Raw genomic sequence first — 44,831 nt, 5'->3', positions numbered from 1 at the left:
TGCCAAACGGGCTGAAACTGTCCGGGCTATTGAAGCGCATCAACAGTGGATTGAAGCCTCGATAACTACCCAGCAGGTAGTGCCCGGTCATCGGTTCTGCACGTTCACCGGTAAAGCCCAGCAGGCATGGCGCCGCACTGTTTGCCGGGTTTTGGCCATAGGGCGTGTAGCGCGCCTGGCTGAGCGTTGGGCCTAGCACATGGCTGACCGAGCGCTGGACGTCGGTGGCCAGCAGGCTTGTCGTGCCAAGCGCAGGGTTGCGTTGCGCCAGCAACTCGTCACCCACTTGCAGGATTGCCCAAGCGTTTTGCCCTTGCACTTCGTTCGTCAAGCGGCCTTGTTGGTAAAAGCGCTGCACGGCCAACTGCCCGGCGCCTTCGCCACTCGCCAGTTGATCCAGGCACGTGTAGCGATAACGCTGCCGTATGGCGTTGGAGAGTATTGGCATTTTTAGCGTCTTCCTATAAATAGGAGCACTGCCGTGTTTGGGCGAAATAGCTTGAACTGTTGGTTCTGCGCGGCTTTATCTGTGCTGATGTGGACTTTAGCCCTCTGGCGCATAAAGTCACTTGGCAGAAATATCAGATCGCCCCTGCGCAACCGGGTATTTCACGCCCGGCGAATAAGCAGTTGGCGTTTGGGTTGAAATGTTTTTGGACGATAAGGGGTTTGTCCGAACAGTTCGGGTGTGAGGATGTGGCTCGGCTGGGGGGGATTATGAAAGTAAAGCATGGTGCTGTGTTCTGCTTCGAACGAAAGCACTGGTCGTTTCAGTTTTGTTGCAACGACCTGGCCCAAGGCAGGTGCTGAGCCGTCGGCTGCTGCACTAAAGCAGACAATGGTCGTGATGGATTTGACCTTTTTCAGATCGTGGCTTTGAGAAATATACTTGGCAAACTCCTTGCCGTTCATGCCGACATCACCCTCATACAGCATCGCCTTACCCGGTGTGCCGTGCATAAATAGGCTCAAGTTGTCGCCTGTTTCATTGGTAAACGAGAAGGCATAATTAGACAGTTTTTTGTAATTATGAATGGGCACCCAGGTGCCCATCTTGGAGGCATAAGGTTGTGCCGGGGCCGGTGACATTGTTTTCCCAGCGCGGGTAGATCCAGTCGCCGTCTTTTTTGAACCTCTCGTCAGCGCTTTCAGAATATTTCGGAAGAAAGAGTGCCCACTTGGATCGCGCCGATTCACCGGGTCGCCTGCGCAATAGGCGTACGCATTCAGTCCGCCGTTGCCAAACGGGCTGAAACTGTCCGGGCTATTGAAGCGCATCAACAGTGGATTGAAGCCTCGATAACTACCCAGCAGGTAGTGCCCGGTCATCGGTTCTGCACGTTCACCGGTAAAGCCCAGCAGGCATGGCGCCGCACTGTTTGCCGGGTTTTGGCCATAGGGCGTGTAGCGCGCCTGGCTGAGCGTTGGGCCTAGCACATGGCTGACCGAGCGCTGGACGTCGGTGGCCAGCAGGCTTGTCGTACCAAGCGCAGGGTTGCGTTGCGCCAGCAACTCGTCACCCACTTGCAGGATTGCCCAAGCGTTTTGCCCTTGCACTTCGTTCGTCAAGCGGCCTTGTTGGTAAAAGCGCTGCACGGCCAACTGCCCGGCGCCTTCGCCACTCGCCAGTTGATCCAGGCACGTGTAGCGATAACGCTGCAGTATGGTGTTGGAGAGTATTGGCATTTTTAGCGTCTTCCTATGAATAGGACCACTGTCGTGTTTGGGCGAAATAGCTTGAACTGTTGGTTCTGCGCGGCTTTATCTGTCCTGACGTGGACTTTAGCCCTCTGGCGTATAAAGTCACCTGGCAGAAATATCAGGTCGCCCCTGCGCAACCGGGTGAGGTGCTGATAGGTCCAGAGATAACCGCGTACCTTTCGCGTAGCGTGGGAATACTCGCTTTCTCTTGATGGGGCTCAGGCCCCTTCACTCCGCGGTTCAAAACTGTCCGCCCGCGCCATTTGCCACATCCGCGAGTAGAACTCGCCATTCACCTCGCCGGTGAGCAGTTCCCCAGGCTTGAGGAACACGTGCAACTGTGAGAACAGCTTGATTTCGGTCGCCGACATGCGCCGCACCAGGTGCTTGGCTTCCAGCTGCGAAGGGTGGTCCAGGCCGGCCGCCGCGAGCATCTCGGCCAGTGCCTTGAGCGTGTTGCGGTGGAAGTTGAACACCCGCTCGGCCTTGTCCGGCACCACCAGCGCGCGCTGGCGCAACGGGTCCTGGGTGGCGACGCCGGTCGGGCACTTGTTGGTGTGGCAGCTTTGCGACTGGATGCAGCCGATGGCGAACATGAAGCCGCGCGCGGCGTTCGCCCAGTCGGCGCCGATGGCCAGCACACTGGCGATGTCGAAGGCGCTGACGATCTTGCCGCTGGCGCCGAGCTTGATCTTGTCGCGCAGGTTCAGCCCGACCAGGGTGTTGTGCACGAACAGCAGGCCTTCGCGCAGCGGCACGCCGATATGGTCGGTGAACTCCACGGGGGCGGCGCCAGTGCCGCCTTCCTTGCCATCGACGACAATGAAGTCGGGGAAGATTCCGGTTTCCAGCATGGCCTTGGCGATGCCCATGAACTCCCAGGGGTGGCCGAGGCAGAACTTGAAGCCCACCGGTTTACCGCCGGACAGCTCACGCAACTGGGCGATGAACTGCATCAGTTCGAGTGGGGTGGAAAACGCGCTGTGGCGTGACGGCGAAATGCAGTCTTCGCCCATCAGCACGCCGCGGGTCTCGGCGATTTCGCGGGTGACCTTGTGCTTGGGCAGAATACCGCCGTGGCCGGGCTTGGCGCCCTGGCTCATCTTGATTTCGATCATGCGCACTTGCGGGTTGCGCGCCTGCTCGGCGAAGCGTTCGGGGTCGAAACGGCCGTCGGCGGTGCGGCAGCCGAAGTAGCCGCTGCCCAGTTCCCAGGTCAGGTCGCCGCCATGTTCGCGGTGGTAGGGGCTGATGCTGCCCTCACCGGTGTCGTGGGCGAAATTGCCGAGCTTGGCGCCCTGGTTGAGGGCGCGGATGGCGTTGGCGCTGAGCGAACCGAAGCTCATGGCGGAGATGTTGAACACCGAGGCCGAGTAGGGCTGGCTGCATTGCGGGCCGCCGACGAGGACCCGGAAGCTGGTGGGGTCGCTGAGTGCTGCCGGGCGCATGGAGTGGCCGATGAATTCGAAACCGGATTGGTAAACGTCGATCAGCGTACCGAAGGGTTTGTCCGAGGCTTCGTTCTTGGCGCGCGCGTAGACCAGCGAGCGCTGGGCGCGGGAGAAGGGCAGGGCGTCGCTGTCGGCTTCGAGCAGGTACTGGCGGATTTCCGGGCGGATGCCTTCGACCAGGTAGCGGATATTGCCCAGGATCGGGTAGTTGCGGCGCACGGCGTGGCGGCTTTGCAGCAGGTCGAACAGGCCGATCAGGCTGAGCACGGCGGTGCTCAGGGTGAACGGCCAGAGCCAGTCGCGCTGGAGAAAGGGCAGGCTGGCAAGGGTGAACAGGACACAGGCGGCGAAAAAGGCGTAACGGCTGAGTAGTGACAGGCTCATGCAGGCTCCGGGTTCTGGCACGTCTGGGCTAAGACCTTATATCGAATAGGGAAATGAAAGCCAGCGAAGCTGCCCGGCGCAGCCGTGTAAAGCGCTGGCGGGGCCCGCCGTTGCACAACAGTTGCCCCCGGCCCTCGGCAAATGTGATCCTTGCCCACCAAGACTGCCTGCCCTGAGCCGCCCATGAGCAAAACCATCCGTATCGCCGCCGCCCTCCTGCTCGACGCCCGTGGCCACACCCTGCTGGTGCGCAAGCGCGGTACGCTGGCCTTCATGCAGCCCGGCGGCAAGATCGAAGCCGATGAACAACCGCTCACCGCCCTGGCCCGCGAACTGTTCGAAGAGCTTGGCCTCAGCATCGACCCCAGCCACGCGCATTACCTCGGCCACTTCAGCGCCCCGGCGGCCAACGAGCCCGGCTTCGAGGTGCAGGCCGAACTGTTCCAGCTGCGCATCGACAGCAAGGTCCAGCCCGCCGCCGAAATCGAGGAAGCCGTCTGGGTCGACGTCGATGCCCTTGGCGACCGGCACCTGGCACCGCTCACCCGCGACCTGATCCTCCCCCACTACCGGCAAAGGAATGCCCAATGATCCCACTGCATGACTGGCTGCTGTTCACCGGCGCCGCGCTGCTGATGGTCCTGACCCCAGGGCCGAACATGATCTACCTGATCTCGCGCTCGATCTGCCAGGGCCGCATGGCCGGTGTGACCTCGCTGATCGGTGTGGTCGCCGGCTTCTTCGTGCACATGAGCGCCGCCGCCATCGGCCTCACCGCGTTGTTCATGGCCGTGCCGCTGGGCTACGACCTGTTGCGCTGGCTCGGCGCCGGCTACCTGCTGTGGATGGCCTGGCAAGCGGTGAAACCCGGTGCCCGCTCGCCGTTCCAGGCTCGCGAGCTGCCCGCCGACTCGCCGAAAAAACTGGTGCTGATGGGCTTTCTGACCAGCGTGCTGAACCCCAAGGTGGCGATCTTCTACCTGTCGATCCTGCCGCAGTTCATCACCCCGGAACACGGCTCGCTGTTGGCCCAGAGCCTCACCCTGGGCCTGACCCAGATCGCCGTGAGCTTCTCGGTCAACCTGCTGATTGCACTGTTCGCCGCCGGCCTGGCCGCCTGGTTCGTACGCTATCCGCTGTGGCTGATGCTGCAACGCTACGTGATGGGCTTTGTGCTGGCCGCGCTGGCGCTGCGCCTGGTGCAGGAGCAGCGTCAACTGGTCTGAGGTTCAGCGCACTGCGCTGACGCCGTCGAGGGTCGAGAACGAGGTGTCCTTGGCCGTGAGCAGGAAGTCGCGCATGTACGGCGCATCGAGCATGTCGGTGCGCACTGCGGCATACAGGGTGGCGAACAGGCCCTTGTCACCCAGGCGCTTGCCCTTCACATAGCCGCGCGAGCTGTACTCGTGCAGCGCCCAGTGCGGCATGCCGCACACGCCGCGGCCGCTGGCCACCAGTTGCATCATCATCACCGTCAGCTCCGCGGTGCGCACTTGCGCCGGCTCGATATCGGCAGGTTCCAGAAAGCGGGTGAAGATGTCCAGGCGGTCGCGTTCCACCGGGTAGGTAATCAGGGTTTCCGTGGCCAGGTCGTCCGGCACCACGAACGGCCTGGCGGCCAGCGGGTGCTGGTTGGCCACCGCGAGCATGGCTTCGTAGGTGAACAGTGGCACATAGGTGATCCCGGCCAGTTCCAGCGGGTCGGAGGTTACCACCAGATCGAGGTCGCCACGCGCCAGCGCCGGCAGCGGGGCAAAGGCAAAGCCTGAGGCCAGGTCCAGCTCGACTTCCGGCCAGGCATCGCGGAACTGGTCGATGGTCGGCATCAGCCACTGGAAGCAGCTGTGGCATTCGATCGCCATATGCAGGCGCCCGGCGGTGCCGCCGGCCAGCCGGGCAATGTCGCGCTCGGCGCCGCGCAGCAGCGGCAGGGTGGCATCCGCCAGTTGCAGCAGACGCAGGCCGGCGCTGGTAAAGCGAATCGGCTTGGTCTTGCGCATGAACAACTGCATGCCCAGGCGCTCCTCCAGTTCCTTGAACTGGTGGGACAGTGCTGACTGCGTCAGGTGCAGGCGTTCGGCCGCCTCGACCAGGCTGTCGGCTTCGCGCAAGGCATGCAGGGTTTTCAGGTGACGAATTTCCAGCACCACAGGCTCCATGAATAAATTTTGAGATGAACACGAATTTGTTGAGTTTGTCTCATGTTGCCCTGGCTGTCGACAATAGCGCCATCTTTTACAGGAAGGACGTTTTGTCATGGCAGTGGCCCACAACCTTGGTTTCCCGCGCATTGGCGCAGACCGTGAACTGAAGAAAGCCCAGGAGGCCTACTGGAAAGGCGACCTCGATCAGGCTGCTCTCTGCGCAGTCGGTCGCGCGCTGCGGGCCCGCCATTGGCAATTGCAGAGGGACGCCGGCATCGAGCTGCTGCCGGTGGGCGACTTTGCCTGGTACGACCAGGTGCTGAGCCACTCGCTGGCTTTCGGCGCGATCCCCGAGCGCTTCGCCGCGACCCTGGACGACAACGGCCGGCCGACCCTCGACACCTTGTTCGCCATGGCCCGTGGCGCCAGCGCCAGCTGCTGCGGTGGCGAGCCAGGCCAAACCCAGTACGCCCAGGAGCTCACCAAGTGGTTCGATACCAACTACCACTACCTGGTCCCGGAATTCAGCGCCGAGCAGCGTTTCCGGCTGAGCTGGGACCAGTTGTTCGACGAAGTCGACGAAGCCCTCGCACTGGGCCACACGGTCAAGCCGGTGCTGATCGGTCCATTGACCTACCTGTGGCTGGGCAAGGTCAAAGGCAGCGAGTTCAACAAGCTTGACCTGCTTGAGCGCCTGCTGCCGGTGTACGGCGAAATCCTCAGTCGCCTGGCCCGCCAGGGCGTGGAGTGGGTGCAGATCGACGAGCCGATCCTCGGTCTGGACCTGCCACAGGAATGGAAGAACGCCTTCGAGCGCGCTTACCACATCCTTCAGTACTCGCCGCTGAAAAAGCTGGTGGCCACCTACTTTGGCGGCCTCGAAGACAACCTCGGCCTGGCAGTCGGCTTGCCGGTAGATGGCCTGCACGTCGACCTGGTGCGGGCTACCGAGCAGTTGCCTGCGGTGCTCGACCGCCTGCCGACCTACAAGGTGCTGTCGCTGGGGGTGGTCAACGGTCGCAACGTCTGGCGTTGCGACCTGGAACAGGCGTTGGCCCTGTTGCAGGAAGCCAGGCAGCGTTTCGCTGCCAACCTCTGGGTGGCCGGCTCCTGCTCGCTGCTGCACTGCCCGGTCGACCTCGACCGCGAAGACCAGCTCGATGCCGAGCTGAAAAGCTGGCTGGCGTTCGCCGTGCAGAAGTGTGGTGAGATCGCCGTATTGGCCCAGGCCCTGGACCACCCGCAGGCCCCGGCTGTGCAGCAGGCGTTGGCCGTCAGCCGCGCGGTACAGCAACGCCGCGCGGCCTCGCCACGCATCCATAAACCGCAGGTGCAGGCCCGCCTGGCCGCCATCGGCGCCGCCGACAGCCAACGGCAGGCGCCGTTCGCCCAGCGTATCGACGCCCAGCGGGCCCGCTTGCAACTGCCGGCATTCCCGACCACCACCATTGGTTCGTTCCCGCAGACGTCGGCCATTCGCCTGGCGCGGCAGGCCTTCAAGCAGGGCAAGCTGTCGGCCAACGACTACACCGATGCCATGCACCGCGAAATTCGCCACGCAGTGGAAATCCAGGAACGTCTCGGGCTGGACGTACTGGTGCACGGCGAAGCCGAGCGCAACGACATGGTCGAGTACTTTGCCGAGCAGCTCGACGGCTACAGCTTCACGCGCTTTGGCTGGGTACAGAGCTACGGTTCGCGCTGTGTCAAGCCGGCGATCATCTACGGTGACCTGAGCCGCCCGCAGGCGATGACCGTGGCCTGGATCGAATACGCGCAAAGCCTGACCGGCAAGGTGATCAAGGGCATGCTCACTGGCCCGGTGACCATGCTGATGTGGTCGTTCCCGCGCGAAGACGTTTCGCGCAAGGTGCAGGCACAGCAGCTGGCGCTGGCGATCCGCGACGAGGTGGTCGACCTGGAGCAGGCCGGTATCAAGATCGTGCAGATCGACGAGGCAGCGTTCCGCGAGGGCCTGCCGTTGCGCCGGGCGCAATGGAACGACTACCTGGACTGGGCCGTGGAAGCCTTCCGCCTGTGCGCCAGCGGCGTGCGCGACGAAACCCAGATCCACACCCACATGTGCTACAGCGAGTTCAACGACGTGATCGAGGCCATTGCCGCGATGGATGCCGATGTGATCACCATTGAAACGTCGCGTTCGGATATGGAGCTGCTCGACGCCTTCGAAGCGTTCGATTATCCGAACGACATCGGTCCGGGCGTGTACGACATCCATTCGCCACGGGTGCCGGACACTGCCGAGATGGTCAAGCTGATGCGCAAGGCAGTCAACCGCATCCCGGCCGAGCGGCTCTGGGTCAATCCCGACTGCGGCCTGAAGACCCGCGCCTGGCCAGAGACCGAAGCGGCCCTGGTGAACATGGTCGCCGCCGCCCGCCAGTTGCGTAGCGAACTGGCCTGAGGCAGCACGGCCGGCCCTTTCGGGCCGGCTTTTTTATCGGGTGCACCTCAGTAGTACTGTTCGAAAATCTTCCGTGCTAGCGGCCGGCCAATCGCCCCGCGCCAGATCGGGTCGGCGGTCGTCCCTTGTGTTTGCTGCCATTGCAGGCCGAGGCGGCGTTGCGTGGCGGTTTTCAGGTGGGCTTTGGTAAAGCTGTCGAAGGGTGGCCGCACAGCGTTGTAGTGGAAGTGCGCATACCACATCGGTCTGGCGACAGTCTGGGTAATGTCGCGGATCTCGAATTCCACCAGGAAATCGCGCTGTCCTTGAAAACGGCCGGGTAACTCTTTGGCCGGTCCGATACGCAGGATCTCGACAGCCTGATTGTCGACCAGGAAGTCCAGCAGGCCTTCGCTCGGGGTGACGCTTTCCATCGATTTGGCAATCCGCAGGGCACGTCCGCTGGCTGCCAGTTGTTCGGCGCGCGTGCGCAGCTCGCCAACCAGGCTTGAGCGCGCGTCGAGGCGCTCGATGCGAGTAGCCCGGGTGTGTAGGGCGGTGGCTTCGCTGAGCAGCATTTCTTCCAGATCGACCGGCAGCAGGCTACGCCGGCTGTAGTGGTCTTCAACCCGGCGCTGGTAGGTGTCGACGTTGCCCAGCCGCTTGCGCGCCTCGGCCACCAGCTCGGCCATGTCGACGGACAGTGGCAATTCCGGGTGGCTTTCGCTGTCCAGGGCCCACCTCGAACCGTGTTGTACGTAGGTTTCGTCGTGGCCGTTGATCCCCGGTACGGTAAAGCTGCGCGCGCGGGTGGCTGAGGCGGGCACCTCGATACCCGTGAGCAACTGGTTATCTACGGTTTCGAAGATCCGTTTGCGGCTAGCAGGGCCCGGGGCTCTGGGGGGCGCGACATAGTCTTTGCTCAGTTGCGCCTGCGCGCGTTGGCGAGTGGCCTCCAACTGGTGCTGCAGTGCGTCGACCAGTGGCGCATCGAACTGCTCGGGCGAACTCAGGCTCCAGGCATCCAGTTGCCGACGGTAGTGCGTATAGCACTGTAGGCACTGCTCAAGGATCTGCCGCCGTTGTGTCACGGTGGCCTGTACCTCATGCAGGCTGAACTGGTTGTGCAGCGCCCGGTCCAGCCGGTTGCGCGCCTGGGCCACGTCGTAGCGCAGGTAGAGCCAGGCGGCATCCGGCTCGGTCAGGTTGTTCAGGATGATTTCCAGCAGATTGGCTGTTTTCAGGTATTCCTGGGTCACCGCCGGCATCCGCTGGTTAAGCGATTCGACGCTAGGCAGTACCTTGGCCTTCATGGCGCGGTCGCCGATTTCCTTGACCCAGGTGTTCATCTGCTCTTGCAGGCTGCTCCATTCATAGAGGTTGAGCAACTGCTGCTTGCGGATCGCCTTGCTTTGCTCCAGCCGCCGCAAGAACGTCTCGATGTTGTGTTGATTGTCCAACGACACACTGATGCCCCTGATTGCGTCGAGGTTGTCGTTAATGTTGCTGATCAGGAGGTCCAGCCGCCGCACGCTGCGGTCGGTAATGACCCAGGCGGCGCGCCAGCGAAACTGCTGGTAGTGTCTGCGTTTGTGGCCGTGCACCAGCGGCAGCAACTGGTCGATGGTCTGGGTCAGTTGCAGGGCCATTTCGATGTCGCGGGCGCAGGCCCGGTCGATGCTCTGGGTCAACCCGCCGCGCTGGTCACGGGCCACGCTGTGCATGTGATCGAGTTGGTTGTTGCTTTGCCGGGTTTGCGTATCGAGACGCTGCGCCAGCGTATCGATTTCGTCGGTCAAGCGCAGTTGACGACGCAAGGCCTGGTCGGTCCACCAGCGTGGCAAGCGCTCGCGAAGCGTCTCTGGCCAATATGGTTCGATGCCGTCGGCCAGGCGCCCGAGCACTCCGCCGCCGCCGGCCAAACCACCCTTGACCAGGCGCCCATAGAGCGCGCCATGGGTTTGCCATTCGCCGTGCTCGTCGAGGGCAATTGGTTGTTTATAGGTTTTCACCCCGTTGCCGCGCAGGCGCCAGGTCGGTGGCGCGTCGTGCAGTTCGACCTCGAAGGTTCGCCCTTGGCTGATGATGAAGTTGCCTTCAGCGTGCCGGTAGACCCCGCGATAGGTGCCGCTGCGTTCCGGCAGCAGGCCGGCGAGGCTGATCTCGCGGCCGTACTGATAGCCGGCAAACTGCGCCACTGCGACCTTGGCCGTGCCCAGCGTCGGGTGCAGGCGGGCGATGCCACCGCGCAGCGCTGCGAGTTGTCGCTGACGGGTGAACTGGCGGCCAAGCTTGTGCACCTGGCTGGCGCCGGGCGCGAGGTCCATGAACGCGTCGATCAGCGACAGCAACAGCGACTCAAGCTGTATCAGGCCATGCCCGACCTTGCCGCGCAGCAACGCCGCAGTTGCCTGATTGGCGCTGTTCCAAGCGTCATACAGGGCAATGCCGGTGCCGACGAAGGGCACCACGCCGAGGGCCATTCTCAGGTAGTTGAAGACCATGCCGCTGTTGCGCGCGAACTGCTCGAAGTACAGCGTGTCGTTGGAACGCGAGCTGCGCCGATGGGCTTCGATCTGTTGGCCCATGGCTACGTCGACCAAGTGGGCAGCCAGCGACGTGCTGGCCGGCCACGCCGCGCCGACTGCGATGATGCCATCGAAGCGTGTCAGGTGCGCCTGGTTGATCCGTGCCACGTGCGCTTGCGGATCGCCAATCAGGGCGCAAGCACCCAGGTAATTACGCATGGCACTGCTCAGGCTTAGTCGGAACAGCCCAAGCCGCGCTGCCTCCAGGCTGGGGTATTGGCGCAGGCAGTTGCCATCGGGGGCATCCGGTAGATACAGCACGGTGAGGTGCGTGCTGCGTTGGTGGATGAAGTTGATCCCGCTGAGGGTCACGCCGCGCATCTGAGTGTCGCTGCCGCCGCTGCTCAGGCGGGCCGCGAGCAGTTCGATATCGCCGCCCTCGACCGGGTAGGCTTCGGCACGTTCGGCACGTTCGGCACGTTCGGCATTGATGGCGATCTGCAGGATTTGCCAGGCATCTGCGTCCAGTTGCTGGCGTTGTCGGGCCTGCTCGCCTTGCAGCAGCAACATCAGCCGTAGCGGCTCCACGAGGGATTCGCGACGGTAGGCAACACTGTGTGCAGACTCGCTGGCGGTGCCGCGAAAAGCGCTGTAGATGCGCTGTTCGTATGCCCCGGCAACGTCGAGTTGGGGCAGTGTACGCAGCAGCCAGTGGCGGTCGATAGCGGCGCTTAGGGTGTCGTGATCCTGTGCAGTCGCCGCTTCGATCCGTATCCGCATGAAGTGCAGGCGCTGGCGCAGGTCGTCGTCGATATTCTGCAGGGCCAGGGCTTCCAGGCTATGGCTGCTGCGCTCCTTGCTGGCTACCGGCACTTCCCGGGTGGGCACGCCATGAGTACCGCCGTTGACCAGTTCGCGCTTGAAGTCGACACGGTCGGGCAGGTCGAAGCTGATGCGAGCAGCACCTTGCAATGCAAAGTCGTCGCGCAGCCGTTGCGCGATGCTCTGCTCGACGAACTCGGTGCGGCTGGGCAGGTCGCGCTCCAGCAGCGCATGGGAGCGGTGCATCGCGGCGATGTAACCTTCAAGCAAGGCCTTGATGCGCAGGCGCGTTGCTTCGTCCGGATTGTTCAGCCAGTCGGGCAGTTGTTGCGCCAGCTGTGTGGTCTGCTGCTGCTCGCGGAGCAATTCGAGGGCGGCACTGCGTGCGGCACAGTGAGGGTTGCTCAACGCCTTGCGCGCCTGCTCGATAAGCTGCGCCAGGGCCTGAGGGATTTGCGTCGAAGATGAGCGCTGCAGTTCGACGGCTTGTTGCTCATAACTGTGCAGTTGGGTTTGCAAGGCGTAGTCCAGGGCGTCGCTGCCGATCACACTGTAGGCAATACTTAGCGATGGGTCGCTGGCAGCGATCTTGAACAGGCTGTGTTCCATCTGTTGGCGGCTGGCGAAACGTTGCAGTCCGCCGCCTGTGCCGGGCAGGTAGAGCAGTACGCTGGCGCTGTCCTGGTCGTCGCCGGCAGAGAGCAGCAGGGCGCCCGGCAATTCTTCGCTGTGCCGTCGTCCTTGCGGATCGAGAACGTTCAGCGTCAGGTTGGCCGCCAGCGCGAGACGGGGGGGGCGGTTCGTGGCGTCGGGCGTCCGGGCGAAGGCTTCGAGCATGCTTTGCTCGCCGTCGTCGAGCAAACCCAGCGTGTGCTGGATACGGCCTTCGGCACGCAGGCCGTCGAGCCGGGCCCGGTACAGGGCGGTAAAGGGCGCGCTGTTGCGCAGATTGAACAATTGCTCCGGGGCTTGCGCGTCGAGCAGCGCCGCCACGGCACTGGCGGCTGCCGCGTTTGCCTGCTCCTGGGCGGCCAGCGCAGCCTTTAGCGTCGCATCGCCCTCGGGCACGGCCTCAAGGGCGTCGTACTGTTGCTTGAGCGCGGCCCAGCGCGTGCTCAGCGGTATGTCGATATGCAACTGGCCGAAGCAGTCCAGGCTGGCGCTGGGTTCCGGCTGAACGCTCGGCAACACTGGTGGCTCGGCGAACAGGGGCGCGACGCTGGTTGGTTGTGACCTGCTGCGTGCGGCTTGCAGTTGATCCAGCCATTGCTGCACGAACGTCTGTGGCTCGGCAGTTGGCGGGGGATTGATCGAGGTGTGGGGGGCGCCACTGGCCAAGTTGAACTGGGTGGCGGCTTCAAGATGGATACGGTAGAGCTCGACGGCCAGTTCCTGGCGCGACCATGGCGTGGCGGGCGCCCTGGCAGCCCAATGGCGCTGCCAATCAGTAGGGGGGGCGGTTGCGGCGGGCAATTGCGCGAGCAGGCTTTGCAACTGACGGTAGGCGTCGGCCCAGCGGCGGTGCGCGGCCAGCGCCAGGCTTTCGTCGCGAAGCGTAGGGGGCTGGGGGCTGTGCAGGTCGAACTCGATCGAGGGGGTGTCGCTCAGTGGCGCAATTAACGGGTGCATGCGGCTGCCTCTGCGGCTGGCTGGTGAGGCTTGCCATTAAAAGGGGCTGCTCCGGGCGCAGGCGCTAGATATGTAATGTGCCGACCGTTCGCCCGGGTTCACGAAATTGTCATCGAATTGTGCAGGTGCGCCGGCAATAACTTCATCAGACTCGTGCCTTGTTGGGGATTTGCGTTCTGGTGTTTTCATGCGGGTTTATCTTTTTCTTCTGGCGCTGTTGTTGGCGCTGCCTTCCTTTGCCACTGCGCGTTGCGCCGTCGATGTGCCGACCGAGTTTGCCGAGCTGGGCCAGGTGACCCTGGCCTACCAGAGCATTGGCCGGCGCAGCGACCCGGCGTTGCTGCTGGTGATGGGTTTGGGTGGGCAATTGATCCATTGGCCGGACGAGGTGGTGACGGCGCTGTGCGAGCAGGGTTTCCGGGTGATCCGCTATGACAACCGCGATGTCGGCCTGTCGACCTGGAACCAGCCGCCGGCCAGTGCCAACCTGAGCGTTGAAGTCTTGCGCTACAAGCTCGGTCTGCCGCTGGCGGCGCCGTACACCCTGACCGAGATGGCCGACGATGGCCTGCGGCTGATGGATGCATTGCAGGTGCAGCGCTTTCATGTGTTGGGGGTGAGCATGGGCGGGATGATTGCCCAGCACCTGGCGGCGCAGGCGCCGGCGCGGGTCGAGAGCCTGACCCTGATCATGTCCAGTTCCGGTGCGCTCGGCTTGCCGGCGCCAGCGCCGGCACTGGTCGAGCAACTGGCGCGGCGTGGCGCGCCGAATCGCGCGGTGGCGCTGGAACAGCAGGCCGATCTGCTGGCGGCGCTGGGCAGCCCGCAGTACCCGGACGACCGGCAGGTGTTGTTGCAGCAGGCGGCGCAGGCGTACGACCGGGCGTTCAACCCGGAGGGGGTGAAGCGGCAGATCATGGCGATCCTCGCCGAGCCGAGTCGGGTGGCGTTGCTGAACCAGCTGCGCCTGCCGACCCTGGTGGTGCATGGCACGGCCGATCCGCTGTTGCCGGTAATGCATGGGGTGCACCTGGCGGCGCATATCCAGGGCAGTCAGTTGAAGCTGATCCCAGGCTTGGCACATCGCTTCCAGGAGCCGTTCAAGGCACAACTGCTGGGGGCGGTGTTGCCGTATCTGCAGGTGCAGCGGTTGGCGGCTACGCAGGTGGCGGTGTATTGATCTTGTCGTCCCGCGCTGAGGCCTGACTTGCTGTCAGTGCAACCGCACCCACACGCTCACCAGCAGCGTCGCCGCAACCAGCCAGGCCAGCGCCGCCAGCGCCAGCGACGCTTCCAGGCGCAGCCGGTCAACCAGCAGGTACAACGCCGCCAGGTACACAAAGTACGGAATGATCGACCACATGCCGAACAGGATCGTGGTCTTCAGGTCTTCCAGCGAGCGGCCCTTGCCGACAATGTAATGGGCTATCAGCGCAAACGTCGGAAACAGTGGCACCAGGCCGGCGATGTAGTAATTACGGGTTTTCGCCAGCGCGGCAAGTATCACCACCACCGCCGCGCCGAGGCAGGCTTTGAGTATCAGGTCCACGTCGTCTCTCTAGATTGATCAGCCAAGACCGTACTTCTTCACTTTGTCGAACAGCGTGGTCTTGGCCATGCCCAGCTCCTGGCTGGCCTGGCTCAAGTTGCCGCCGCTACGCTGCAGGGCATCGCCGAGCAAGTTGCGTTCGAACGCCTCCACGGCTTCGGCAAAGCCCAGGCTCTGCGCCACCGCCGCGCCGGTTTTCTTGAACGCCGGCAAGCCCAGGGCAAAGCGCTCGGCGACGTTGCGCAGTTCGCGCACGTTGCCCGGCCAGTCATGGGCCATCAGCCGCGACAGGGTCTGGCTGTCGAGCTGCGGCACCTCGCGGTCGAAGCGCAACGACGACTGTTGGAGGAAGTGCTCGAACAGCTGCAGGATGTCCTCGCGCCGCTCGCGCAGCGGCGGCAGTTCGAGGGTGACGACGTTGAGCCGGTAATACAGGTCGCTACGGAACTGCCCGCTCTGGCCCAGGGCATCCAGGTCGGACTTGGTTGCGGCAATTACCCGGCAATCGACGGCGATGCTCTGGTTCGAGCCAAGCCGCTCCAGGGTGCGCTCCTGCAACACGCGCAGCAGTTTGATCTGCAGGTTCAGCGGCATGCTCTCGACTTCGTCGAGAAACAGCGTGCCGCCATTGGCATGCTCGATCTTGCCGATCCGGCGTTTTCCGGCGCCGGTAAAGGCATTCGCCTCATGGCCGAAAATCTCGCTTTCGAACAGGTTCTCCGGTAGCCCGCCACAGTTCAGCGCCACGAACGGCTGGCCCTGACGCCGGCTGAAATCATGCAGGCAGCGCGCAACCAGCTCTTTACCGGTACCGGTCTCGCCTTCGATCAACACGTTGGCCGAGGTGTCGGCGACGTTGGCGATCAACTCGCGTAGGTTGTGCATGGCTGGCGAGCGGCCGATGATCCGTCCTTCGAGGGTGCTGCGCTCGGCCAGTTGGCGGCGCAGGGAAAACACTTCCCGGGCCAGCCCGCGTTGCTCCAGTGCACGGCGCACGACGTCGACCAGGCGCTCGGGAGAAAAGGGCTTCTCCATGAAGTCGTAGGCGCCATTGCGCATGGCGCCCACCGCCATGTCGATATCGCCATGGCCGGTAATCAGCACCACCGGCAGACTGCGGTCGCGCGCCTTGAGCCGGCTGAGCAGCTCCAACCCGTCGATGCCGGGCAGGCGGATATCGCTGACGACAATACCGGCGAAGTCGTCGCCGATGCGCTCCAGGGCCAGTTCGGCACTGCCGACGCCCTCGCAGGCAATATCTTCCAGGGCCAGCGCCTGCTGGCAGCCCAGCAACACATGCGGGTCGTCTTCGACAATCAGGACGGTAAGGGGCGATGCGTTCATAGGGACTCGGCGGGTTCAGTAGGGGCATTGACCAGCGGCAGGCTGACAACGAACGCGGTACCGCCGCTGGCGGGGTGTTCGACGCTGAGACTGCCGCTGGCGGCGGCGGCCAGGCTGGCCGACAAGGTCAGGCCCAGGCCCAGGCCATGCTCGCCCGGTTTGGTGGTGAAGAAGGGTTCGAACAGGTGCTTGCGGGTTTCATCGTCGATGCCGTGGCCATTGTCACGCACCCGCAGGCGGTATTTGTCGCCCTGCGGTTCGCCTTCCAGCCACAACTGCGGCAGCGGCACGGCGGCCATGGCGTCGAGGGCGTTACCAATCAGGTTGACCAGGATCTGCTCCAGGCGCGTCTGGTCGATGGCCAGTTGCTGGTCCGTGTAATCGGCATGCAACGTCAGCCCACAACGTTCGATGCGCGCCGCCAGCACCTGCTGGGCGGCGGCCACGGCCTTGGCCAGCGACGCCTGGCCGCGGTCGTCGCCACGCCGGGCGAACGAGCGCAGGCTGGCGGTGATGCGGCCCATGCGGTCGATCAGGTCGTTCATGGTGCGCAGGTTGGCGCTGGCGGTTTCCAGTGCGCCGCGTTCGAGGAAGCGTACGGTATTGCCCGACAGCGTGCGCAGGGCCGCCAGCGGCTGGTTCAGTTCGTGGGCGATGCTGGTCGACATCTGCCCGATGGCCGCCAGCTTGCCGGCCTGTACCAGCTCGTCCTGGGCATGCCGCAAGGTCTGTTCGGCATGCCGGCGCTCGCGGATCTGGCCCTTGAGGCGCTCGTTGCTGGCGCGCAGGTCGGCGGTGCGTTCGGTGATCTTGCGTTCGAGCTGGTTGTTGGCTTCTTCCAGCGCCTCGCGCGCCGCCAGGCGGGTGGCGATGACCTTGCGCCGCTCGTTCCAGGCGATCAGCACAATGGCCAGCAGGGCGAAGGCGATGGCCACCAGCACGCCCTGCACGATCGACTCGCGGCGCAGGTCCTGCAGCGGCGTGAGCAGGGTGAAATGCCAGGGCGTGTCGATCAGTCGGCGGGTTTGCGCCAGGTAGGTGACTTCATGGGGGCCATCGCCGAGCTCGGCATTGGCCGGGAAGGTCAGCTTCTCGACGCCGTCGGCGAGTTTTTCCCGCGCCAGCGGCTGCAGTTCGTTCAGCGGGAACCAGTAGTACTGCAGGCTGCGCGCCAGGCGCTCCTTGGTCTCTGGGGTGAGCGGGCGCACCGACTTGAGTCGCCGTGCCGGGTCGCTGGAGAGAATGATGATGCCGTTCTCATCGCTGACAAAGGCCTCCAGGCGGGCGCGTTGCCAGCGCTCCTCCATGGCTTCCAGGCGCACCTTGATCACCGCGACGCCAATGATCTTGCCGTGTTCTTCCAGACCGTGGGCCAGGTAGTAACCGGGTTCGCCGGTGGTGCTGCCGATCCCATAGAAACGGCCCGGCTGGCCACGCACGGCGTCCTGGAAATAGGCACGGAACGACAAGTCTTCACCGAGGAAACTGTCGACGTCGCGCCAGTTGCTGGTGGCCTGCACGCGGCCGCTGGTGTCGAGGACGAAGATCGTTCGGCTGCGGCTGCGCCGGTTCAGGCCCTCGAGGTATTCGTTGACCGCCTGGCGGTGTTCGCCCTCGGGTTCGGTGAGCAGGCTGGAAACGCTGTCTTCCAGTTCCAGCAGGCTCGGCAGGTAGGTGTACTTGCTGATCTCGCTCTCGACCGCGCGCGCGTTCAGCTCGAGCTGGCGCTCGCCGTTCTCGCTCAAGCTGCGAATGCCGTTGTGCTCGCTGATCAGAAAGCCGATGACGCCCAGGCCGATCATCAGCAGGATGATCAGCGGCGGAAGGAACAAATGGCGGATCAGACGGGGTTTCACGGCAAGGGCAGGCTTGGCTGGGCGAAAGAGCGTGGGATCGCATTTCATCACAGAGGGCCTTGTTACCACCAGCACCCGCTGTCCGGCAGGTGCCGGGCAGCGGGCAGTGGTTGGATCAGTGTTGCAGGATCTTGCTCAGGAAGTGCTGGGTACGCGGGTCGCGGGCTTCGCTGTCGCCGAAGAACTGCTCCTTGGTGCAGTCCTCGATGATGTTGCCCTTGTCCATGAAGATGACCCGGTTGGCGACCTTGCGGGCAAAGCCCATTTCGTGGGTCACGCACATCATGGTCATGCCTTCGTGGGCCAGTTCGACCATCACGTCGAGTACTTCGCTGACCATTTCCGGGTCCAGTGCCGAGGTCGGCTCGTCGAACAGCATGACGATCGGGTCCATCGACAGTGCGCGGGCAATCGCCACGCGCTGCTGCTGGCCGCCGGAGAGCTGGCCCGGGTGCTTCTTGGCATGTGCGCTCAGGCCTACGCGATCGAGCAGGGCCAGGCCCTTCTTGGTCGCTTCGGCTTCGCTGCGACCGAGGACCTTGCGCTGGGCAATGGTCAGGTTCTCGGTGATGCTCAGGTGCGGGAACAGCTCGAAGTGCTGGAACACCATGCCCACCCGCGAACGCAGTTTCGGCAGGTTGGTCTTTGGGTCGGCAATCGACGTGCCGTCGACGATGATGTCGCCCTTCTGGAACGGTTCCAGCGCGTTGACGCACTTGATCAGGGTCGACTTACCCGAACCGGACGGACCGCAGACCACCACGACCTCGCCTTTCTTCACTTCGGTGTTGCAGTCGGTCAGAACCTGGAAGTCCCCGTACCACTTGTTGACGTTCTTGATGGAGATCATACGGTTATCCTTTTCTGCAGACGCTTGACCAGGAAGGAAGCGGAGAAGCTGATGACGAAGTACACGGCACCGGCGAAGACCAGGAACTCGTTGGAGCGCCCGATGATGTCGCCACTGGCACGTGCCGAGTTAAGGAAGTCGACCAGGCCGACGGTATAAACCAGCGAGGTGTCCTGGAACAGGATGATGCTCTGCTGCAGCAGCAGCGGGGTCATCTTGCGGAACGCCTGCGGCAGGATGATCAGGCGCATGGTTTGACCATAGGTCATGCCCAGCGCTTGTGCGGCGCCCATCTGGCCCTTGGAGATCGATTGCACACCGGCACGGACGATTTCGCAGAAGTACGCCGCCTCGAACATCATGAAGGCCACGACGCAGGAGGTGAACGCGCCGATCGGGGTGTCTTCGCCGGTGATCCAGCGCAGCACGAACGGCACCGCCAGGTAGAACCAGGTGATCACCAGCAGCAGCGGGATGGAGCGGAAGTAGTTGACGTAGGCGCCGGCGATGTTGGCCATCAGCTTGTTCGACGACAGGCGCATGAGCGCCAGCACGGTGCCCAGGGCAATACCGCCGACCACGCCCATGACCATCAGTTGCAGGGTCATGACCATGCCGTTCCACAGGCCCGGCAGGGCAGGGATGATTCCACTGAAGTCCATTATTTACCCCCCACGGAGATCAGGCCGGGTACGGCGACTTTCTTCTCGATCAGGCGCATCAGCAACATCAGCCCCATGTTCAGGGTGAAGTAGATCAGCGTGGCCAGGGTGAAGGCCTCGAACAGGTTGGCGGAGAACTCGGCGGTCTGCTTGGTTTGCGCCAGCAGTTCCATCAGACCGATCAGCGAGGCCACCGAGGAGTTCTTGAACACGTTCAGGAATTCCGAGGTAAGCGGCGGAATGATGATCCGGTAGGCTTGCGGCAGCAGTACGTTCTTGTAGATCTGCGCCAGGCTGAAGCCCATGGCCCGGGCGGCGGCTTCCTGGCCGCGCGGCAGCGCCTGAATGCCGGTGCGCACTTGTTCGCAGACGCGCGCGGCGGTGAACAGACCCAGGCAGATCACCACGCTGATCAGTGCCGAGGTGGTCGGGTTGAGGTCTTGCTTGAACCATTCCTGCAGGCCTTCAGGCAGCAGGTCCGGTACCAGGAAGTACCAGATGAACAGCTGTACCAGCAGCGGCACGTTACGGAACAGTTCCACGTAGCAGGTGGCGATACCGGATACCACACGGTTCGGCACGGTACGCATGACGCCGAGCAGCGAACCCAGTAGCAGCGCGATGATCCAGGCGGTCACGGCAATCAGGATGGTCCAGCCCAGACCGGTAATGTACCAGTCGAGGTAGGTCTCGCTGCCCACGCCAGTGGACTTGAAGAATACGCCCCAGTCCCAGTTGTAATTCATCGGGGTCTCCCCTCAGATCGGTTGTTTCACGGGCACCTTCGAGCATCCGGGGGCGCGCACGGCGCCCTCGGATGAAAGGTTAGACACTAACTAGCTGGGGTTCAGGACTTCTTTTCGTCTGCAGCTTTGTCGGTAGGGTTGGCGATCAACGCCTTGAGCTCGTCGCTCATCGGGAAGTTCAGGTTCAGGCCTTTTGGCGGGACTGGCTGGTTGAACCATTTGTCGTAGATCTTGTTGATCTCACCGGACTTGTAGAGGGCGACGATGGCCTTGTCGACCGCTGCCTTGAACGGTGCGTCTTCTTTGCGGACCATGCAGCCGTAGATTTCATAGGACTGTGGGGTGCCGACGATAGCCCAGCCTTTCGGGTCTTTGGCCTTGGCCATTTCGCCGGCGAGCAGGGCGTCGTCCATCATGAAGGCCACGGCGCGGCCGGATTCGAGCATCTGGAACGACTCGCCATGGTCTTTGGCGGAGATGACGTTCATTTTCATCTGCTTGTCGGCGTTCATCGCCTTGAGGATGCGCTCGGAGGTGGTACCGGCGGTGGTCACCACGTTCTTGCCGGCCAGATCGGAGAACTCCTTGTACTTGGCGTTTTCCGGCTTGCCGCCTTCGGCCTTGGTCAGCAGGCGGGTGCCCACTTCGAAGATGCCCACCGAGAACGCGACCTGCTGCTGGCGCTCGACGTTGTTGGTGGTGGAGCCGCATTCGACGTCCACGGTGCCGTTCTGCACCAGCGGGATACGGGTTTGCGAGGTGACCAGGTTGTATTTGACTTCCAGGTCTTTGAGGTCCAGGTCCTTTTTCAGCGACTCGACGATGGCGACCTGGATGTCATGCGAATAGCCGACCGGCTTGCCCGATGCGTCGGCGATGTAGGAGAACGGAATGGAGGCGTCGCGATGCCCCAGGGTAATGGTGCCCGAATCCTTGATCTTCTTCAGGGTGCCAGTCAGCGCTTCGGCCATGACTGGGGAGCTGATCAGTGCGGCCGCAATGGCGGCGCCCAACAGATGGGGAACGATACGCATCAAAAAATCCTCGACGTTGTTTTTTTTATGAGGCCGTTGGCGGGCCCTTTCGTTCAGCGAATGTTGCAATGAAGCCTTTGCGCATTCGGGTACTGAGTGTAGAGCATGACTCATGCCAAGCCCTGACTTTGATCATAACGCCGTGATTTTGCTAGGTATTAAAGTTTTTTGACGGGGTGGTGAAGGCAGGTAATGTACGGATTGCCGAATGGCGCGGGGTATGGCGTTCGGAAAACCGAATGGCAGGATGGAACAAAGTGTTTAGAAAGTTGGCAGGCCTTTATCGCCGGCTTTGCCGGCGATAAAGGCGACGCGGTATTACGCCGCGCGTGTACGGTTCAGCTCAACCCGCTGCAGATACCTCTCCAGCGCTTGCTGCTCCGCGGCTGTCATGAACAGCCCCATCTTGGTCCGGCGGCGTAGGATATCGTCGGCACTTACGGCCCACTCTTCGCTGCACAGGTAGTCGACTTCCCGGGCAAACAGCCCACTGCCCAGCGCTTCACCGAGGTCTTCCGGGCCCTGTACGCCTTCCAGCAGGCGCCATGCGCGGCTGCCGTAGGTCAGCGCCCAGCGCTTGGCCAGCGCCGCCGGCAACCAGCCGTAACGGGCGAGAATCTCGTCGCACAGCGCCTGCGGGGTGGTCATCTGCTCACCGCCGGGCAGGGGCGAGGTGGCGGTCCAGCTGCCTTTCATCTGGGGGAAGTACGCTGCGAGCTCGGTCATCGCCGATTCGGCAAGCTTGCGGTAGGTGGTCAGCTTGCCGCCGAACACCGACAGCAGTGGCGCTTCCCCGGTATTGGCCGACAGCGCCAGGGTGTAGTCGCGGGTGACGGCCGACGGGTTGTCCGACTCGTCGTTGCACAGCGGACGCACGCCGGAATAGCTGCTGAAGATGTCGTTGCGGCTCAGTTGGTGATTGAAGTGCTGGTTGACCACCTTGAGCAGGTAATCGGTTTCCGCCTCGGTAATCGCCACCTTGGCCGGGTCGCCGCTGTATTCGCGGTCGGTGGTGCCGATCAGGGTGAAGCGCTCCAGGTACGGAATGGCAAAGACGATGCGCTGGTCTTCGTTCTGCAGGATGTAGGCGTGTTCGCCTTCGTACAGTTTCGGCACGATCAGGTGGCTGCCCTGAATCAGGCGGATGCCATACGGCGCTTGCAGCTTCAGGTCGTCGTTGATGAACTTCGATACCCACGGGCCGGCGGCGTTGACCAGTGCGCGCGCCTGGATCGATTGCAGGGTGCCGTCGGCATGCTCCAGCTGGACGTTCCACAGCGCGCCGACACGGCGGGCGCTGACGCAACGGGTGCGGGTGAGGATGTGCGCACCCAGCTCACGTGCAGCCATGGCATTGAGTACCACCAGGCGGGCGTCGTCGACGGCGCAGTCGGCGTACTCGAAACCGCGGCTGATCGCTGGCTTCAGCGGGCTATCTGGACCAAAGCGCAGGCTGCGCGAGGCGCCGAGCTTCTTGCGCTTGCCCAGGTGATCGTAGAGGAACAGCCCCGCACGGATCATCCACGCCGGGCGCAGGTGCGGTCGGTGCGGCAGCACGAAGCGCATCGGCTTGACGATGTGCGGGGCCTTGGCCAGCAGCACTTCACGTTCGGCCAGCGCTTCGCGCACCAGGCGGAATTCGTAGTGCTCGAGGTAGCGCAGCCCCCCGTGGATCAGCTTGCTGCTGGCCGAGGAGGTATGGCTGGCGAGGTCGTCCTTTTCGCAGAGGAATACCGATAGGCCGCGCCCGGCGGCATCGGCGGCGATACCAACACCATTGATGCCACCGCCAATCACGGCGACGTCATAGATTTCGGCAAGGGTAGGCGATGACAAGCTGGTGTGGGACACGGGCGGCCTCATAAGCATATTTTTAATAGCGAATATGAACATTAATGTTCGCTTTCGAAAATGGTAGCGCAACGAAAAGGCGGCCGCCAGTCGCTTTCAATAGAAAATACTGATCGGATGACAATTAAATGAAAAATTCCGAACATCGAGCGCTGCCATCCGGGCGATGGCAGCGCGCTGGCCGTCAGACCACTTCGAGGCGGATCTTGTGCTGGTTGAGCAGTTGCGCGAGGGCGGCGACCGGCGCCTGATCGGTCACCAGGCAGTCGATCAGGCTGATTGAACCGAGGCGAACCATGGCATTGCGGCCGAACTTGCTGGAGTCGGCGGCGAGGACAACCTGGCGGGCATTGGCAATGATCGCCTGGGAAACCCGGACTTCCTGGTAGTCGAAGTCGAGCAGGCTGCCGTCTTCGTCGATGCCGCTGATGCCGACCAGGGCGAAGTCGACCTTGAACTGGTTGATAAAATCGACGCTGGCCTGGCCCACCACGCCGCCGTCGCGGCGCACGTTGCCACCGGCCAGGAGCACTTCAAAGTCGTCCTTGGCGCTGAGGATCGAGGCCACATGCAGGTTGTTGGTGATGATTTTCAGGTGGTTGTGGTTCAGCAGGGCGCGGGCAATCGACTCGGTGGTGGTACCGATGTTGATGAACAGCGAGGCGTGATCGGGAATCTGCCGGGCGATGGCTTCGGCGATGCGTTGCTTCTCGTCGCGCATCTGGTCGGCGCGCATGGCGTAGGCGGTGTTTTCGATGCTGGAGTCGTAGGCCGCGCCACCGTGGTAACGGCGCAGCAGGTTCACTTCGGCAAGCTGGTTGATGTCACGGCGGATGGTTTGCGGGGTGACGACGAACAACTGCGCCATTTCTTCGATACTGACGTAGCCGCGTTCGCGCACCAGTTCGAGGATTTGTTGTTGGCGTGGGGGCAGATTCATGGGCGGTCCTTGGGGCTGCCGGGCAAATTGTCCCATGATGCCGTAGGAATCGCCTGGCGGCCAGTGTGGGTCTCAAGGACGCTACCTGCCATGTGGGAGCGGGCCTGTACCGTGATCGGCCGCAGAGCGGCCGTGCATCAGGTAGAGGCCTGTGGGCACTCTGGCCCGGCTTCATCGCGGGACGAGTCGGGTCGCCGCATCGCCGCTCCCACACGGTCACCCGATCAGTTCTGCTCAGCGACGCTGGTCTTTCCCTGGCGATTCTCGATTTCGTTGATCAGGCGCTTGGCCAAGGCCGGGTAGTTTTCGTCGAAGTGGTGACCGCCTGGCAGTTTCAGGCGCTCGCCCACCGCGGTGTGGTCGGTGCAGCCGCTCTCGTCGGTTTCTTCCTCGCCATAGATACACACCACCTTGGCGGCCGGCATGCGGGCCATTTCCGGCCCGGTCGGGGCTTCCTTGCCGGCGTTGCCCAGCCAGCCTTCGACCTCGATCTCGAAGCTGCCGCTGCGGGCGAATGCCAGCAGGATCACCGCGTCGATGCGCTTCTGGTCTGCGTCCGGCAGGCGGTTGTAGATTGCCGGCAACACATCGGCGCCGAACGAATAACCGGTCAGTACGAAGCGTTTGGTGCCCCACTTCTGGCGGTAGTGCTGCATCAGTTCGGAAAGGTCGACTGCGCTCTGTTCCGGGGTCTTGTGCTGCCAGTAGTAACGCAGCGTGTCGATGCCGACCACCGGGTAGCCCAGCTTGGCCATCTCGCCGGCGACATCGCGGTCGAGGTCGCGCCAGCCACCGTCACCAGACAGGAACAGGGTTACGGTGTCGGTGGTTTGTCCGGCCGGGACTTCCACCACCGGAATGCTCATGGCGTTGCCGTCGTTGCCGATCAGCGCTTGGGTGAGCTGGGCCTTGAGCACTTGTGGCAGGTGAATGTCGTAATCGCTGATGCTGGTTTCGGCATTCGCCTGGTCGCGCACGAAGGCCGCGCTGGCATCGTCCGGGTTGTCGTTCCAGGCCACGCTCCAGTGACCGTGCGCCGCCGCTTTCGGCAGCGCTGCGGTGCAGCCCGGTTGTTCCAGGTTGAAGTCCACCGAGATCGCCTGGGCCTTGTCGTCGGTTTGCCCGGCCAGCCAGCTCCAGGCCAGGTTGGCGCCTGGGCCGATACCGGCGACCAGGGTCGGCGTACCCTGCAATTGTTGCAGCGATTGGTGCAGCGCCTGCTGCTGCAGGTTGCAGTCGGCCGGTGGCAATACCACCTGCACCAGTTGCGCTTCGCCGCTCTGGCTCAGGTCGAGCAACTGCTTGTCGCTGAGCAGTTGCTCCTGCGGCACGGCAATCGCCACGCGGGCCTTGGCCTTGGTGCCGGGGGTGACCCGCACCAGGCTGCTGCCGTCGGCCAGGGTCAGGTGTTCCAGGCGCGCCTCTGGCGCCGGCCGCGTCCACAGCCAGAAGGCCGCGGCGGCAGCCAGCAGGGCCGCCAGCACGGCAGCCAGTACGTACAACCCATAGCGTCGAATCATCAGCGTTTCACCAATCCAGTCAGGCCGCCCGCGATCAGGGCGGCAGTGTCGGCCAATGCAACCAGCGGATCGAGTCCGGCAGGCACGGCCATGTAGCGGGGTTCCCAGTCGGGTTGGAACTTGTCTTTGAAGCGGCGCAGGCCCTGGAAGTTGTAGAGCTGTTCGCCACGCTGGAACACCATTGAGCCCAGGCGCTGGGTCAAGGGTGCGCCGCGCCGCGGTTGCAGGCCCGACAAGGGCACCATGCCAAGGCTGAAGCGGGCATAACCGTGCTGCTTATAGTATTGAATCAGGCCGACCATCATGAACTCCATGGTCAGCTTCGGCGCGTCCGGGTGGGCGCGCATCAGGTCCAGGCTGGCCAGCTCGTGGCTGTGCGTTTCCAGCAGGTTGGCAAATGCCACCGGCTGGCCCTGGAAACGGATCAGGGCGATGCGGAAATGCTGCAGGTATTCCGGGCTGAATCGGCCCAGCGAGAAGCCTTTCTCGCGCACGTTCTTGCCGGTGAGCCAGGCATCGGAAATCACTTTCAGTTCGTCCAGCGGCGCCTGTCCCGGTTCGTGAATCTCCAGGCTCAGACCGTCGCGGGTGCCGCGGTTCCAGGTGTAGCGCAGGTCTTTCATTTCCTTGCCTTTGGCTTCCAGGTCAAAGCGCAGCAGATCGACCCGAGCCTCCTCGCCGAGCTTGATCGCGGTCAGGCCGATGTCCATATAGAACGGCAGGTTCTCCGCGCGCACCTGATAGAACACCGGGCGCGCGTGGTGAATGTCGCAGAGGTCGCGGAATTGCCAGATCATCTCGGCGCGCTGCTGGGCCGGGCCGATTGGATCGTAGAGTGCCACCAGGCTGCGCCCGCGCCGGGCATACATCAGGAAGGCGTCGTCGTCCGGGTGGAACAGCAGGGCCTTGTCGCCGGTCAGTGCCAGGCCGCCGTCGGGCTGGTCGGAGCTTTGCAGGATACGCTTGGCACGTTGCAGTTCTTCGGCTGTCGGCAGATGAATGGTCGGCCGCGCGGTGCGCAGTAGCCAGGTCAGCGCGACGATCACCAGCAGCACGGCGCTCCCCAGGGCCGAACGCAGGCCGCGTGGGGCGTCGGCGTCGAGGGTGAACTGCCACCAGAGTTTGTGGCTGTACGGCACGTCCTGATAGGCAAACAGCAGCAGCCATACTGAAGCGCCCACCACACAGGCGCTGGCCACCAGGTAGATCGGCGAGAACGGCAGTTCAAACAGGCGGCTCGGGCGATAGAACGAGCGCCGGAACAGTGCCAGCAGGCAGGCGGTGAAGATCAGCAGGCTGGCTTCTTCCCAGTCGAACCCTTTGAGCAGCGAGAGCAGGGCACCGACCAGCAGCAGGGTGGTGGTCAGCATCCAGGCGGCTGACAGGCGCCGCCGCAGGCCCTGGGCCAGCAACAGGCAGAGCACGCCGATCAGGCTGGCGCCGAAATGCGAGGCATCGATCAGTCGGTGCGGGACCAGAAAGCCCAGGTGTTGCAGGCGTTCGTCGATCTCCGGGGTGGCGCCGGAGAACAGCAGGACCACGCCGGAGAGGAATACCAGCACGGCCAGCACCGGCGCCGCCAGGCCCGAGGCAATCTTGATCGCCTGCTGGGCGAACAGGAAGCGCCGCGCCTCGCTGGCCAGCAGCAGCACACAGGCCACCAGCATCGGCAGCACGACATAGATGAGGCGATAGAGCAGCAGCGCGGCGGCCAGTGGTGCGGCGCCGAGCTGATTGGCGAAGGCCGCCAGCAGGATCGCTTCGAACACGCCGATGCCGCCCGGCACATGGCTGAGCACGCCTGCGGCCAGCGCCAGCAGGTAAACCAGCAGGAACGCGCCAAACGGCGGCGCCTCCGGCAGCAGCAGATACAGCACGGTGGCAGCGGCGGCCACGTCTAAGGCGGTGATCAGCAGTTGCAGCAGGCTCAGGCGCGCGCCCGGCAGGCGCAGGGTGCGTCGGCCGATCTGCACCAGCAGGTTATCGGCCAGCGGCTGCTCCGGCAGGCGCCGACGGTAAAGGCCATAGGCCAGCGCCAGGCTCAGGCCGAGCACAGCCAGGGCGCTGGTCGCCAGCACTGCGCTGGGCAGGCGCAACGCTGCCGATGCTGCGGGCAGGTTGCTCAGGGTGGCCAGCGCGGCCAGTGGTGGCAATGCGCAGCCCAACGACAGGCTGGCGAACAGGGTCATCCGCGCCACTTCACCGGCACCGATGCCATGCCGGGCATACAGGCGATAACGCACCGAGCCGCCGGACAGCAGCGACAGGCCGATGGCATTGCCTATGGCAAAGGCACAGAAGCCGCCCATCGCCAGGGTCGATGCGGGCAGGCTGACCCCGGCGTAGCGACTGGCCGACCATTCATAGCCGAGCAGAATCACAAAACCGGCCACCGTCGCCAGGAATGCCCCGGCCAGCGCCGGCTTTGGCACGCTCAGCATCGAGTCGTGCAGGGCGTAGATGTCCAGTTCGCTGAGCAGGTGGCGGCAGGCAATCAAGGCGATGCCGAACAGCAGCAAGGTCACTGCCAGGCCAATTGGCTGGCGATACTTGCTGAGCAGTTCCAGCCAGCGCAGGCGGTGGGCAGCGATAGGTTGCGCAGCCGTGACAGGGGCTTCGGTTTCAGGCATGTGTGAGCGCATCAATCACCTCGTGGATTGTGCGCGACAGGATGGGAATATCCGGCCAAGTTACCAATCCCTGTGGAAAAATAATGTCTGAATATTACGCGCGATCAGACGTATCCGTGTCGTCAGGATAGTTAAAGTTGTTTCACGTTGCCGGGCGGCGAGGGTGGTTTTGCTGCAGACGCAAAAAAGGCCACTTTTTTCAAAGTGGCCTTTTCTGTTGTTTGGTTGCGGGAGCCGGATTTGAACCGACGACCTTCGGGTTATGAGCCCGACGAGCTACCAGACTGCTCCATCCCGCGTCTGTGGGGCGGATTCTACAGCGTTGTGCGATGCTGTCAATCCTTAATTATTGATTTTCAAGAAATAATTGCCGGAGCTTAAATGCCGGACAAAGAAAAAGGCCACTCGTAAGAGTGGCCTTTCCTGAATCTGGTTGCGGGAGCCGGATTTGAACCGACGACCTTCGGGTTATGAGCCCGACGAGCTACCAGGCTGCTCCATCCCGCGCCTGTGATATCGAATTCTACAGATATAACTGACTGTGTCAACTTTAATTTTGAAGAAATCCTTTTTGTTCAATTGCTTAGCGCCGGTGGATTGGCTGCGGAGCAGGCAGGGCGTGGTTTGCAGGGCTGCTTTCAGCGGGATGGCTGGCGAATGAAGGGTGTGATGCCGTGTGTAGGGCGAGTGGGTTACTATCTGTATGAATTTACAGTGCATGCCGCCACTCATGTCCCAACGCAAGATCATTCACATCGACTGCGACTGTTTCTACGCAGCTATCGAGATGCGCGACGACCCACGCCTGGCCGCTCGACCACTGGCGGTTGGCGGCTCGGCCGAGCGTCGCGGAGTGATTGCCACCTGTAATTACGAGGCGCGGGCCTTTGGGGTACGCTCGGCGATGTCATCGCGCCATGCCCTGAAGCTGTGCCCCGACCTGTTGATCGTCAAGCCGCGCATGGATGCCTATAAAGAAGCCTCGCGGGAGATCCACAACATATTTCGTGAGTACACCGAGCTGATCGAGCCGCTGTCGCTGGACGAGGCCTACCTGGACGTTTCCGATAGCCCGCGCTGTGCCGGCAGTGCCACACGTATTGCCGAGGAGATCCGCCGCAAGGTCTCAAACAAGCTGCACATCACTGTGTCCGCCGGGGTGGCGCCGAACAAGTTCCTGGCCAAGATCGCCAGCGACTGGCGCAAACCCAATGGTTTGTTCGTGATTACTCCGGCCGAGGTCGAAGACTTTGTTGCGGTGTTGCCGGTCAGCAAGCTGCATGGCGTAGGCAAGGTGACTGCCGACAAGCTGCATCGGCTGGGGATCGACACCTGCCAGCACCTGCGCGAGTGGGAGCGGCTGGCGCTGGTACGTGAATTCGGTTCGTTCGGCGAGCGCCTGTGGGGGCTGGCGCGGGGGATCGACGAACGCGTGGTGCATACCGATAGCCGTCGGCAATCGGTAAGTGTCGAAAATACCTACGACAACGACCTGCCGGATCTTGCCAGTTGCCTGGAAAAATTACCGGAATTGATGGAAACCCTAGCGCTACGCATGAGCCGCCTCGACAGCGGCTACCGCCCAGGCAAGCCATTCGTGAAGGTCAAATTTCATGATTTCAGCCAGACCACCCTGGAGCAGAGCGGGGCAGGACGCGACCTTGGTAGCTACCAGTTGCTGTTGAGCCAGGCGTTCGCGCGAGGTGGCAAGCCGGTCAGGTTGCTGGGAATTGGCGTGCGTTTGCAGGATTTACGCGGCGCGCACGAGCAACTGGAGTTGTTCGGTTCGCCATAGCGACACAGGCCCCGACGGGGCCTGTGAAGGGTGCAGCGATATCAATGAGTGCCAGGGTCGGCGACCAGGCGGCCACCATCCTTGGTCAGTGCCTGGAGAAACTCCTGTTGCAGCTCCGGGTCGTTGCGGGTCAGCTCGATCAAGCTCTGTTCAAGCTCGCTCGCCTCTTCTTCAAGGCCCAGCTCCGACAGGCGTTTGACGCGGTGCACCCATTGGCTCACCTCGTCGTCTTCCAGGTCTTCGTAAATCAGTTCGTGCGCCTCAAGCAGCTTGCCGCGCAGCGACGGGCTGATCAGCAGGCTGGCGTCGGAGCGAACATTGTTGTCCTCATCGACCACCGACAGGTGCAGGGTGCCGACGTGGGTCAGGTTCTGTTCGCTGAACGGGCTGTCCAGCAGGTTCAGGCGCAACACGCCATTGCGGTCGGTGCTCAGCTCATGGATGGTCTTGCCGGCCTTGACCTCTACTGGGCGTTCGTTCCACGGCAGGCTGGTGTATTCCTTGCGCTTGTCCTTCTGGACCTCGTCGATGGCCGCCAGGTTCTGCTGCGCGCGGCCGTTGGACTGCGTGTTCATGAACGGGTTGAGCCCGGCAAAGCCATAGCTCAGCCAGTCATGGGTAACGCTGTCGGGCAGGTTGCCCAGGGCAAATACGTTCACCACGTTGGCGCCGATCCCGGCCACCACCGCCACTGCGCCCAGCGGAATCTCGTAGATTTCCCGCCATGGCTGGTACGGCGTGTAGCGATCATAACGGCGCGTTACTTCGAACTCGGTGACTTCGAAGTTTTTCTGTTCATGAATGCGCACACGTCGTTGCGGCAGTTCGAGTACCTTGGGGTCTCCGACATCGATCTGCAGGCTGTGTTCGAGCAGCTTGCGCTCGATACGTTCCTCGTGCTCGCTGCGCTGCGACATCTGGTTGGCGCAGCCGCTGAGGAACAAGGCGCCGCACAAGGCGGCGCCCCCGAAGGTAAAGGTACTTCGCTTGAACATGATTACTCTTGTATTGGCTATCAGCGACGAATACGGGCTTGCAGGAACGACAGAACCTCGTCCAGCGGCAAGGCCTGGGCCTCGCTTTCGGTGCGATGCTTGTATTCCAGCTTGCCTTCGGCCAGGCCGCGGTCGCTGACGACGATGCGGTGTGGAATACCGATCAGTTCCATGTCGGCGAACTTGATGCCCGGGCTGGTCTTCTTGTCGCGGTCGTCCAGCAGGACTTCAAAACCGGCAGCGGTCAGCTCGGCATACAGCTTGTCGGTGGCCGCGCGGACTTCTTCGGTTTCATAGCGCAGCGGTACCAGGGCGATCTGGAAGGGCGCCAGGGTGTCGCTCCAGATAATGCCCTTTTCGTCGTTGTTCTGCTCGATGGCGGCAGCCACCACGCGCGAGACGCCGATGCCGTAGCAGCCCATGGCCAGGGTGACCGGCTTGCCGTTCTCGCCCAGCACCTGGCACTTCAGCGCTTCGCTGTACTTGGTGCCGAGCTGGAAGATGTGGCCGACTTCGATGCCGCGCTTGATCAGCAGCGTGCCTTTGCCGTCCGGGCTTGGGTCGCCGGCAACGACGTTACGCAGGTCGGCCACTTCCGGTAGGGGTAGGTCGCGTTCCCAGTTCACGCCGAAGTAGTGCTTGTCGTCGATGTTGGCGCCGACGCCGAAGTCGCTCATCAGGGCGACCGAGCGGTCGATGATGCACGGCAGCGGCAGGTTCAGTGGGCCCAGGGAGCCTGCACCGGCGCCGATAGCGGCACGCAGCTCGGCATCGCTGGCCATGACCAATGGGCTGGCAACCTGTGGCAGGTTGGCGGCCTTGATCTCGTTCAGCTCGTGGTCGCCACGGACCACCAGGGCAATCAGCTTGCCTTCTTCGGCGGCGTGGACGATCAGGGTCTTGACAGTGCGTTCGATCGGCACGCCGTAACCCTCGACCAGTTCGGCGATGGTTTTGGCGTCCGGCGTATCGACCAGGCGCAGCGCTTCGGTAGGCGCTGGGCGCACGGTTTCGCGCGGGATGGCTTCGGCCTTCTCGATGTTGGCGGCGTAGTCGGAGCTGTCGCTGAAGATCACGTCGTCTTCACCGGACTCTGCCAGTACATGGAATTCATGGGACCAACTGCCACCGATCGAGCCGGTGTCGGCCTGCACTGGACGGAAGTTCAGGCCCAGGCGGGTGAAAATGTTGCAATAGGCCTGGTGCATGCGGTCGTAGGTGACCTGCAGCGATGCCTGGTCGGCGTGGAAGGAGTAGGCGTCCTTCATGATGAACTCGCGACCGCGCATCAGGCCGAAGCGCGGGCGGATCTCGTCACGGAATTTGGTTTGGATCTGGTACATGTTCAGTGGCAACTGCTTATAGCTGTTCAGCTCGTTGCGGGCCAGGTCGGTGATGACTTCCTCGTGGGTCGGGCCCACGCAGAACTCACGGTTGTGGCGGTCGCGCAGGCGCAGCAGCTCAGGGCCGTATTGTTCCCAGCGGCCGGATTCCTGCCACAGTTCGGCCGGCTGGATGGCTGGCATCAGCACTTCCAGGGCGCCGGCAGCGTTCATTTCCTCGCGAACCACGGCTTCGACCTTGCGCATCACTCGCAGACCCATCGGCAACCAGGTGTAGAGGCCGGAGGCGAGCTTGCGGATCATGCCGGCACGCAGCATCAGCTGGTGGCTGATAACGACCGCGTCGGACGGAGTTTCTTTTTGTGTGGCGAGCAAATATTGACTGGTGCGCATGGTAGGCCGTTGTCGGTTGCTTAACTGAAATGACCCCGCATTGTACGGGGGCGATTCGGCGACGTATAGGATGGCAGAGCCTGAAACTGCGGTAAGTGGATCACCGGAAAGGAAAAAGCCCGGCAGTGCCGGGCTTTTTCGGAGTCGCATCTGTGAGCGCGGGGCTTACAGGATGCTGATCGGGTAGTCGAAGATCAGGCGGATGTCGGTCATGTCTTCGTAGTTGGCAGCGTTCTCGACACCGTTTGCACGGTTCTGCGAGAAACGCAGGCGGCTGGAGAGGTCCTTGGCCGGGCCTTCCTGGATCACGTATTTGACCTCCAGGTTCCACTCGTGCTCTTTGCCTTGGGCGTTGCTGCCGTCGTCATTTTCGAGCTGGATGTCCTTACCAGTGATGTAGCGGGTCATGAAGCTCAGGCCTGGAACGCCGTATTCGGCCATGTTCAGGTCATAGCGAGCCTGGTACGAACGCTCGTTCGGGCCAACGAAGTCGGATATCTGTACGGAGTTACCCAGGAACACGGTGCCGTTGCCGTCGATGCCGTAGTTGTAACCGGTAGGGCCGGAGGACTGCTGGTAGCCCAGGCTGAAGGTGTGAGCGCCGATGGTGTAGCCGCTGAACAGGCTCCAGACCTTGTTGTCCAGGTTGCCAGCCAGTTTCTGGCCGTCATCCTTGCTGCGGTAGGCGTTGAAGTCGAAGGTCAGGCCTTGGCCGTCCGACAGTGGCAGTGCCCAGTTTACGTTGACGTATTGTTTCTTCCAGAAATCTTCGACGTCCGAGGCGTGGAACGCAGCGCTCAGATTGTCGGTGAACTTGTAGGCGGCGCCGAAAATGTTGGCCGACTTCAGGGTTGCACCGCTCTGGGTCAGGCTGTCGTGACCGGTCTGCACCTGGCTGCTCATCGCGGTGAAGCGACCAACGTTCAGGGTCAGGTCCTTGATCTCGTTGCTGGTGATCATGGTACCGGTAGCGATTTCCGGCAGGATGCGGCTGTCGTCAGTGGCGAAGACAGGGCTTTCGGTGACCATGTTGCCGTATTTCAGCACGGTGCTGGACAGGCGCAGTTTGACGGCACCGCCGGCTTCGGACTGGGTGTCCTCGGCACGACCTTCGCTATTGGTGGCGAATTGGTCGGCACCGCGGGTGCGGCCACGGCCGGTGTCCAGCTTGGTGCTGCTAAGGGTGTGGGCATCGACACCGAAGCCGACAGTACCCTGGGTGAAGCCCGACTCGTACAGTACGCGAGTACCGAGGCCCAGTTCTTCGAAGTAGGAGTTGCGCAGGCCGGCCTTTTTGTTGGCGACCGAGGAACCGTTGTGGTAGTCGCGATTCATGTACAGCAGGCGGTTTTTGATGACGAGGCTGCTATCTTCGATGAATCCTTTGGATTCATCCTGGGAAGACGCGATTGCCATTTGCGAGGTGCCTGCCGCTACGGCCAGGGCGATTATGCTCCACTTCATCACGCGCATCGTGATTTGCTCCTTTGGTTTTTAGGAAGATTACTACCATGCCCCGTTGGTTTTTTTATCGGGGTGGCTCTTTCTTGTTTGAGTCGGCGGGAATGTATATCACGCTTGCTCTTGTTGGCGATACTTGCGAAATGAACCTTTCGACAACTTTACGGTCACGTCGCAAACAGTTATGTCCCTGTCGCAAATCACGCCCCGAGTGTGGCGGGCCGTACAACTCCAGCGCTGTTTAAAGTGGCATAAGGATAGGAAAAAATACGCTAAGTCCTTGATGCCAAAACTCCCTGGTTACCCATGCCGCTGTTGTTATTTGTCGCACTTCAGCGGTACTGCAGGCCCGGTGCCGACGTTGGCTGGGGATAATGCAACAAGCGTGCTCAAACGCGTGTAGGTTCATGAAATTTTCACATTTGACCGCGCCAGGGCCGGAAAACCCCCGAAAACACGGGGTCGTAAGATCTTTTGGTTAGGGCGCAGAGCACGTTGCGGAATAAGTCAAAATTTGGACTTTGAAGTCAAAGCGTTACCGTTACCCGGGGCAGTTGGGTAGTTTGCGGATGTCGGTTGTGCACATCCGGGGCGCGTGGCGCTATTTTGGTGCGAAAAGTAGCGTTTTCGCCTAGCCAGCCTTGCCGCGGGTGACATGGAGCGGGTGCCGGGCCTGGAAAACCAGCAGCGGATCGAGGCATTGCGCCACAGGCTGGCGGTCGACGGTGTCGGTGTGCGCGGTTCGGCGGTATCCTGCGTGCATGGCTCGCTGATGGCGGGTATCAATCGAAAGTGTGAGGAGGTTGCTCTGTGTTTGCTTTGGATGCACGTCTTGAACAGGACACCTATGTGCTGGGGGACTTTCCACTGTGCCGCCTGCTACTGAGCAGGGATGCCAACTATCCATGGTTCATTCTGGTGCCGCGGCGTGCCGATGTCAGCGAATTGTTTCAACTTGATGACAGTGACCGGCAGCAACTCTGGAACGAGACGACTGCGCTGGCCGAGACACTTAAGCGCTGCTTCGCGGCCGACAAGATGAATGTGGCGACCCTGGGCAACGTGGTCAGCCAACTGCATATGCATGTGATCGTGCGGCGTCGTGGCGATGTTGCCTGGCCGGCCCCTGTCTGGGGTAATAAGCCTGCTATCGAATATTCTCCTGCACAGCTTTCAACCCTGCGCCAGCAGTTGCATGGCGTGTTGGGCGAAGACTTCCAGTTTGCGAGGTAACCATGACAACGCTTGAAGATCGGGTAATGGACCTGGAAAGCCGCATGGCCTTTCAGGACGACACGATCCAGACCCTGAACGATGTGCTGTTCCAGCAGCAGCAGGCGGTTGAGCGGCTGCAGTTGCAGATGGCCGCCTTGCTCAAGCGCTACGAGGAAATGGTCGGGCAATACAGCGTCAGCGAAGAAGAGGCGCCGCCGCCGCACTATTAATAGCCGGGCACAAAAAAACCGCGACCGGCATGCCTGCCGTCGCGGTTTTTTTGTGCGGCGGGATCAGCGGCGTGGCGCGGCGATCACGTCTTCGGCTTGCAGGCCCTTGTCGCGGTTCATCACCGAGAATTCGACCCGTTGACCTTCGACCAGCACGCGGTGGCCTTCGCCACGGATCGCGCGAAAGTGCACGAAGATGTCGTCGCCGGAGTCGCGGGAGATGAATCCAAAGCCTTTGGAGGTGTTGAACCACTTGACTGTGCCGGTATCACGCTTGCTCATGTCGTAGCTCGGGGCTGGGCTGCGGGCACGGGCCGGCTTGCTGAAGGCTGCCGCGAGGTGCAGCAGGGCAGCAAGCAGGGCGCACGCCAGCGCGGGCAGGGTGCCCAACTCGGGAGTGGCCAGCAGGGTAACGCTTTGCAGTACCACGGCCAGCACCAGCAGCACGCTGGCGCTAACCTGCAAGTACTGACGCAGGCCCTTGTAGTGGTGTGGCACAGCGGGCGCGATGATCAGGTTGAGCAGGCCGAACAGTGCCAGGTGAACGGCATCCGGTTGTTGCAGGAAGGGAGCCTCGGCGGCTCTCAGGCTTGGCAGGACGCAAAGCAGCAATGCTGCTGCGCCCGTCACCAGGTGGGCGATCTTGAACATGGTGGTTTGACTCACATTATTAAGGCGGATCACGGGAAGAGCTGAAACCACGGTGCGCAGGTACATGAAAGACGCCAAAGCGTGGGGGCATTCAGCCTATGCGCCATTACCCTGAACTATTCGGCAATGACGGCACGCCGTCTATTTAACAGCAAAGCCCCCGGCTTCTCAAATCACCCGGTCGCCCGGGTGCTGCGCTGTGTCGCAGCGACGCGCACCAGGCAAGGCTGCGGCAGGCGCGAAGTCTTGCTACAGTGGGCTGGATTGACGTGTTGAACAAACATCATAGGAAGGAATGTATATGGCAATTGATATCGGTATCAGCGAAGGCGATCGCAAGTCCATTGCCGATGGCCTGTCGAATCTGCTGTCGGATACCTATGTTCTGTATCTGAAAACCCATAACTTTCACTGGAACGTCACCGGTCCCAGTTTCCGCACCTTGCACCTGATGTTCGAAGAGCAATACAACGAACTGGCCCTGGCCGTCGATTCGATTGCCGAGCGTATTCGGGCGTTGGGCTTCCCGGCACCGGGAACGTATGCCTTCTATGCCGAGCATTCCTCGATCAAGGAAACCCAAGGGGTGCCTTCGGCGGAAGAAATGATCAAGCTGCTGGTCGACGGTCAGGAGGCCGTTGTGCGAACTGCGCGCAGCTTGTTCCCGTTGACCGACAAGGTCAGCGACGAGCCGACCGCCGACCTGCTGACTCAGCGCATGCAGGTTCATGAGAAAACCGCGTGGATGCTGCGTTCGCTGCTGCCGCAGTAAGTGTTTCACGCCCAATGCCGGGTCTTATGAAGAGGCCCGGCTTTTTTATGGGCGGGCCGGGAAAGTATTCTCGGCGTTTTCAAAACAGGGCGTTTTTTGGCCTATTCCTACAATGTCGATGATTTCCGTCTGCTGGTTCGGCTCGGTTGTGCGGCGCTTTATAAGCACGCATCTAGTTCAGCACATTGCGATGTGTTGATGTCCTGGTCTGATATTGCGTGGTACGGCTATGTCTCAAGTAATCAATCGGCGGTCGCGGTCGGCGGGCGACTTTCAGCGCACGGGGGTCGATCCTTTCGAGGCTGATTTCAATATGGGCCTGGCCCAGCCGCTGTCGCGCTCGGTGCGGCTCAACGGCTTCGCCACCTGCCTGCGGTTGGAAGCGGTGTACTGGAATATTCTCGAGCGGATTGCTGCGCTCAACCAGTGTTCGGTGAATGCGCTACTCTCGCATGTCGACCGTCAGGTACACCTGCGCTATGGCGGGGTGAAGAATTTCAGCGGTCTGGTGAGGGTAATCTGCGTGGTGCATCTGCTCGGGGCGTATGCGTCGAGCTAGACCGTTGGGGCGGGAGGTGGTGTTGTCGGGCTGCACAGCCCCGGTGAACCATATATAATCCCGCTTTTTGCTGCGTGGCGCGGACCGCGCAGGGAACAACGAGACACGTCCATGCCTTTGTACGACTATCAATGCGCTTCCTGCAGCCACCAGATGGAAGTCCTTCAGAAAATGAGCGCGGCGCCGCTGACCGATTGTCCGGCCTGTCAGGCCCCCGCGCTGAAGAAGGTCATCTCGGCCCCGGGCTTTCGCCTGAGTGGCAATGGCTGGTACGAGACCGACTTCAAGACCGGTGCCAAAAAGAATCTTGCAGGCGGCGACAAGGCCGACTGAGTTGAACTGAACCGTCGGGGTCCTGCACACTGGACCCTTTGGGCCGACAAGGCCTTGACCGAACATCCGAATGACGAGAAGCGAAACCACCATCATGATGCGCAGCCACTATTGCGGCCAACTGAACGAGAGCCTGGAAGGTCAGGAAATTACCCTTTGCGGCTGGGTCCATCGTCGTCGCGACCACGGCGGGGTGATCTTCCTCGATATCCGTGATCGCGAAGGTATGGCCCAGGTCGTTTTCGACCCGGATCGTGCCGACAGCTTCGCCGCTGCCGACCGCGTGCGCAGCGAGTACGTGGTCAAGGTCACCGGTAAGGTGCGTCCGCGCCCGGCCGGCGCCGTCAACCCGAACATGGCCTCCGGCGCCATCGAAGTGCTGGGTTACGAGTTGGAAGTGCTGAACGAAGCGGAAACCCCGCCGTTCCCGCTCAACGAATACTCCGACGTCGGCGAAGAAACCCGTCTGCGCTATCGCTTCATCGACCTGCGTCGTCCGGAAATGGCCGAGAAGCTGCGCCTGCGTTCGCGCATCACCACCAGCATCCGTCGCTTCCTCGACGAGAACGGCTTCCTCGACGTTGAAACGCCGATCCTGACCCGGGCCACCCCGGAAGGCGCGCGCGACTACCTGGTGCCGAGCCGTACCCACGCTGGCAGCTTCTTCGCCCTGCCGCAATCGCCTCAGCTGTTCAAGCAATTGCTGATGGTGGCCGGCTTCGACCGCTACTACCAGATCGCCAAGTGCTTCCGCGACGAAGACCTGCGCGCCGACCGTCAGCCGGAATTCACCCAGATCGACATCGAGACCAGCTTCCTCGATGAGTCCGAGATCATGGGCCTGACCGAAAGCATGATCCGCAAGCTGTTCAAGGAAGTCCTGGACCTGGAGTTCGGCGAGTTCCCGCACATGACCTTCGAAGAAGCCATGCGCCGCTACGGTTCCGACAAGCCAGACCTGCGTAACCCGCTGGAACTGGTCGACGTTGCCGATCAGCTCAAGGACGTCGAGTTCAAGGTGTTCTCCGGCCCGGCCAACGATCCGAAGAGCCGTGTTGCCGCTCTGCGCGTACCGGGCGGTGCGAGCATGCCACGCAGCCGCATCGACGAGTACACCAAGTTCGTCGGCATCTACGGTGCCAAGGGCCTGGCCTACATCAAGGTCAACGAGCGCGCCAAAGGCGTCGAAGGCCTGCAGTCGCCAATCGTCAAGAACATCCCTGAGGCCAACCTCAACGTGATCCTCGATCGCGTCGGTGCGGTCGACGGTGACATCGTGTTCTTCGGTGCCGACAAAGCCAAGATCGTCAGTGAAGCCCTTGGCGCGCTGCGGATCAAAGTCGGTAACGATTTCAACCTGCTGACCTGCGAATGGGCACCGATGTGGGTTGTCGACTTCCCGATGTTCGAAGAGAACGACGACGGCAGCTTCACCGCCTTGCACCACCCGTTCACGGCACCGAAGTGCTCCCCGGCAGAACTGGAGGCCAACCCGGCTACCGCCCTGTCGCGCGCTTACGACATGGTGTTGAACGGCACCGAGCTGGGTGGCGGTTCGATCCGTATCCATCGCAAGGAAATGCAACAGGCGGTGTTCCGCCTGCTGGGTATCGAGGCGGCAGAACAGGAAGAGAAATTCGGCTTCCTGCTCGACGCGCTGAAGTTCGGTGCACCGCCACACGGCGGCCTGGCCTTTGGTCTGGATCGCCTGGTCATGCTGATGACTGGCGCCCAGTCGATTCGTGAAGTGATTGCCTTCCCGAAAACCCAGAGCGCGGCCTGCGTCATGACTCAGGCGCCGGGCCTGGTCGATGCCAAGGCATTGCGCGAACTGCATATTCGTCTGCGCGAAACGCAGAAAGCAGAATAAGGCAGCCAGGGGCGCATCTTCGGATGCGCTTTTGCGTTAAGCCGGCAGGAACCTGCCTGGAGCAGGTTGGAACGTGATTCAAGCAGAATTCGGAGTTGTGTATGGCGGGTCATTCCAAGTGGGCGAACATCAAGCACCGCAAAGAGCGCCAGGATGCCAAGAGAGGCAAGATCTTCACCAAGTGGATTCGTGAGCTGACTGTCGCTGCCAAGCAGGGTGGTGGCGATCCAGGCTCCAACCCACGGTTGCGTCTGGCGCTGGACAAGGCCCTGGGTGCGAACATGAGCCGCGACATCATCGACCGGGCAGTGGCCCGAGGTGCTGGCGCCACCGAGGCGGACAACGTCGAGGAGCTCAGCTACGAAGGTTACGGCCCGGGTGGCGTCGCGATCATGGTTGAAGCCATGACCGATAACCGTAATCGCACGGCAGCGGCAGTGCGGCATGCCTTCAGCAAGTGCGGTGGCAACCTCGGTACCGACGGTTCGGTGGCCTACCTGTTCGAACGCAAGGGGCAGATCAGCTTTGCCGCTGGCGTCGATGAGGATGCGCTGATGGAAGCGGCCATGGAGGCCGATGCTGACGACGTGGTCGGCAATGAAGACGGTTCCTTCGACGTGTTCACCTCGTTTGCCAGTTTCTATGCCGTGCGCAATGCCCTGGAAGAAGCTGGTTTCAAGGCGGCGGATGCCGAGATCGTCATGCAGCCGACCACCAGTGCCGAACTGGACCTGGACGGCGCGCAAAAGGTGCTCAAGCTGATCGATATGCTCGAGGACCTGGACGACGTGCAGAACGTCTATTCCAATGCGGAGATTCCTGACGAAGTCATGGAAAAACTCGGCTAAGGTACACCCCAGGCTGTTTCGAGGCCGGAGCCCTCCTCAGTAGTCCTGCAACTGAGGAGGGCTCCGGCTTCTGTCTTTCAAGTGGCGCGCTGGCGTGCCCATTTTCGCGCAGGCGTTATGACTCTGATTCTTGGTATCGACCCCGGTTCGCGCATTACCGGTTACGGTGTGGTGCGGCACAGCGGGCGGGGGTGCGAGTATGTGGCTTCCGGTTGTATCCGTACCGGCAGTGGCGAGCTGCATGAGCGGTTGCACATTGTTTATCGCGGCGTGCGCGAGATTATCCAGCAGCATGGGCCGGTGACCATGGGCATCGAGCGGGTGTTCATGGCGCGTAATGCCGATTCAGCGCTCAAGCTCGGTCAGGCGCGCGGAGCAGCCATCGTTGCGGCGGCTGAAGAGGGCCTGGAAATCGCCGAATACAGCGCCACCCAGGTCAAGCAGGCGGTCGCCGGCACAGGTGGGGCGAACAAGGAGCAGGTGCAGATGATGGTGATGCACCTGCTCAAGCTGACCCAGAAGCCGCAAATCGACGCCTCCGACGCCCTGGCTATTGCTCTGTGCCATGCGCACACGCGCTCCAGCCTGCTGCCGCATGGTCTTGGCGCGGCGCGTAGCCGTAGCGGACGCCTGCGACTCTGATAGCATCAGCTCACAATTTTTCGCTTGCCGGCACGCGCCGGCCTGCAATCATGGCGCACGTGCGCGTCGCCAGGCTCGGTCGGCCGTGTGTCGACGCCCATGAGAAAGGACCTGAAGGTGATTGGACGTTTGCGCGGCACCCTGGCTGAAAAGCAGCCGCCGCATTTGATTATTGATGTCAACGGCCTCGGCTATGAGCTGGAAGTGCCGATGACCACACTGTATCGCCTGCCCAAACTGGGCGAGACGGTGACCCTGCACACCCACCTGGTGGTGCGCGAAGACGCCCACCTGCTGTATGGGTTCCATGAAAAGCGCGAGCGCGAACTGTTCCGCGAATTGATCCGGCTGAACGGCGTTGGGCCGAAACTGGCCCTGGCGCTGATGTCGGGCCTTGAAGTCGACGAGCTGGTACGCTGTGTTCAGGCCCAGGACGCCTCGGCACTGGTCAAGGTGCCGGGGGTCGGCAAGAAAACCGCCGAACGCTTGCTGGTCGAGCTCAAGGACCGCTTCAAGGCCTGGGAAACCTCGCCGGCGATGTTCGCCCTGGTGCCGAACGGGCCATTGCCGCTACCGACGGTTTCCAGTGCCGAGACCGATGCGGTCAGTGCGCTGATCTCGCTGGGTTACAAACCGCAGGAGGCCAGCAAGGCGGTGGCCGCCGTCGATGCCAAGGGCCTGAGCAGTGAAGAGCTGATTCGCCGCAGCCTCAAGGGGATGATTTAAGTGATCGAAGCCGATCGACTGATAGCCGCCAGCGGACGTGACCGTGAAGAAGTTCAGGACCGGGCCATTCGTCCGTTGCGCCTGGCCGAATACATTGGTCAGCCGGTGGTGCGCGAGCAGATGGACCTGTTCATTCGCGCCGCACGCGGGCGCAGTGAGTCGCTGGACCATACCCTGATCTTCGGTCCGCCCGGCCTGGGCAAAACCACCCTGGCCAACATCATTGCCCAGGAAATGGGGGTGTCGATCAAGAGTACATCCGGGCCGATCCTCGAACGTCCGGGTGATCTGGCGGCGATGCTGACCAACCTGGAGCCGCACGATGTGCTGTTCATCGACGAGATACACCGTCTTTCGCCGGTGGTCGAAGAAGTGCTCTACCCGGCCATGGAAGACTTCCAGCTGGATATCATGATCGGCGAAGGGCCGGCCGCACGCTCGATCAAGCTCGACCTGCCGCCCTTTACCCTGGTTGGCGCCACTACCCGTGCCGGCATGCTCACCAACCCGTTGCGCGACCGCTTCGGCATCGTCCAGCGCCTGGAGTTCTACAGCACCGCGGATCTGGCGACCATTGTCAGTCGCTCCGGCAATATTCTTGGCCTGCCGATCGAAGATGAGGGTGCCTACGAAATCGCTCGTCGTGCGCGCGGTACGCCGCGGATCGCCAACCGCCTGCTGCGGCGGGTGCGTGATTACGCTGAAGTGCGCGGCAAGGGCCATATCACCAAGGCTGTCGCCGACATGGCGTTGAACCTGCTCGATGTCGACGAGCGCGGTTTCGACCATCAGGACCGTCGCCTGCTGCTGACCATGATCGAGAAGTTCGACGGTGGCCCGGTGGGGGTCGACAGTCTGGCTGCCGCCATCAGCGAAGAGCGCCACACCATCGAGGACGTGCTCGAGCCATACCTGATCCAGCAGGGTTACATCATGCGCACCCCGCGTGGGCGTGTGGTTACCCGCCACGCGTACCTGCATTTTGGTCTGAATCTTCCCAAGCGTATGAGCGAGGCGTCGAGTGCGGATGATTTTTCCGCGCAGGCCGATGAGTGACAGATTTATCCAGCGTTTTTGTGGTCCTACCGGCGGACACGCAGTGGCAGCGCTGGCAATACGACATAATCCGCAAAAACAGTTGCGGCGGCGGATTGGCAAGCTGAGGAGTTAGCACTAGAGTATGCGCGCGCAAAATGGGGTTGAGCCGTTCGCACATCGTTGTCGCGTCTATTACGAGGACACCGATGCGGGCGGCGTGGTGTATTACGTCAATTATCTGAAATTCATGGAGCGTGCCCGCACCGAGCGGTTACGCGATCTGGGTTTTGCCCAGTCGGCAATGGCGGAGCAGAACACCCTGTTCGTAGTGCATTCGGCCGAGGCGCGTTACCACGCGCCAGCGCGGCTGGACGACGAATTGCGGGTGACTGCACACGTGCTTGAATTGAACCGTGCCAGCCTGCGCTTTGTGCAGCAGGTCTGGCGCGAGAGTGACGCAACGCTGCTCTGCGAAGGGCAGTTCCTGGTGGCCTGTGTGCGCGCCGATACTTTCAAACCCCGAGCCATCCCCCCTGAGCTGCGTGCAGCTTTTGTCGAGGCGGGCGGTACGGGTAATCAAACAATTGCAGGAGATTAAGCGTGGAAGCTAACGTCGTCGACCATACCTCCATGTGGAGCCTGGTCAGCAATGCCAGCATCGTGGTGCAGCTGGTAATGCTGGTTCTGGTGGCCGCATCGGTGACCTCATGGATCATGATTTTTCAACGCAGCACCATGCTGCGTGCCGGTCGTCGTGCGCTGGAAAGCTTTGAAGAGCGCTTCTGGTCGGGTATCGACCTGTCCAAACTGTACCGTCAGGCAGGCAGCAACCCAGACCCGGATTCGGGCGTAGAGCAGGTCTTCCGTGCCGGCTTCAAGGAGTTCTCCCGTCTGCGTCAGCAGCCTGGCGTCGACCCTGATGCGGTCATGGAAGGGGTTGGCCGTGCCATGCGCGTTGCCATCTCGCGCGAAGAAGAGAAGCTTGAGCAGAGCCTGCCGTTCCTCGCCACTGTCGGCTCCACCAGCCCGTATATCGGTCTGTTCGGTACCGTATGGGGCATCATGAACTCCTTCCGTGGCCTGGCCTCGGCCCAGCAAGCGACTCTGGCCACCGTAGCCCCGGGTATTGCCGAAGCACTGATCGCCACCGCGATCGGCCTGTTCGCTGCAATCCCTGCGGTAATCGCCTACAACCGCTTCGCTGCCCGCAGTGAAGTACTGATCGGTCGTTACTACACATTTGCCGATGAGTTCCAGGCCATCCTGCACCGTAAAGTGCACACCAGCGAAGAGTGATCAGGTAAAAGCCCATGGCCCGAGTTCGCCACAAACGCAAGCCGGTCGCCGAGATGAACGTGGTGCCATACATCGACGTGATGTTGGTACTGCTGGTCATTTTCATGGTGACCGCACCGATGCTCAATCAGGGTGTGAAGGTTGATCTGCCCAAGGTTTCCAGCGAAGCCTTGCCGCAGGACAACAACGTTCAGGTCCTGACCATCTCGATCAAGGCTGACAAGACCTACTACTGGAACCTTGGCAGCGAAGTCGATACCGATAAGCAGATGGACAAGGCGATGACCTTGCCGCAAATGACCGACGCGGTGACCAAGATCATCGCTGCCGGCCGCGACCAGGGCAAACAGACCCAGGTCTTCATCCGTGGCGACAAATCCGTCGACTACGGCGCGGTCATGGGTGCCATGGGCGGGTTGCAGAAGGCCGGTGTCGGTAACGTTGGCCTGATTACCGAGGCGCCCTGATGCAACAGCGAGAGCCATCTGCCTCGGAAAGCTATTTCTGGCCCAGTGTCTGGGCCATCGCGCTGCACGTTCTGGTGTTCGGCATGTTGTTCGTCAGCTTTGCCATGACCCCCGAACTGCCGCCGGCCAAGCCTATTGTCCAGGCGACCCTG

40 protein-coding genes and 2 tRNA genes (1 of these 42 only partly in view) are annotated in these 44,831 nt (G+C 62.1%); 19 read left to right on the top strand and 23 right to left on the bottom strand.

Annotated elements, in window-relative coordinates; translation table 11 throughout:
• The 3 genes from DCO48_RS15350 to DCO48_RS15340 form a co-directional block, all read right to left on the bottom strand.
• Positions 1-448: RHS repeat-associated core domain-containing protein (locus DCO48_RS15350; protein WP_305887846.1), on the bottom strand; the 448-nt coding region annotated here is incomplete at its 3' end.
• A gap of 161 nt (positions 449-609) precedes the next feature.
• Positions 610-1,686 carry an RHS repeat-associated core domain-containing protein gene (locus DCO48_RS15345; protein WP_116551461.1) on the bottom strand — a complete coding sequence of 359 codons (1,077 nt, stop codon included), beginning with the start codon at positions 1,684-1,686 and terminating at the stop codon, positions 610-612.
• Between the two features lie 233 nt (positions 1,687-1,919).
• The gene (locus DCO48_RS15340) at positions 1,920-3,536 is read right to left on the bottom strand and encodes an FMN-binding glutamate synthase family protein (protein ID WP_116551460.1); all 1,617 of its coding nucleotides are present in this window, start codon (positions 3,534-3,536) and stop codon (positions 1,920-1,922) included.
• 183 nt (positions 3,537-3,719) lie between these two features.
• Here DCO48_RS15340 and DCO48_RS15335 point away from each other — a divergent pair, with 183 nt between their 5' ends.
• Positions 3,720-4,127: an NUDIX domain-containing protein gene (locus DCO48_RS15335; protein ID WP_116551459.1), complete on the top strand. Its 408-nt coding sequence runs from the start codon at positions 3,720-3,722 to the stop codon at positions 4,125-4,127.
• A complete protein-coding gene (locus DCO48_RS15330) occupies positions 4,124-4,762 on the top strand; it encodes a LysE family translocator (protein ID WP_116551458.1) in 639 nt (212 codons plus the stop codon). Before DCO48_RS15335 ends, DCO48_RS15330 begins: the two co-directional genes overlap by 4 nt.
• Before the next feature lie 3 nt (positions 4,763-4,765).
• Here the strand turns inward: DCO48_RS15330 and metR are convergent, their stop codons facing one another.
• Positions 4,766-5,683, bottom strand: a complete 918-nt coding sequence (metR, locus tag DCO48_RS15325; protein ID WP_116551457.1) for a transcriptional regulator MetR — start codon at positions 5,681-5,683, stop codon at positions 4,766-4,768.
• A 109-nt stretch (positions 5,684-5,792) separates the two neighbouring features.
• Here metR and metE point away from each other — a divergent pair, with 109 nt between their 5' ends.
• Positions 5,793-8,105 carry a 5-methyltetrahydropteroyltriglutamate--homocysteine S-methyltransferase gene (metE, locus tag DCO48_RS15320; RefSeq protein WP_116551456.1) on the top strand — a complete coding sequence of 771 codons (2,313 nt, stop codon included), beginning with the start codon at positions 5,793-5,795 and terminating at the stop codon, positions 8,103-8,105.
• A gap of 47 nt (positions 8,106-8,152) precedes the next feature.
• Here the strand turns inward: metE and DCO48_RS15315 are convergent, their stop codons facing one another.
• Positions 8,153-13,063 (bottom strand): dermonecrotic toxin domain-containing protein, encoded by a 4,911-nt coding sequence (locus DCO48_RS15315; protein ID WP_116551455.1) that lies wholly within the window; start codon positions 13,061-13,063, stop codon positions 8,153-8,155.
• A gap of 187 nt (positions 13,064-13,250) precedes the next feature.
• On the opposite strand from DCO48_RS15315, the gene DCO48_RS15310 reads away from it, so the two are divergent.
• A complete protein-coding gene (locus DCO48_RS15310) occupies positions 13,251-14,243 on the top strand; it encodes an alpha/beta fold hydrolase (protein WP_116551454.1) in 993 nt (330 codons plus the stop codon).
• A gap of 33 nt (positions 14,244-14,276) precedes the next feature.
• On the opposite strand, the gene DCO48_RS15305 is transcribed toward DCO48_RS15310, so the two are convergent.
• The 13 genes from DCO48_RS15305 to DCO48_RS15245 form a co-directional block, all read right to left on the bottom strand.
• Positions 14,277-14,603 carry a GlpM family protein gene (locus DCO48_RS15305; protein WP_165840782.1) on the bottom strand — a complete coding sequence of 109 codons (327 nt, stop codon included), beginning with the start codon at positions 14,601-14,603 and terminating at the stop codon, positions 14,277-14,279.
• A gap of 27 nt (positions 14,604-14,630) precedes the next feature.
• Complete coding sequence (locus DCO48_RS15300) at positions 14,631-15,956, bottom strand: sigma-54 dependent transcriptional regulator (RefSeq protein WP_116551452.1); 1,326 nt, start codon at positions 15,954-15,956, stop codon at positions 14,631-14,633.
• Entirely contained in the window at positions 15,953-17,860 is a 1,908-nt protein-coding gene (locus tag DCO48_RS15295; RefSeq protein ID WP_116551451.1) for an ATP-binding protein, read from the bottom strand. Before DCO48_RS15295 ends, DCO48_RS15300 begins: the two co-directional genes overlap by 4 nt.
• 67 nt (positions 17,861-17,927) lie before the next feature.
• Positions 17,928-18,662 carry an amino acid ABC transporter ATP-binding protein gene (locus DCO48_RS15290; protein WP_116551450.1) on the bottom strand — a complete coding sequence of 245 codons (735 nt, stop codon included), beginning with the start codon at positions 18,660-18,662 and terminating at the stop codon, positions 17,928-17,930.
• Positions 18,659-19,327: an ABC transporter permease subunit gene (locus DCO48_RS15285; protein WP_165840781.1), complete on the bottom strand. Its 669-nt coding sequence runs from the start codon at positions 19,325-19,327 to the stop codon at positions 18,659-18,661. The genes DCO48_RS15290 and DCO48_RS15285 overlap by 4 nt, the downstream gene beginning before the upstream one ends.
• Positions 19,324-20,070, bottom strand: coding sequence for an amino acid ABC transporter permease (locus DCO48_RS15280; protein ID WP_116551448.1), 747 nt, complete (start codon positions 20,068-20,070; stop codon positions 19,324-19,326). Before DCO48_RS15280 ends, DCO48_RS15285 begins: the two co-directional genes overlap by 4 nt.
• Before the next feature lie 101 nt (positions 20,071-20,171).
• Positions 20,172-21,104, bottom strand: coding sequence for a glutamate/aspartate ABC transporter substrate-binding protein (locus DCO48_RS15275; protein WP_116551447.1), 933 nt, complete (start codon positions 21,102-21,104; stop codon positions 20,172-20,174).
• 318 nt (positions 21,105-21,422) lie between these two features.
• Positions 21,423-22,967 carry a glycerol-3-phosphate dehydrogenase gene (gene glpD / locus DCO48_RS15270; protein WP_177410619.1) on the bottom strand — a complete coding sequence of 515 codons (1,545 nt, stop codon included), beginning with the start codon at positions 22,965-22,967 and terminating at the stop codon, positions 21,423-21,425.
• A gap of 172 nt (positions 22,968-23,139) precedes the next feature.
• Complete coding sequence (locus tag DCO48_RS15265; RefSeq protein WP_116551445.1) at positions 23,140-23,895, bottom strand: DeoR/GlpR family transcriptional regulator; 756 nt, start codon at positions 23,893-23,895, stop codon at positions 23,140-23,142.
• A 224-nt stretch (positions 23,896-24,119) separates the two neighbouring features.
• A complete protein-coding gene (locus tag DCO48_RS15260) occupies positions 24,120-25,415 on the bottom strand; it encodes a virulence factor family protein (RefSeq protein ID WP_116551444.1) in 1,296 nt (431 codons plus the stop codon).
• Entirely contained in the window at positions 25,415-28,045 is a 2,631-nt protein-coding gene (gene mprF, locus DCO48_RS15255; protein WP_371919514.1) for a bifunctional lysylphosphatidylglycerol flippase/synthetase MprF, read from the bottom strand. The genes DCO48_RS15260 and mprF overlap by 1 nt, the downstream gene beginning before the upstream one ends.
• A gap of 222 nt (positions 28,046-28,267) precedes the next feature.
• Positions 28,268-28,344 (bottom strand) — tRNA-Met (locus DCO48_RS15250).
• 131 nt (positions 28,345-28,475) lie between these two features.
• Positions 28,476-28,552, bottom strand: a tRNA-Met gene (locus DCO48_RS15245).
• Positions 28,553-28,775: 223 nt separating this feature from the next.
• Here DCO48_RS15245 and dinB point away from each other — a divergent pair.
• Positions 28,776-29,840: a DNA polymerase IV gene (gene dinB, locus DCO48_RS15240; protein ID WP_116551464.1), complete on the top strand. Its 1,065-nt coding sequence runs from the start codon at positions 28,776-28,778 to the stop codon at positions 29,838-29,840.
• A gap of 41 nt (positions 29,841-29,881) precedes the next feature.
• Here the strand turns inward: dinB and DCO48_RS15235 are convergent, their stop codons facing one another.
• The 4 genes from DCO48_RS15235 to DCO48_RS23000 form a co-directional block, all read right to left on the bottom strand.
• On the bottom strand, positions 29,882-30,835 hold the full coding sequence (locus DCO48_RS15235) for a hypothetical protein (protein ID WP_116551442.1): 954 nt from the start codon (positions 30,833-30,835) through the stop codon (positions 29,882-29,884).
• A 20-nt stretch (positions 30,836-30,855) separates the two neighbouring features.
• A complete protein-coding gene (locus tag DCO48_RS15230; RefSeq protein WP_116551441.1) occupies positions 30,856-32,571 on the bottom strand; it encodes a proline--tRNA ligase in 1,716 nt (571 codons plus the stop codon).
• Between the two features lie 165 nt (positions 32,572-32,736).
• Positions 32,737-34,044 carry an OprD family porin gene (locus tag DCO48_RS15225; RefSeq protein WP_116551440.1) on the bottom strand — a complete coding sequence of 436 codons (1,308 nt, stop codon included), beginning with the start codon at positions 34,042-34,044 and terminating at the stop codon, positions 32,737-32,739.
• Positions 34,045-34,663: 619 nt separating this feature from the next.
• A complete protein-coding gene (locus tag DCO48_RS23000; RefSeq protein WP_256584078.1) occupies positions 34,664-34,795 on the bottom strand; it encodes a hypothetical protein in 132 nt (43 codons plus the stop codon).
• A gap of 47 nt (positions 34,796-34,842) precedes the next feature.
• On the opposite strand from DCO48_RS23000, the gene DCO48_RS15220 reads away from it, so the two are divergent.
• Together DCO48_RS15220 and DCO48_RS15215 are read left to right on the top strand one after the other, a co-directional pair.
• Entirely contained in the window at positions 34,843-35,265 is a 423-nt protein-coding gene (locus tag DCO48_RS15220) for an HIT domain-containing protein (protein WP_116551439.1), read from the top strand.
• 2 nt (positions 35,266-35,267) lie between these two features.
• Positions 35,268-35,477, top strand: coding sequence for a SlyX family protein (locus tag DCO48_RS15215; protein WP_116551438.1), 210 nt, complete (start codon positions 35,268-35,270; stop codon positions 35,475-35,477).
• 63 nt (positions 35,478-35,540) lie between these two features.
• Here the strand turns inward: DCO48_RS15215 and DCO48_RS23090 are convergent, their stop codons facing one another.
• Positions 35,541-36,128 carry a cold-shock protein gene (locus DCO48_RS23090; protein ID WP_116551437.1) on the bottom strand — a complete coding sequence of 196 codons (588 nt, stop codon included), beginning with the start codon at positions 36,126-36,128 and terminating at the stop codon, positions 35,541-35,543.
• 301 nt (positions 36,129-36,429) lie between these two features.
• Between DCO48_RS23090 and DCO48_RS15205 the strand changes: the two genes are divergently transcribed.
• The 12 genes from DCO48_RS15205 to tolA form a co-directional block, all read left to right on the top strand.
• Complete coding sequence (locus DCO48_RS15205; RefSeq protein WP_116551436.1) at positions 36,430-36,900, top strand: Dps family protein; 471 nt, start codon at positions 36,430-36,432, stop codon at positions 36,898-36,900.
• A 229-nt stretch (positions 36,901-37,129) separates the two neighbouring features.
• Positions 37,130-37,459 carry a ribbon-helix-helix domain-containing protein gene (locus DCO48_RS15200; protein ID WP_116551435.1) on the top strand — a complete coding sequence of 110 codons (330 nt, stop codon included), beginning with the start codon at positions 37,130-37,132 and terminating at the stop codon, positions 37,457-37,459.
• 111 nt (positions 37,460-37,570) lie between these two features.
• On the top strand, positions 37,571-37,792 hold the full coding sequence (locus DCO48_RS15195) for an FmdB family zinc ribbon protein (protein ID WP_116551434.1): 222 nt from the start codon (positions 37,571-37,573) through the stop codon (positions 37,790-37,792).
• A 94-nt stretch (positions 37,793-37,886) separates the two neighbouring features.
• The gene (gene aspS / locus DCO48_RS15190) at positions 37,887-39,662 is read left to right on the top strand and encodes an aspartate--tRNA ligase (RefSeq protein ID WP_116551463.1); all 1,776 of its coding nucleotides are present in this window, start codon (positions 37,887-37,889) and stop codon (positions 39,660-39,662) included.
• 101 nt (positions 39,663-39,763) lie between these two features.
• Positions 39,764-40,510, top strand: a complete 747-nt coding sequence (locus tag DCO48_RS15185) for a YebC/PmpR family DNA-binding transcriptional regulator (RefSeq protein ID WP_116551433.1) — start codon at positions 39,764-39,766, stop codon at positions 40,508-40,510.
• 117 nt (positions 40,511-40,627) lie between these two features.
• A complete protein-coding gene (ruvC, locus tag DCO48_RS15180) occupies positions 40,628-41,152 on the top strand; it encodes a crossover junction endodeoxyribonuclease RuvC (RefSeq protein WP_116551432.1) in 525 nt (174 codons plus the stop codon).
• A gap of 117 nt (positions 41,153-41,269) precedes the next feature.
• A complete protein-coding gene (ruvA, locus tag DCO48_RS15175; protein ID WP_116551431.1) occupies positions 41,270-41,878 on the top strand; it encodes a Holliday junction branch migration protein RuvA in 609 nt (202 codons plus the stop codon).
• A complete protein-coding gene (gene ruvB / locus DCO48_RS15170; protein ID WP_116551430.1) occupies positions 41,879-42,934 on the top strand; it encodes a Holliday junction branch migration DNA helicase RuvB in 1,056 nt (351 codons plus the stop codon).
• A gap of 124 nt (positions 42,935-43,058) precedes the next feature.
• Positions 43,059-43,514: a tol-pal system-associated acyl-CoA thioesterase gene (gene ybgC, locus DCO48_RS15165; protein ID WP_116551429.1), complete on the top strand. Its 456-nt coding sequence runs from the start codon at positions 43,059-43,061 to the stop codon at positions 43,512-43,514.
• A 2-nt stretch (positions 43,515-43,516) separates the two neighbouring features.
• Positions 43,517-44,212, top strand: coding sequence for a protein TolQ (tolQ, locus tag DCO48_RS15160; protein ID WP_038613859.1), 696 nt, complete (start codon positions 43,517-43,519; stop codon positions 44,210-44,212).
• A 14-nt stretch (positions 44,213-44,226) separates the two neighbouring features.
• The gene (gene tolR / locus DCO48_RS15155) at positions 44,227-44,679 is read left to right on the top strand and encodes a protein TolR (protein ID WP_065761580.1); all 453 of its coding nucleotides are present in this window, start codon (positions 44,227-44,229) and stop codon (positions 44,677-44,679) included.
• Positions 44,679-44,831: the start of a cell envelope integrity protein TolA gene (gene tolA / locus DCO48_RS15150; RefSeq protein ID WP_116551428.1), read on the top strand. Its footprint extends 930 nt past the window's final position; 153 of the gene's 1,083 nt are visible here — the first part of the coding sequence; the start codon lies at positions 44,679-44,681; the stop codon falls past the right edge of the window. The genes tolR and tolA overlap by 1 nt, the downstream gene beginning before the upstream one ends.

It is taken from the genome of Pseudomonas sp. SDI, from assembly GCF_003105155.1.
In the GTDB taxonomy this organism is placed as follows: domain Bacteria; phylum Pseudomonadota; class Gammaproteobacteria; order Pseudomonadales; family Pseudomonadaceae; genus Aquipseudomonas.
The sequence above is the reverse complement of the archived record's forward strand: the minus strand, read 5'-3'. Positions and strand labels throughout refer to the sequence as shown.

Excerpts from the sequence above, each read along its gene's own strand:
- DCO48_RS15345 (WP_116551461.1), bottom strand. The coding sequence starts at position 1,686 with ATGCCAATACTCTCCAACACCATACTGCAGCGTTATCGCTACACGTGC.
- DCO48_RS15340 (WP_116551460.1), bottom strand. The coding sequence starts at position 3,536 with ATGAGCCTGTCACTACTCAGCCGTTACGCCTTTTTCGCCGCCTGTGTC.
- DCO48_RS15335 (WP_116551459.1), top strand. The coding sequence starts at position 3,720 with ATGAGCAAAACCATCCGTATCGCCGCCGCCCTCCTGCTCGACGCCCGT.
- DCO48_RS15330 (WP_116551458.1), top strand. The coding sequence starts at position 4,124 with ATGATCCCACTGCATGACTGGCTGCTGTTCACCGGCGCCGCGCTGCTG.
- metE (WP_116551456.1), top strand. The coding sequence starts at position 5,793 with ATGGCAGTGGCCCACAACCTTGGTTTCCCGCGCATTGGCGCAGACCGT.
- DCO48_RS15315 (WP_116551455.1), bottom strand. The coding sequence starts at position 13,063 with ATGCACCCGTTAATTGCGCCACTGAGCGACACCCCCTCGATCGAGTTC.
- DCO48_RS15310 (WP_116551454.1), top strand. The coding sequence starts at position 13,251 with ATGCGGGTTTATCTTTTTCTTCTGGCGCTGTTGTTGGCGCTGCCTTCC.
- DCO48_RS15300 (WP_116551452.1), bottom strand. The coding sequence starts at position 15,956 with ATGAACGCATCGCCCCTTACCGTCCTGATTGTCGAAGACGACCCGCAT.
- DCO48_RS15295 (WP_116551451.1), bottom strand. The coding sequence starts at position 17,860 with ATGAAATGCGATCCCACGCTCTTTCGCCCAGCCAAGCCTGCCCTTGCC.
- DCO48_RS15290 (WP_116551450.1), bottom strand. The coding sequence starts at position 18,662 with ATGATCTCCATCAAGAACGTCAACAAGTGGTACGGGGACTTCCAGGTT.
- DCO48_RS15280 (WP_116551448.1), bottom strand. The coding sequence starts at position 20,070 with ATGAATTACAACTGGGACTGGGGCGTATTCTTCAAGTCCACTGGCGTG.
- DCO48_RS15275 (WP_116551447.1), bottom strand. The coding sequence starts at position 21,104 with ATGCGTATCGTTCCCCATCTGTTGGGCGCCGCCATTGCGGCCGCACTG.
- glpD (WP_177410619.1), bottom strand. The coding sequence starts at position 22,967 with ATGAGGCCGCCCGTGTCCCACACCAGCTTGTCATCGCCTACCCTTGCC.
- DCO48_RS15265 (WP_116551445.1), bottom strand. The coding sequence starts at position 23,895 with ATGAATCTGCCCCCACGCCAACAACAAATCCTCGAACTGGTGCGCGAA.
- DCO48_RS15260 (WP_116551444.1), bottom strand. The coding sequence starts at position 25,415 with ATGATTCGACGCTATGGGTTGTACGTACTGGCTGCCGTGCTGGCGGCC.
- mprF (WP_371919514.1), bottom strand. The coding sequence starts at position 28,045 with ATGCCTGAAACCGAAGCCCCTGTCACGGCTGCGCAACCTATCGCTGCC.
- dinB (WP_116551464.1), top strand. The coding sequence starts at position 28,776 with ATGTCCCAACGCAAGATCATTCACATCGACTGCGACTGTTTCTACGCA.
- DCO48_RS15235 (WP_116551442.1), bottom strand. The coding sequence starts at position 30,835 with ATGTTCAAGCGAAGTACCTTTACCTTCGGGGGCGCCGCCTTGTGCGGC.
- DCO48_RS15230 (WP_116551441.1), bottom strand. The coding sequence starts at position 32,571 with ATGCGCACCAGTCAATATTTGCTCGCCACACAAAAAGAAACTCCGTCC.
- DCO48_RS15225 (WP_116551440.1), bottom strand. The coding sequence starts at position 34,044 with ATGCGCGTGATGAAGTGGAGCATAATCGCCCTGGCCGTAGCGGCAGGC.
- DCO48_RS23000 (WP_256584078.1), bottom strand. The coding sequence starts at position 34,795 with ATGCACGCAGGATACCGCCGAACCGCGCACACCGACACCGTCGACCGC.
- DCO48_RS15215 (WP_116551438.1), top strand. The coding sequence starts at position 35,268 with ATGACAACGCTTGAAGATCGGGTAATGGACCTGGAAAGCCGCATGGCC.
- DCO48_RS23090 (WP_116551437.1), bottom strand. The coding sequence starts at position 36,128 with ATGTTCAAGATCGCCCACCTGGTGACGGGCGCAGCAGCATTGCTGCTT.
- DCO48_RS15205 (WP_116551436.1), top strand. The coding sequence starts at position 36,430 with ATGGCAATTGATATCGGTATCAGCGAAGGCGATCGCAAGTCCATTGCC.
- DCO48_RS15200 (WP_116551435.1), top strand. The coding sequence starts at position 37,130 with ATGTCTCAAGTAATCAATCGGCGGTCGCGGTCGGCGGGCGACTTTCAG.
- DCO48_RS15195 (WP_116551434.1), top strand. The coding sequence starts at position 37,571 with ATGCCTTTGTACGACTATCAATGCGCTTCCTGCAGCCACCAGATGGAA.
- aspS (WP_116551463.1), top strand. The coding sequence starts at position 37,887 with ATGATGCGCAGCCACTATTGCGGCCAACTGAACGAGAGCCTGGAAGGT.
- DCO48_RS15185 (WP_116551433.1), top strand. The coding sequence starts at position 39,764 with ATGGCGGGTCATTCCAAGTGGGCGAACATCAAGCACCGCAAAGAGCGC.
- ruvC (WP_116551432.1), top strand. The coding sequence starts at position 40,628 with ATGACTCTGATTCTTGGTATCGACCCCGGTTCGCGCATTACCGGTTAC.
- ybgC (WP_116551429.1), top strand. The coding sequence starts at position 43,059 with ATGCGCGCGCAAAATGGGGTTGAGCCGTTCGCACATCGTTGTCGCGTC.
- tolR (WP_065761580.1), top strand. The coding sequence starts at position 44,227 with ATGGCCCGAGTTCGCCACAAACGCAAGCCGGTCGCCGAGATGAACGTG.